Here is a 47,665-nt window from a genome sequence, read left to right as displayed (position 1 = left end):
TAAAGATTCACTCGTCCAGCCCGAAGCTTTGCCGCAGGAAGGCGGTGGCCAGGGTCAGGCCGGGGCCGTCGATGCCGTGGCCCAGGCCGGGGCGGACCTCGGTGATGACCGGGATGCCGAAGCTGGCCAAGGCTGCTTCCGCCGCCGGCAGGCAATCGGGGTTGACCACCTCGTCGGAATCGCCGTGGATCAGCAAGATGCGCGGCCGGCAGGCCAGTTCCGAGGCCAGCGCTTCCGGGGCCACCACCGCGCCGGAAAAGCCGACGATCGCCGCCGCCGGCCGGGCGCGGCGCGGACCCAGATGCAGGCTCATCATCGTGCCCTGGCTGAAGCCGATCAGGGCCAGATGCTGGTCCTCCAGCCCGCGCGCCGCCAGTTGCGAATCGATGAAGGCATCCAGAAGCGGCGCGGTGGCGCGGATGCCGGCGGCCAGCGCCGCATTCGAACGGTCGGCCAGCGAGAACCATTGCCGCCCGAACGGCGCCATGTCATAGGCGTGCGGCGCGTCGGGGGCGATGAAGGCGGCGTCGGGCAGGGCCGGGGCGATATAGGGCACCAGCCCGAACAGGTCTGACCCATCGACGCCGACGCCATGCAGCAAGATCACCAATTGGTGGGCGGGGCCGCCCGACAAGGGTTCGGCCGCAGGGCCGGACAGGGGGGTGGACATCGGTTCTCTCCGCTCGGGATAATGGCTGTCCTGATTATGGTATGCTTGCCCCCATGCACCAACCCCCGATCGTCACCCGCTTCGCCCCCAGCCCCACCGGCCTGTTGCATCTGGGCCATGCCCATTCCGCCTTGTTCGGCTGGAAAGCGGCGCGCGTGGCCGGCGGGCGCTTCCTGCTGCGCATCGAGGATATCGACCCGGTCCGCTGCCGCCCCGAATTCGTCGCCGCCATCTTCGAGGATCTGGCCTGGCTGGGCCTGGAGTGGGAAAGCCCGGTGCGGGTGCAGTCGAGCCACCTGGAAGATTACGCCGCCGCCCTGGCCCGGCTGGACGCGATGGGCCTGCTTTTCCCTTGCTTTTGCACCAGGAAGGACATCGAGGCGGAAATCCATGCCGCCGGTCACGCTCCGCACGGTCCCGACGGGCCGGTCTATCCCGGCCTGTGCCGCCGGTTGGACCCGGCCCAACGGGCCGAGCGTCTGGCCAGCGGCCAACCGCACGCCGTTCGTCTGGACATGGCCAAGGCGGTGGATCTGGTCGGGCAGTTGACCTGGCACGACCAAGCGGCGGGGAGCATCGCGGCCCGGCCCGAACTGTTCGGCGACGTCGTGCTGGCCCGCAAGGACACGCCGACCAGCTACCATCTGGCGGTGACGGTCGATGATGCCCTGCAAGGGGTGAATTTGGTGACCCGGGGCGCCGACCTGTTCGAGGCCACCCACGTCCATCGCCTGTTGCAGGCATTGCTGGGCCTGCCGGTGCCGGTCTGGCACCACCACCGTCTGCTGACCGACGAATCGGGGCGCCGATTCGCCAAGCGCGACCGCGCGCTGACCATCGCCAGCCTGCGCGCCGCCGGTCACACGCCCGAAAGCGTGCGGCACATGGCCGGCGTCATTCCCTAAGGCTTTGCCGGTGCAAGATGGTGATCAAGGCCAGCCAGGCGCCGCCGACCACCAGGCCGCCCAGCACCACCATCCAATATTCCCCGGCCGGGACCTTGGCGATGATGCCCAGAACGGCAAAGCCGGCGACGCCGCAGACGACGGTGACCACCGAGGCGATGAACAGCCAGGTTTTGGCGGACATTTCCGGACTCCCCATATCATTATATGACTACATTCTACTATAGGGATGCGCTGATCGCCACGCTTCTTTCTTGCGAACGGCTCGCATTTCGGGGCACCATCGGCCTCCCCTTATCCCGGAGCCGCCATGACCGACGACGACAGCCTTGACCGCCACAAGGACAAGATGGCCAAGAAGAAGGCCAGCCGCGACAAGCTGATGGCCAAGAAGCAGGGCGAGAAGGGGCTGGTGATCGTCCATACCGGGCCGGGCAAGGGCAAATCGACGGCGGCGTTCGGCATGGCTTTGCGCTGCGTCGGCCACGGCTTTCCGGTCGGCATCGTCCAGTTCATCAAGGGCGCCTGGGACACCGCCGAGCGCCGGATCATGGACACGTTCGCGCCTTTGGTGACCTTCAAGGCGATGGGCGAGGGCTTTACCTGGGAAACCCAGGACCGCGCCCGCGACGTCGCCGCCGCCGGGCGCGCCTGGGACATGGCCGCCGAGATGCTGGCCGACCCCGCCATCCGCCTGGTGATCCTGGACGAGATCAACGTGGCGCTGCGCTATGACTACCTGGCGCTGGACGATGTGCTGGCGGCGATCAAGGCCCGCCCCGAGGGCCAGCATGTGGTGCTGACCGGGCGCAACGCCGCGCCGGCCCTGATCGAGGCGGCCGACCTGGTCACCGAGATGGCGCTGGTCAAGCACCCGTTCCGCGACGGCATCAAGGCCCAGCCGGGCATCGAGTTTTAACCGCTTCCTAACCGCCGTCCCCTTAGCCTGATCCCATGCGATTGATCGTCCTTGCCCTGTTGTCCCTGTTGCTGGCCGCGCCCCGCCCGGTTTCGGCGCAAGCCGCGTCCGACGGAGCGGCGGTGCTGGCCAAGGCCGCCACCAGCGTCGAACGGCTGCGCCGCGACCCCAATATGGCGCGCGAGCTTGATCCCCGGCTGGCCCGGGCCCGGGCGGTGCTGATCGTCCCCGATCTGGTCAAGGGTGGGTTCATCCTGGGGGCCGAGTGGGGGACCGGCGTGCTGCTGGTCAAGGATAATGGCGGCCGCTGGTCGGGGCCGGCCTTCTATTCGGTGGCGTCGGGTTCGGTCGGGCTGCAGATCGGGGTTCAGGACGCCGAGACCATTTTCGTCATCATGTCCGATGCCGGTCTGAAGGCGGTGATGGAAAACCGCTTCAAGGCCGGCGCCGACGCCTCGGTGGCGGTGGCCCATATCGGCGGCGGCGCCGAGGCCTCGACCACCTCCAATGCCGGCGCCGACATTTATGCCTTCAACAAGGCGGTTGGCGCCTATGGCGGCGCCTCGCTGGAAGGATCGGGCATCCTGCCGCGCCATTCGTGGAACGCCGGTTTCTACGGCGGCAACCCGGCGCCCGAGGACATCGTGCTGGCGCGCCGTCTCGACAGCCCCCAGGCCGACCGCCTGCGAGACGTCCTTGCGCGTTAAATTGATCCTTTTCGTTTGCCCCTCGCCGGGCGCAAACCTCCGGTTTGCTTGGCCGCCGCCTCAATGGCGGCATGAGCAGGGCGATTTTAGATGAAATCACCCTGCTCGGGTCTCCACCCCCCGGCCCTGATGTTCCAGGGCACCGGGTCGGATGTCGGCAAAAGCCTGCTGGTGGCCGGCCTGGCCCGGGCCTTCGTCGGCCGCGGCCTGGCCGTCCGTCCGTTCAAGCCGCAGAACATGTCCAACAATGCCGCCGTCACCAGGGATGGCGGCGAGATCGGCCGCGCCCAGGCGCTGCAGGCCCGCGCCGCCGGCATTGCCCCGGTCGCCGACATGAATCCGGTGCTGCTGAAGCCGCAATCCGATGTCGGCGCCCAGGTGGTGGTGCAAGGCCGCGTCCTGGCCAATGCCAGCGCGCGCGACTATTACGCCCTGAAGCCGACCCTGCTGCCGCGCGTGCTGGAAAGCTTCGAGCGCCTGGCCCAAGGCGCCGATCTGATGCTGGTGGAAGGGGCCGGAGCCGCGGCCGAGGTCAATCTGCGCGCCGCCGACATCGCCAATATGGGCTTCGCCGAGGCGGCCGATATCGATGTGGTGCTGGTGGCCGACATCGATCGCGGCGGCGTCATCGCCGCCATCGTCGGCACCTGGGAATTGCTGCCGCCGGCCGAACGCGCCCGGCTCAAGGGCTATATCATCAACAAGTTCCGCGGCGACGCGTCGTTGTTCACCCCGGCGGTCGAGCTGATCAAGGCCCGCACCGGGCTCGATTGCCTGGGCATCGTGCCCTACTACCCCGACGCCGCCCTGCTGCCGGCCGAGGACGGCGCCACCGCCCCCAAGGGCGGCGGCAGCGGTGCGCTGAAGATCGCCGTGCCGCGTCTGTCGCGCATGGCCAATTTCGACGATTTCGACCCGCTGGCGGCCGAACCGGGGGTGACGCTGGCCTTTGTCGGCCCCGGCCAGGCCCTGCCCGGCGATGCCGACTGGATCATCCTGCCGGGGTCCAAGGCGACCATCGCCGACCTGGCCTTCCTGCGCGCCCAGGGCTGGGACATCGACCTGGCCGCCCATCTGCGTCGCGGCGGCCGTGTGCTGGGCATCTGCGCCGGCTTCCAGATGCTGGGCAGAAGTGTCGCCGACCCGCTGGGGCTGGAAGGCCCGGCCGGATCGGTGGCCGAAGGCCTGGGCTATCTCGAGGTCGAAACCGTCATGAGCGCCGAAAAGACCCTGGTCGAGGTGGCGGGCCATGACCCGGCCGGCCATCCGGTCCATGGCTACGAGATGCATATGGGCCGCACCGACGGCCCCGATTGCGCCCGGCCGTTCCTGACCTTGGCCGGCCGGCCCGACGGCGCGGTGTCGGCGGATGGGCGGGTGATGGGCGGCTATCTGCACGGGCTGTTCTCGTCCGACCGCTTCCGAAGCGCCTTTCTGGGCGGCGGCAGCGATCTTGCCCATGACGCTTTGGTCGAGCGCGTTCTGGATGGGCTGGCCGCCCATCTGGCCGGTCATGTCGATCTGGATCGGCTGCTTCAGCTGGCCAGCAGGGACTGAATCCACAACAGCAGCACCACCAGCCCGGCATGCAGCAGGCAGGCGGCGGAAAACAGGTGCAGCGCCCGGTCGATGTCGGCTGATGTCGCCCGCGCCCGGCCCTGGCCGATCCATTTCTCGTCGACGATCAGGCCGGGATATTTGCGCGGCCCACCCAGGGCCAGGCCCAGGGCGCCGGCCATCGCCGCCTCGGGCCAGCCGGAATTGGGCGAGCGGTGGTGGCGCCAATCCTTGATCATGGTGGTGAGCGCCCGCCACGGATTGCCGCGCGCGGCGAAGGCGGCGGCCAGCACCACGATCAGCCCGGACAAGCGCGCCGGGATCAGGTTCATCCCATCGTCCAGCCGGGCGGCGGCGAAGCCGAAGGCGCGGTAGCGGTCGTTCTTGTGCCCGATCATGCTGTCCAGCGTGTTGACCACCTTATAGGCGACCAGGCCGGGCAGCCCGAACAGCACGTACCAGAAGGCGGGTGCGACCACCGCGTCCGAGAAGTTCTCGGCCAGGGATTCGATGGCGGCGCGGGCCACGCCATGTTCGTCCAGGCTTTGCGGGTCGCGCCCGACGATGCGCGAGACGGCATAGCGTCCGGCTTCCAGGCCCTTGGCCTCGAGCGCCCGGGCGACGTCGTCGACATGGTGGAACAGGCTTTTCTGGGCCAGCAAGGTGGCGGCGGCGAACACCTCGAAGATCCAGGCATGGGGCAGCGAGCGGGCGACGAAGGCGATGGCCCAGCCCACGCCCACCGCCACCATCAGCATCAGGCCGACGGTGACGAAGCCCCGCAGGCGGCGGTCGCCATCGGGCAAGGTGGTGCGGTTCAGGCGCCGTTCCAGCCCCGCGATGGCGTTGCCGATCAGCACCACCGGATGGGGCACGAAGCGAAACAGCCAGTTCATTTCGCCCAGCACGGCATCGACGCCAAGGGCCATGAACAGCATCAGAAGGGCGTCGGGGGCCGCGCCGAAATGGGTTCCGAAAGGCAGCATGGCGGGCAGCATAATCGAGGAAGGAAACTCTTACAAATCGCTGCCGACCCTCCTATAGTCCCGAGCCAGCCGGCCGAAGGCAAGGACCAGCCGGTTCGGATCAGGAAACGCACGAAGGCAAGGACCACGCGCATGTCGGAAAAGATCGGGGTGATGGTGTGCGGCCACGGCAGCCGCGACGTCGAGGCGACCGAACAATTCGCCCATCTGGCCCATCATCTGGCCCATCGCTTCCCGCAATATCCGGTCGAGTCCGGCTATCTGGAATTCGCCCGTCCGGTCATCAAGGACGGTCTGGCCGCGTTGCAGGCCAAGGGCGTGACCCGGGTGCTGGCGGTGCCCGGCATGCTGTTCGCCGCCGGCCACGTCAAGAACGACCTGCCGTGGGAGCTGAATTCCTTCGCCGCCGAACATCCTGGCATGCAGATCCAGTTCGGCCGCGAGCTGGCGGTCGATCCCAAGCTGCTGGCGGCGTCGGCGGCCCGCATCGAAGAGGCGCTGGCCAGCCTTGATGCCTCGGTGTCGCGCAAGGACACGCTGCTCTTGGTGGTCGGGCGCGGCACCAACGACCCCGACGCCAATTCCAACGTCTCGAAGGTGGCGCGCATGCTGTGGGAAGGCATGGGCTTCGGCTGGGCGGAAACCGCCTATTCCGGCGTCGCCTATCCGCTGGTCGACCAGGCCCTGGATCGTGTGGTGCGGCTGGGCTACAAGCGCATCGTCGTGTTCCCCTATTTCCTGTTCACCGGCATCCTGGTCAAGCGCATCTATGCCCAGGCCGATCAGGCGGCGGCGGCGCACCCCGAGGTCGAGATCGTCAAGGCCCCCTATCTCAACGACAATCCGCTGGTGATCGACAGCTTCGTCGAACGGGTCGAGGAGATTCTGGAAGGCCGCACCCACATGAATTGCACCCTGTGCAAGTATCGCGCCCAGGTGGTCGGCTACGAGACCCAGGTCGGCGCCGTCCAGGCCGGCCATCACCATCATGTGGTCGGCATCGGCACCGATTCCGACCATCATCATGATCACGATCATGGCCATCATCACGATCATGGTCATCATCACGACCATGGGCACCATCATCACCACGATCACGATCACTGACCATGACCGGCACCCTGTGGGGCATCGGGGTCGGCCCCGGAGACCCCGAACTGATCACCCACAAGGCGACCCGCCTTCTGGCCGAACTGCCGGTGCTGGCCTGGCCGGCGCCGCTGGAGGGCGAAGGCTTCGCGCGGACCATCGCCGCGCCTTTCATTCCGGCCGGCAAGGCCGAGATCGCCATCCGTCTGTCCTTCGCCCCCGACCGCGCCGACACCGATGCCGCCTATGACGGGGCCTGCCGGACCATCGCGGCCCATCTGGAAGCCGGCCGCGATGTCGGCGTGCTGTGCGAGGGCGATCCCCTGTTCTTCGGCTCGTTCATCTATGTGTTGGCCCGCCTGAAGGATCGCTTCCCGGTCGCCGTGGTGCCGGGCGTGTCGTCGCCGATGGCCGCGGCTGCTGCCGCCTTGCAGCCCCTGACCCTGCTGGACAATGCCCTGGCGGTGATCCCCGCCACCGCACCCGATGCCCGCATCGAGGCGCTGTTGCAGGCATCCGATGCGGCAGTGATCATGAAGGTCGGCCGCCACCGTGCCCGTCTGGCCGCCCTGCTGACCCGGCTGGGCCTGGCGTCCCGCGCCGTGGTGGTCGAGCGCGCCACCCTGCCCGACCAGCGCGTCGTGGCTTTGTCCGATTCCGCCGATTTGTCCTATTTCTCGTTGATCCTGGTGCATCCATGACCGTCATCCTTTGCCTGACCCCCGCCGCCCTGCCCACCGCCCGCCTGATCAGGAACGGCGTTCCGGGCGCCCAGTTGCACGGCCTGGCCGGCCGGGTCGAGGGTGCCGACGAATTGTTCGCCGACACCATGGCCCATCTGCGCGACCTGTTCGCCCAAGGCAAGCGCATCATCGGCGTGTGCGCCGCCGGCATCCTGGTCCGCGCCGTGGCCCCCCTGCTGGCCGACAAGCAATCCGAGCCGGCGGTGCTGGCGGTCGCGGTGGACGGAAGCGCGGTGGTGCCGCTTCTGGGCGGCCATCACGGCGCCAACCAGCTGGCGCGACAGGTGGCCGTGCTGACCGGCGGCGTCGCTGCGATCACCACCGCCGGCGACGTCACCCTGGGCCTGGCGCTCGACGAGCCGCCGGCCGGTTGGACAGTGGGCAACCCGGCCGCCATCAAGCCGGTGACCGCCGCCCTGCTGGCCGGCGGCCGCGTGCGCCTGGAGGTCGAGGCCGGCAACGCTGCCTGGCTGGATGGCCTGCCGACCGCCGAGGACGGCCAGCCGCTGGTCCGCGTCACCGACCACGCCGTCGCCACCGACGAGGACGAATTGCTGCTGCATCCGCCGGTCCTGGCCCTGGGCGTCGGCTGCGAACGAGATTGCGACCCGGCCGAATTGGCGGCGCTGGTCGACGAGGTTCTGGCCGCCAACAGCCTGGCCGCCGGTGCCATCGCCTGCGTCGCCTCGGTCGATCTCAAGGCGGACGAGCCGGCGGTGCTGCACCTGGCCCGGACTCTGGGCGTGCCGGCCCGCTTCTTCACCCCGGCCCGCCTGGCCGACGAAGCGCCGCGCCTGGCCAACCCGTCCGAGGTGGTGGCGCGCGAGATCGGCTGCCCCGGCGTGTCGGAAGGCGCCGCCCTGGCCGCCGCCGGCCCTGACGCGGTGCTGGTGGTGGAAAAGACCAAGTCGAAGCGCGCCACCCTGGCCATCGCCCGCGCCCCCGATTGCATCGATGCCGGCGCGGTCGGCCGTGGGCGCGGCCGGCTGTCGGTGGTCGGCATCGGGCCGGGCTGGGCCGGCTGGCGCGCACCCGAGGCCAGCGCGGCCATCGCCGCCGCCACCGATCTGGTGGGCTATGGTCTTTATCTCGACCTGCTGGGCGACGCGGCCCAGGGCAAGGCCCGCCACGAAAGCGATCTGGGGGCCGAGGCCGACCGCGCCCGCATGGCGCTCGAACTGGCCGGGCGCGGCAAGGACGTCGCGCTGATCTGTTCGGGCGATGCCGGCATCTATGCCCTGGCGACCCTGGTGTTCGAATTGCTGGACCGCGAGCGCCACGCCGATTGGCTGAGGGCCGAGATCCAGGTGATTCCCGGCATTTCCGCCCTGCAGGCGGCGGCCGCCCGGGCCGGCGCGCCGGTCAACCACGATTTCTGCACCATCTCGCTGTCCGACCTGCTGACGCCTTGGGAAACCATCGAGAAGCGGCTGCAGGCGGCGGCGGCGGCCGATTTCGTGGTGTGCTTCTATAACCCGGTGTCGAAGCGCCGCCGCGACCAACTGGCGCGCGCCCGCGATATCTTGCTGTCGGGCCGCGGACCCGAAACCCCGGTGATCCTGGCCCGCCAGCTGGGCCGGCCCGAGGAAAGCATCCGGATTATTACCTTGGGCGAACTGACGCCTGACCATGCCGACATGCTGACCCTGGTGCTGGTAGGCTCGAGCGAGACCCGGCGGATGCGTGCGGGCAGCCGGGAATGGGTCTATACTCCCCGTGGCTATGCCAAGAAGTTGAGCTGAATCATGACCGTCCATTTCATCGGTGCCGGTCCCGGCGCCCCCGACCTGATCACCGTGCGCGGCCTGAACCTGATCCGCAATTGTCCGGTCTGCCTGTTCGCCGGTTCGCTGGTGCCGGCCGAAGTGGTGGCCGAGGCGCCGGCCGGGGCCCGCGTCATCGACACCGCACCGATGAATCTGGACGAAATCATCGCCGAGATGGAAGACGCCGACGACAAGGGCCTGGATGTGGCCCGCGTCCATTCCGGCGATCCGTCGATCTATGGCGCGGTGGCCGAGCAGATGCGCCGGCTGGACGAATTGGGCATCCCCTATGACGTCACCCCCGGCGTGCCGTCCTTCGCCGCCGCCGCCGCCGCCCTGGGGGCCGAGCTGACCCTGCCCGACATCAGCCAGACCATCATCCTGACCCGTACGGCGGTCCGGTCTTCGGCCATGCCCAAGGGCGAGGATCTGGCCACCCTGGGGGCCACGGGGGCGACGCTGGCCATCCACCTGTCCATCGCCAACCTGGCCCATGTGGTCAAGGAGCTGACGCCGCTTTACGGCGATGATTGCCCGGTGGCGGTGGCCTATCGGGTCAGCTGGCCCGATCAGGCCTTCATCAAGGGCACGCTGGGCGACATCCGCGCCAAGGTCAAGGATGCCGGCCTGACCCGCACCGCCCTGATCCTGGTCGGCCGTGTGCTGGGCGGTGCCGATTTCACCGATTCCCGGCTTTACGCCCCCGACCACACGCACATCCTGCGGCCCGCCAAGTCATGAGTCCGGCCCTGCCCGAGTTCCGGCCCGGCACCGTCTGGCTGGTGGGCGCCGGCCCCGGCGACCCGGGCCTGTTGACGCTGCTGGCCGCCCATGCCCTGGCCGCGGCCGACCATGTGGTGCATGACGCCCTGGTCGATCCCCGCATCCTGGCCCTGGCTGCGCCCGGGGCGGAGCTGGAATCCATGGGCAAGCGCGGTGGCGCCGACAGCCCCAAGCAGGCGGCCATCACCGCCCGCCTGGTCGAACTGGCGCGGGCCGGCAAGCGGGTGCTGCGCCTGAAGGGCGGCGACCCCTTCGTGTTCGGGCGCGGGCCGGAAGAGGCCCAAGCCCTGGCGGCGGCGAACATCGCCTTTCGCATCGTGCCGGGCATCACCGCCGGCATCGGCGGCCTGGCCTATGCCGGCATTCCGGTGACCGCCAAGGACTGCAATTCGACGGTGACCTTCGTCACCGGCCACGGCCCCGACGGCGACCTGCCGCCCGATGTCGATTGGGACAAGCTGGGGGCCGGCTCGCAGGTTCTGGTGTTCTACATGGCGGTGCGCCAGTTGGAGAAGCTGGCGGCCCGGCTGATCAAGGCCGGCCGGCCGGGTACCGACCCGGTGGCGCTGGTCTCGAAGGCGGCCTCGCCCGACCAGGCGGTGCTGATCTCGGACCTGAGCCGCATCGCCGCCGCTGCCGCCGCCCGGCCGCTGCCGGCCCCGGCCCTGATCGTGGTCGGCCCGGTGGTGGGGTTGGCCTCGGTGCTGGATTGGTGGGACGGCGCATGACCGACGCTCTGGCCGTGCTGACGCAAGGCCTGGCGGTGTGCCGCGTCGCCGTCGAGGATCATGGCGGCCTGATCACCAGCCTGGCGCTGACCGGGCTGGTCGGCAGCCTGACCCATTGCGCCGGCATGTGCGGCCCGTTCGTGCTGTCGCAAACCGCCGCCCGCTTCGAGGCGATTCCCGTCTCGGCGATGAACGAATGGCGCCGCCTGAGTGGCGCCCTGCTGATCCCCTATCATCTGGGCCGCGCCACCACCTATGCCGCGCTGGGTGCCCTGGCCGGCGCCGTCGCCGGTCGCCTGGCGCAGGGGCCGGCGCTGCGCCTGCTGGCGGCGGGCCTGCTGGCCTTGGCGGCCCTGTTCCTGCTGGGCATGGCCGTCCCGCGCCTGAAGGGCCTGTTCGGCGGCTCGGGCGGCGGCGAGGGCTGGTGGGGCCGCCATGTCGGCCGTCTGGCCGCGCCCTTGTTCAGCGCGCCGACCGGCTGGCGCGGCTGGCTGCTGGGGGTGGCCTTGGGCTTCATCCCGTGCGGTCTTTTATACGCCGCGCTGGCGGCGGCGGCGGCCGGCGGCGACGCGCTCGGCGGCGCCCTGGCGATGGTGGCCTTCGCCGCTGGCACCGTGCCGGTTCTGGTGCTGGTCGGCACCGTCGGCCATTTCGCGGTAGCGCGCTGGCGGCAACCGGTGCTCAAATGGGCGCCATTATTGTTGGCGGCCAATGCCGGCATGCTGGGCTTCATGGCCTGGCGCCTGATTTAGGGAGCAGACGTGATGAAGAAGGGGCGGTCGAGCCTGCTGGCGATTCTGGCGGTGGCGGTGGTGGTGGCCTTGGCCATCGGCGCCCGCCTGGCGGTGTGGACCGGCGCCGAACACCAATCGGCCAGCAGCGGCAATGGCGCCATCGGCGGCGCCTTCACCCTGGTCGATCACCAGGGCCGCACCGTCACCGACCAGGATTTCCGCGGTCGCTGGCTATTGATCTATTTCGGCTACACCTTCTGTCCCGACGTCTGCCCGACCTCGCTGACCCTGATGACCTCGGCCTTGGATCGGTTGGACGAGGTCCAGCGCGCCAAGGTCACCCCGGTTTTCGTCACCGTCGATCCGGTTCGCGACACGCCTGAGGTGATGGCCGGCTACGTCTCGGCCTTTACCGCCGACATGGTCGGCATGACCGGCAGCGAGGAGCAGGTGGCGGCGGCGATGAAGGCGTTCAAGGTCTATGCCGCCAAGGTGAAAAGCGACGATCCCACCGCCTATACCGTCGATCATTCGTCGATTCTTTACCTGATCGGTCCCGACGGCCGCTTCGTCCAGCATTTTCCCCACGGCGTCGGGGTCGAAGACATCGCGGCGGGCCTGAAGAAGCACCTGAAATAGCATGGCCGCGCCCGGCTTCGTCATCGCCGCGCCGTCGTCGGGCAGCGGCAAGACCCTGGTGACGTTGGGGCTGTTGGCCCATCTGGCCGGGCGGGGTCTGCGGGTCGCCTCGGCCAAGGTCGGCCCCGATTATATCGACCCCGCCTTTCACGCCGCCGCCACCGGGCGGCCCTGCCTGAATCTCGATTCGTGGGCGATGCGGCCGCAAAGCCTGGCCGGCCTGGCCGCGTCCTTGTCGATGGCGGCCGATCTGGTGGTGTGCGAAGGGGTGATGGGCCTGTTCGACGGCGCCGATTCCTTGCCGGGCCAGGCGACCGGCTCGACCGCCGAAGTGGCGGCCCTGGCCGGTTGGCCGGTGGTGCTGGTGATCGATGCGCGCGGCCAGGCCGCCTCGGCCGGGGCCGTGCTGCTGGGGTTCGCCCGGGCGCGGCCCGAGGTGACCATTGCCGGCGCCATCTTCAACCGCGTCTCGGGCGATAAGCATCGCCGGCTGATCGCCCAGGCCTGCGCCGAAATGTGCCCCGACATCGCTCTGTTGGGCTTCGTGCCGCCCTTGCCCCATCTGGTGCTGCCGTCGCGCCATCTCGGGCTGGTCCAGGCGGTCGAGCATCCCGACCTGGCCGGCTTCCTGAGCCAGGCCGCCGCCGCCATGGCGGCCCATGTCGATAGTGATGCCCTGCTGACCCTGGCGCGGCCGTCGGTCCTGGCCGGGCCGGCGCCCCATCCGCTGCCGCCGCTGGCCGGGCGGATCGCCGTCGCCCGCGACCAGGCCTTCGCCTTCGCCTATCCTGCCCTGCTGCAGGGCTGGCGCGACCAGGGGGCGGAACTGACCTTCTTTTCGCCGCTGGCCGATCAGGCCCCGGACGGCGACGCCGTCTATCTGCCGGGCGGCTATCCCGAGCTGCACGGCGCCCGCTTGGCCCAGGCCGCCCGCTTCCTGGCGGGGTTGCGGCGCCTGGCCGGACGGTCGGCTCCGGTGTTCGGCGAATGCGGCGGCTTCATGGTGCTGGGCGACGGGATCGAGGATGCCGACGGGCACCGCCACGCCATGGCCGGGCTGTTGCCGCTGGAAACCAGCTTCAAGACCAGGCGGCTGCATCTGGGCTATCGCCGGGCCCGGCTGGTGGCCGACGGGCCGCTGGGGCCGGCCGGGACCCTTTATCGCGGCCATGAATTCCACTATGCCAGCGTCACCGGCCAGGGATCGGCGCCGGCCTTGTTCGAGGCCAGCGACGCCGCCGGCCAGGCGCTGGGACCGGCCGGTTTGGTGCAAGGTTCGGTGGTCGCCTCGTTCCTGCACCTGATCGATCGGGCCTGACCGAGCCGCCCTGGCCGACGGGCAGCTTGACTTTCGCCCCCGCTTGCGACTCATACTGCAGTGCACAAATTAGACAAGACGGTGACAGTCGGAAGGTTATTTCGCAGGTCAGCGACGGAACATAATTTTATTGCCAGACCGTTCGTGTTTGGGTAACAAAACTACTGTGTTGTCGCAATCGGTACGAAGGAAGGGTCGATGCTCTATCATCTCCACGAGCTTCAGCATGCTGCGGTCGCTCCGGTCCGCCTGTGGGTCGAGGCCGTTCAGACCATGTATTCCCACCCGTGGATGCCGATGGCCTATACCAGCCTGGGGCGCGCCGTCGCCGCCAGCGCGGAACTGGTCGAGCGCACCACCCGGCGCTACGCCAAGCCCGAATTCGACCTGCCGACCACTTTGATCGACGGGACGGAAGTCGCGGTGCGCGAGGTCGTGGTCTACGAGAAGCCGTTCTGCAACCTGCTGCACTTCCAGCGCCAGACCGACCGCCGCGACCCCCGCGTGCTGGTGGTGGCGCCGATGTCGGGCCATTACGCGACGCTGCTGCGCGGCACGGTCGAGACCTTGCTGCCCGACCATGACGTCTATATCACCGACTGGATCGACGCCCGCGATGTCGGCCTGGAACACGGGCCCTTCACGCTGGACGATTACATCGATTATGTCCGCGAGTTCCTGCACTTCCTGGGCGCCGACACCCATGTCCTGGCGGTGTGCCAGCCGTCGGTGCCGGTGCTGGCGGCGGTGTCGTTGATGGCCGAGGACGAGGACCCGCGCCAGCCCAGCTCGCTGGTGCTGATGGGCGGCCCGATCGACACCCGCATCAACCCGACCAAGGTCAACGAGGTCGCCACCACCAAGCCGTTGTCGTGGTTCGAAAGCCATGTCATCCAGACCGTTCCGTTCGTCCATCACGGGCGCGGCCGCCGGGTCTATCCGGGCTTCCTGCAATTGCAGGGCTTCATGAGCCTGAACCCCGAGCGCCATGTCGGCGAGCATCTGAAGCTGTTCCACAACATGGTGCGCGGCGACGGCGATTCGGCCGAGAAGCACCGCGAGTTCTATGACGAATATCTGGCGGTGATGGACCTGCCGGCGGAGTATTATCTGCAGACCCTGCAGACGGTGTTCATCGAGCACCATCTGCCGGACGGCATCATGAAAAGCCGGGGCCGCGCCGTCGACCCCTCGAAGATCCGCCACACGGCGCTGATGACCATCGAGGGCGAGAAGGACGACATCACCGGCCTGGGCCAGACCGAGGCGGCGCACCGCCTGTGTTCCAGCCTGCCCGACTCGATGCGCGTCCACCATGTCGCGGCCAAGGTCGGCCATTACGGTGTGTTCAACGGGCGCCGCTGGCGCGAGGAGATCTATCCCCATGTCCGCGACTTCATCCGGACGCATGACAAGCTCACCGTTCTGGCGGACAAAGCCCATGAACTTGATGAGCAGGACCGAGTGGGAGTCCCTGTGCGACGGGTGCGGTAAGTGCTGCCTGCATAAGCTGGAAGACGAGGATACGGGCGACATCCATTATACCGAAGTCGCCTGTCGCCTGCTGAATCTGGGCACCTGCCGGTGCGGCAACTACCCGCACCGCAAGGAACACGTTCCCGATTGCGTCAAGCTGTCGGCCAGCGAGGTGCTGAAGCTGCGCTGGCTGCCGTCCACCTGCGCCTACCGTCTGCTGAGCGAGGGCAAAAGCCTGCCCTGGTGGCACCCCTTGGTGTCGGGCGACCCGGAAACCGTGCACCGCGCCGGCATTTCGGTGCGCGGCCGGGCGGTGGCGGAAAACCGCGCCGGTCCCTTGTCGCGGCACATCGTGACGTGGCCCGAATAGCCGAAAGCGCCACCATCGCGCTGGATCTGGGCGACCGGGTGGTTGCGGTCACCGTGCGCCGCTCGGCCCTGGCCAAGCGGACCGCCATCCGCATCGACCCGCTGCGCGGCGCGGTGCTGGTCTTGCCGCCCCGCGCTTCCCGCGCCGATGCCGAACGCTTCCTGCTGGCCCATCGGGCCTGGGTGGCCGAGCGCCTGGACCGGCTGCCGGCGGCGCAATCGCTTGCCCCCGGGCAAAGGGTGGACATCCTGGGCGAACCCCATGTCATCCGCCATTGCCCCGCCGCCCGCCGCGGCGTGTGGATCGAGGGTGGCGAGCTTTGCGTGTCGGGCCTGGCCGAACAGGTGCCGCGCCGGGTCACGGCCTTCCTGCGCAATCAGGCCAAAGCAATCATCGCCCGCCATGTCGGCGAGCTTTCGGCCCGGTTGGGACGCCGGTCGGGGCGGTTGACCATCCGCGACACCCGGTCGCGTTGGGGCAGTTGTTCGAGTCGGGGCGATCTGTCCTTTTCCTGGCGGCTGGTGATGGCGCCGGAATGGGTGCTGGCCTATGTGGTGGCCCACGAATTGGCCCATCTGGTCGAGATGAACCACTCGCCCGCCTTCTGGAATGTGGTGGCGTCCCTAAGCCCCGACGCGGCCCGCGCGCGCGGCTGGCTGAAAAGACACGGTGCGGGGCTGCACCTGATCGGGTAATGTGCCAGTCACCAAGTCAGACATTCAGATCCCGGCTCCATGACCATCAGCACCGGCCGCCCGGCCCCGACCTCGTTTCCCGTCGCCGCATTGTTGACCGGGCTGGTCGCCTTCGGGCCGATTTCGACCGATCTCTATCTGGCCTCGCTGCCCGACATGGCGCGCGACTTCCACACCAGCGTCGAGATGGTGCAGCTGACGCTGTCGGTGTTCCTGGCCGGTTTCGCCACGGCGATGCTGATCTATGGCCCGCTGTCCGACCGCTTCGGCCGCCGGCCGGTGCTGATGGCCGGCGTGGTGATCTATCTGGCAGGCTCGCTGGCCTGCATGCTGGCTCCCACCATCGAGGCGCTGATCGCCTCACGCTTCCTGCAGGCCTTGGGCGCCTGCTGCGGCCCGGTGGTCGGCCGCGCCGTGGTGCGCGACGTCTATCCGCGTGAACAGGCGGCCAAGGTGCTGTCCTACATGGCCTCGGCCATGGCGCTGGCCCCGTTCGCCGCCCCCATCGCCGGCGGCTGGTTCCATACCTTGTTCGGCTGGCGCGCGAATTTCGTGCTGCTGGCCTTGTTCGGCCTGGTGCTGCTGGCGGGCGTATGGCGCTGGTTGGACGAGACCAATGCCCACAAGGACCCGCACGCTTTGTCGCCGCTTCGCATGCTGGGCAATTACCGCGCCCTGCTGACCGACCGGCTGGTGCTGGGCTACACCCTGACGGTGGCCTTCACCTTCGGGGCGATGTTCACCTTCATCTCGGCCTCGTCCTTCGTGCTGATCGACGTCATGGGGCTGGCCCCGGCCTTCTTCGGCTTCGGCTTCGCCATCGTCATCTCGGGCTATATCGTCGGCGGCTTCGTCGCCGGGCGCTGGACCGGGCGGATCGGTCTGGACCGCACCGTGCTGATGGGCGCAATCCTGTGTGCCGCGGCCGGGCTGGTGGCGGCCGGGCTGGCCTGGAGCAACGTCCAGACCTTCCAGGCGGTGCTGCTGCCGATGATGGTGCTGTTCCTGGCCGCTGCCTTGGTGCTGCCCAACAGCACCGCCGGCGCCATCGCGCCCCACCCGCGCATGGCTGGCTCGGCCTCGGCCATGGTCGGCTTCGTCCAGATGGTGGTGGGCGGCACCGCCGGCTGGCTGCATGCCGCCCTGTTCGACCATTCGACCAGGGCCTTGACCAGCCTGGCGGCGGTCATGGCCTGCGGCGCGCTGGCGGTTTTCCTGCTCCTGGTCCGCCCCGTCAATCGGAGTTGACGAAGCGCTGGCGCGGGGCCGGGACCACCGCCGCGGGCCGGCCGACATCCTTCATCAGGCCGGGGCCGTTGACCATGTCGAAGCCCGAGCCGACCACCTCGCCGACGACGTTGCGGCGGCGCGCGCTCCACAGATAGCAGCCGGCGCCGGCCTGGGTCGCGCTGCATTGCAGGCTTTCCAGGGTCTGCAGCAGGCGCTGGTCGTTCATCCTTTCCTCGTCGCGCAGTTCGGACAGGTCCAGCCCGACCTTGGCCCCCCCCAATTCATCGACCCGGCACAGCAGGTCCGACGACACCCGCACCCTCAGCAGCACGTCGCCGCACAGGCCTTGCAGGAAGCGGGTGACTTCCGCCACCGCCTGGGTATCGGCGTCGTCGGGAATGCGGAACACTTCCAGCGACAGGTGGCGCTGGCGTTGGTCGGCCTCGAGCTCGGCGAACAAGGGCAGCAGGGCGGCGCGGTGATCCAGCCGCAGCGAGCTCCAGCACAGCGGCACGATCACCGTGCCGGCGCGACCGGCCGCCAGCGCACTCTTGAGGTCGCGCATGGCGTTGGCGGTGACGAAGCGGTCGATCGCGAAGGCGGTGGCATCGTCGCCCTCGGGGTAGGCCTGGCCGCCTTCCAGCGGTGGGGTTCCGGCGCCGTCGACGCGGACCACCCGGGCGCAATAGGCGGAAATCGCCTCGTTCGAGGCCACCCAGGTCGGCCGCCACAACAGCGACAGACGGGTTTCGCCGGTCAGGGGGCCGACGCTCTGCCAGGGTGACGGGACCAGATGCTTCCTGGCCACCACGATCGGTGTCCAGGGCTGGGCATCGACCACCCGATGGATGGGCGCGGCCATGCTTTGCCAGCCGGGGTCGGCGGCGTTGGGGTCCAGGTGCTCGACGAAGGCGTGGGTTTCGGCCAGGGCGGTCTGGACCACCCGACCATCGACGCGGCCATCGGCGGCCAGTGTCTTGCCGGCCGACAGGCAGGCGGCCGACGCCAGCGGACGTTCGCCGCCGACGCAGCCCTCGCCCAGCAGGTGACGGCTGATTTCCTGGGCGATCAGGGTGACGATCCGCCGGGCCTCGTCGGCATCGGTTGCGGTGAAGGCCAGCAGCCAGGAATCTTCGCCATGGCGCTGCCAGGCGTTGCCGGCCCCGATATAGCGACGGATCAGGTTGTCGACGATGATCGCCACCTTGTCGGCCAGCCGCGGCCATTTGTCGCCGACGGTTTCGCGGAAATCGCCCAGCGACACCGCGCGGACCCGGCCGGCGCCGCCGTCGGGCCGTGCCGCCAGCGTCTGCACCGCCTGCTCGAACGGGGACAGGCGGCGTTGTTTTCCGGGCTTGGCCGGCACAGCACTGTCGGAAGCGGGTGCGCCCGCCGACGACGATTTGCGGCGTCCGGCAAAGCCGAACAACCGTGACCACAGGTGGTGGAACATTTCGCCCCTCCCCGACCGCCCCCCGGTCGTCATGCCATCATGCCAACACCCTAGCACATGGGCGGCCTGTCCGGATTCGACAAGGGTGCAAGGCAGGGCTATCAGAATTGCCGCAGCAGGCGGCGCAGATAGTCGCGCTCGCCCGGGGGGCGGGCGGGGTCGGCCGAGCGTCGGCGCAATTCATCCAGGATGCGCTGGGACTTGTTCAGCTCGGCGCGGTGGGGAACGCGGGTGGTGCCGTCGTCGGCATGACCGGGGGCCGGGCGGCCCAGCGGATCGCGGCCGCCGGGCCGGGCGCCGCCCATGGCCATCCGTTCGGCCGCCGCCGCCCGGCCCTGACGCAACAGGTCAAGCGCCTGGTTCTGGGCCTGGGCGGCCTGCTTCCAATCGTCGGCGCGCAAGGCCTGGGCGGCCTGACCCATGGCCTCGGCGGCCTGGTCCAGGCCGGGCATCGCCTGGCCCAGCGATCCGGCCAGCTTCGACGCCGCCTCGGCCAGGGCGCGGGCCACCTGCTCCTGGCCCTGGGCCGAGGCCGCGCCGGATGCCGCCGCCGGCGCCTGGCTTTGGCGGTGGCTGTAATCCAGCAGGGCCTGCTGGCGGCGGATCACCGCCTGCAGTTCGGCCATGCCCTCGACCGGCGGGGCGGTGTCGTCGCCCCGCTCGATGGATTGCAGCAGATCGGACAGGTCCTTCATCAGCGCCGCCAGCGCCTCATGGGCGCCGTTCCTGGCCATGTCGCGCGCGGCCTCCAGCATCGCCGCCAGGTCTTCGGCATCGACCACCCGCGCCGCACCGTCCATGGGGCCGCCGCCCTGGGGGGTGCGGGCCGCCATCGCCCGCAGCCATCGCTCCATCGCCGCCTGGAAAGCGCTCAGCAATTGGTCGATCCGCCCGGCCGGGGCGCCTTCGGCCACCGCCTGCTCGATTGCGCGCCGCGTCTCTTCCAGGCTGCGCTCGGCGGCGGCCAGGTCGCCATCCTCGATGCGCAGCGCCGCGTTCCACAACAGGTCCTGCAACTCGGCCGGGTCGTGATTCTCGTCCAGCAAAGCGTGGCGGGCGACGCGCAGGGCCAGGAAGGCCACCACGTCATCGCCGAACTGGGCGGGATCGGCACTGATGGCGTCCAGGGCCACCACCACGTCCAGCACCCGCACGGTCGACAGGGTCAGTTGGCGGCGCTGCTCGATCACCGCGCGGGCGCCGGAATGGCGGAACTCGCGCTCCGGCAGGGTCATCGCCACCCACTCGCCGCCACTGGTCTGACCGACGGCGTCGGCGGCCAGCGGGCGAAGGGTCACCGGCAGACCGGCCCACGGATGGGCCGACAGATCGTGCCAGCTGTCCATCTGCACATTCTTGGGCTGGGTGCCGGCCAGCGGCAGCGGCACCAGCAGCGGCGGGGACTGGTGGTCCAGTCCGGCGCGGCGGATTTCCAGCCATAGCCGGCCCAGCCCGTAATCGTCCGATGCCGACACCGCCACCCGCAGCCGGCCGCGTTCGGCCGCCTGCGGCGGCTCGGTGAACGAGATCGAGGGAAGGGCGTCGGCGACGGTATCGACCTGCCAGCCGGCCAGCTCGAAACCCCATTGCCGGATCATGAGCCGCCCGCTGTGGGTCAGCGTCGTCTCGGCCCGACTTTCGCCGTCGCCCATGGGCTCGAAATCCAGACGATGGCCGCCGGCGGCCAGGCTCAGGCCGCCCCAGCCGCCGGTGGCGCTGGCCATCACCCGGCTGCCGGCCGGGACCGTCACCCGCTGGCCGGGGCCAAGCGACAGCGGGGCAATGCCGGTATGGGCCGGCGGGGTCAGCCAGACATCCAGGCGTTCGGGGGCAAGGGTGGCGGGCAGGACCGGCGGCGACACCGCCCGGGCCAGGCGCGCCCAAACCTCGCCGGTGCCGCCGGCCAGGGCGACGACCAGCAGCAGCAGGGCGCCGGCCCGCCAGCCATAGGGGTCGCGCGCCGCCATGTCGGACCGAGGGGGCGCCAGCCGCAACGCGGTCAGGGCCTGGGCGGCGCGGTGGCGATGATCGGCCCAGAGCGGGCAATCGCCGCCGACCGGCCGGTCGGTCAGCACCGCCAGCGGGCGGTGGGGCAGGCCGCTATCGTGTTCCAGGCGTCGCGCCGCCTGGTCCAGGGTCGGGCGCGGCCAATGGCGGATCAGGTCAAGTTTGATCCAGGCGGCGGCGACGGCGAAGGCCGCCAGCACCGCCAGATGGGCCCAGCCGGGCAGACGCGGCAAGGCGTCGAACAGGACCAGCGCGGCGAAGACGGCCGCCAGCGAGGCCAGGGCCACCAGGCGCGGCCACACCGCTTCCAGCCACAGGACCAGCCGCGCCGCCGCCAGCCAGCGGGTCGGAGCGGCAAGGTCCGTGGTCGCGTTCATCGCCCCTTAGCCGAACCAGTCGGGCAGGCTTTCCAGCGCCAGCATCTCTTCATAGGACGGCCGGGCGCGGACGATGGCGAACTGATCGCCCTTGACCAGCACTTCGGGGATCAGCGGGCGGGAATTGTAGGTCGAAGACATCGCCGCGCCATAGGCGCCGGCGGTGCGAAACACCAGCAGGTCGCCCTCGGCCAAGGGCGGCAACGGGCGCTGGCGGGCGAAGGTGTCGCCGGTCTCGCACACCGGGCCGACCACATCGACGGCGACGATGCCGGCCTGGGGGTCGGGCTGAACCACCGGCACGATGGCGTGGTGGGCGTCGTAAAGGGCCGGGCGCATCAGGTCGTTCATGGCGGCATCGACGATGGCGAAGGTCCGGGTCGCCCCTTCCTTCACATAGACCACCCGCGACACCATGATGCCGGCATTGCCGACCAGCAGGCGGCCGGGCTCCAGCACGATGCGGCAGCCCAGATCGCCCAGGGTGGCGCGGATCGCCTCGGCATAAAGGTCGGGATGGGGCGGGGTCTCGTTCTCGTAGGGCACGCCCAGGCCGCCGCCCAGATCCAGGCGGCGGATGTCGATGCCGTCGGCCCGAAGGATCGCCACCAGGTCGCGCACCCGCAGGAAGGCCTCGCGGAAGGGCGCGACATCGGTCAATTGCGAGCCGATATGGCAGGCGATTCCCACCACTTCGATCCCCGGCAGGGACTGGGCCTTGCGATAGACCTCGTGGGCGCGGGTCCATTCGATGCCGAACTTGTTTTCCTTCTTGCCGGTGGTGATCTTGGCATGGGTGCCAGCGTCAACGTCCGGGTTGACGCGCAGGGCGATCGGCATGCGAATGCCGCGGGCGGCGGCGACCTCGGACAGCGCCTCGAGTTCGGGTTCGGACTCGACGTTGATCTGCATGATGCCCTTGGCGACGGCGAATTCCAGCTCGCGCCGGGTCTTGCCGACGCCCGAGAAGACGATGCGCGACGGCGGCACGCCGGCGGCCAGGGCCTGGCGCAATTCCCCTTCCGACACCACGTCGGCGCCGGCGCCCAGCTCGGCCAGGGTGCGCACCACGGCGATGTTGGGATTGGCCTTCAGGGCGAAGCAGATGGTGGCGTCCAGCCCGGCCTTGGCCAGGGCCTCGGCGAACACCGTGTAATGGCGGACCAGGGTCGCGGTGGAATAGCAATAGAACGGCGTTCCCACCTGGGCGGCGATGATGTCCAGCGGCACGTTCTCGGCATGCAGGCGGCCGTCGATATAGTCGAAATGGTTCATCTCTGGTCCTCGGGCTCGTCCTCAGCCGGTTGCTCTGGCTTGCTCTCGCTGGGGAACCTGACATTGGGGTAGCGGCGCGGATAGGTCGAGCCCTCGGGCGGGATCACGTTGCCGCGCCGGCCGCAGGCGGCCAGGGGGGCACAGGCCAGGGCACCGGCCAGGGCGGCCAGCAGGGCGCGGCGGTTCATCGGGCGCCGCCTTCCAGCCACTTGGCCCGGGCGGCGGCCACCTGTTCGCGCACGCGCAGCGGCGCGGTGCCGCCGAACGAGACGCGGCTGGCCACCGAATGATCGACCGCCAGCACCGCGCGGGCCTGTTCGGTGATGCCGGGCTCGACCGATTGCATCTCGGCCAGGGACAGCTGGTCGATGTCGCAGCCGTTGGATTCGGCCAGCTTGACCAGCGATCCGGCGACATGGTGGGCGCGGCGGAACGGCATCTTCAATTCGCGCACGCACCAGTCGGCAATATCGGTGGCGGTGGTGAAGCCGGCCCCGGCGGCGGCCTTCAGGATGTCGGTGTTGACCTTCATGTCGCCGATCATGCCGGTCATGGCGGCGATGGACAGCTCCATGGTATCGGCCACCTCGAACACCGGTTCCTTGTCGTCCTGCATGTCCTTGGAATAAGCCAGCGGCAGGCCCTTCATGACGATCAGCAAGGCGTTGAGGTCGCCGATCACCCGCCCGGTTTTGGCGCGGATCAGCTCGGCGGCGTCGGGGTTGCGCTTTTGCGGCATGATCGACGAGCCGGTGGTGAAGGCGTCGGACAGGGTGACGAAGCGGAACTGGGCCGAGGTCCAGATCACCAGCTCTTCGGCCAGACGCGACAGATGGACGGCGCAGATCGAGCAGGCCGCCATGAATTCCAGCGCGAAATCGCGGTCGGACACGCCATCCAGCGAATTGTTCATGGGGGCGGCGAAATCCAGCTGGGCGGCGGTGAAATGGCGGTCGATGGGGAACGACGTGCCGGCCAGCGCCGCCGAGCCCAGCGGGCATTCATTCAGGCGGACGCGGGCATCGGCCAGGCGGCCGCGATCGCGGCCGATCATCTCGACATAAGCCAGCATGTGATGGCCGAAGGTGACCGGCTGGGCCGCCTGCAGATGGGTGAAGCCGGGCATCACGGTGGCGGCATGTTCCTCGGCCCGTTCGATCAGGGCCTGTTGCAGGCCCTTCAGGGCGCCGTCCATGCCGTCGATGGCGTCCCTGACCCACAGGCGGAAATCGGTGGCGACCTGGTCGTTGCGCGAGCGCGCGGTGTGCAGCCGGCCGGCCGCCTCGCCGATCAGCTCGGCCAGGCGGGCCTCGACGTTCATGTGGATGTCTTCCAGCTCGTGGCTGAAACGGAACTGGCCGCTTTCGATCTCTTGCCGAACCTGTTCCAAGCCCTGCACAATGGCGTTGCCATCGGCTTCGGTCAGGATCTTCTGGCGCACCAGCATCCGGCAATGGGCCTGCGAGCCCCGGATGTCTTGGGCGTAAAGACGCTTGTCGAAATCGATCGAGGCGTTGATTCGGCTCATGATCGCCGCCGGGCCGACGGCGAAGCGGCCGCCCCACATCGAGGACGCGGCGGGCTGGTTGGGCTTTTCAGTGGACATGCAAGGACCTTGAAACGATGAAGTCGGGCAATTCGGGCATTGGCCTCCCCTGGGCCGCCCTGGCGCTGTTGCTGGCGGTGGCTGCGGGCGTGGCGGTGGCCGTGCTGGGCACAAGCTACACCGAACGGCCAAGCAACCCAAGCGTCTCGGAAGCTTTGATCGCGGCGGCACCGCCGGGCAAGCGCAAGGCGGCGCCCCGGTTCGCCTTCACCGACCAGACCGGCGCGCGGCTTGACCTCGCCCGCTTCAAGGGCCGGGTGGTGCTGGTCAATCTGTGGGCCACCTGGTGCCCGCCCTGCGTGGCCGAGATGCCGTCGCTGGATCGGCTGCAGGCCAGGTTGGGCGGCGACGGGTTCCAGGTGGTGGCGATCTCGCTGGACAAGGGGGGCGCGGCGATCGTCAAGCGGTGGTTCGACCATGCCGGGCTGAGTGCGCTGGCGATCTATAATGCTCCGCCCGGCGACTTCGCCGGCGCGCTGCTGCCGACCTCGATCCTGATCGATGCCGAGGGCCGCGAGGTGTGGCGCGGCGAGGGAGCCTATGATTGGGTGGGCGAGGAAGCGGTGGCGACGGTCAAGGCCCTGCTGGCCGAACGATAGCCGCAATTTCAAGCCCGGCGGCGTCTGAGCCGGCCCGGCACGGGCGCGCTTCGCGCATAATTACGTCTGAGACGGCCCGGCACGGGCAGCGCTTCGCGCATAAACCTGAAAAGCCGCCCCGAGGGAGGCGGCTTTTCAGGTGGGAGACCGGACACGACCCGGACCGGAAATCGTTACGGCTGCTTCCTTCCGGACCTGACCGGGTTGGCGACGGGTCCGTCCGCGCCGATCTCCCGGCCGGGAATATCGGGGGAGTCGGGTCCGATTGCAAGGATTCTCTACGCGGCGCTGTCTTGGGCCCGCGCCTTCCTGGCGAAGCGGAAGAAGACCGGCGGCCGGCCGGCCAGGCATTTCTGCTCGTAACGGGTCGCTGGCCAATCGGGCGGCAGCAGCGAACGGTCGGTGGTCACCTGCAGTTCGGTGAAGGCCGGATGGGCTCGCAATTGGTGGGTGGCCCAATCCTGGTAGACCGGGTCGTCCGAGGCGACGCGCAGCTCGGCCTCGTCTTCCATCAGGCGGGCCAACAAATCCAGATTATCCGGGCCGATGAAGCGCCGCCCGGCATGGCGGGCCTTGGGCCAGGGGTCGGGGAACAGCACGAACACCCGGTTCAGGCAGGCATCCGGGAAGGACGGCAACAGGCGGCGCGCATCGTCGGCGAAGATGCGGACATTGGTGATGTCGCGGGTCTTGAGATGGGTCAGCAGGCTGGCGATGCCGTTTCTGAACGGCTCGCAGCCGATGATGCCGATTCCTGGATAGGTCTCGGCCTGGGCGGCGACATGCTCGCCGCCGCCGAAGCCGACTTCCAGCCACAGCTGGGCCGGGGCCGGGTTGAACAGGGCCTTGGGGTCGATGGTCTCGCCCTCGGCCGGAACGGCGACGGCCAGACGGGGCAGCAGGTTGGCCAACAGGTCAAGCGCCGCCGGACGCAGGCGTTTGCCGCTGCGCCGGCCAAAAAAACGCGGGTCCTTGGTGGGGACCCGCGCATTTTCAGGATGATCGCTCATCCGGCCTCAGAAGGCGCGCTTCAGCTGATCGACCAGATCCAGCTTCTCCCACGAGAAGCCGCCGTCGGCGTCCGGATTGCGGCCGAAATGGCCGTAAGCGGCGGTGCGGGCGTAGATCGGCTTGTTGAGGGCCAGGTGGGTGCGGATGCCGCGCGGGGACAGGTCCATCAGATCCTGCAGCACCTTCGACAGCTTGTCCTCATCGACGCGGCCGGTGCCGTAGGTATCGACATAGACCGACAGCGGCTTGGACACGCCGATGGCGTAGCTGAGCTGGATGACGCACTTGTCGGCCAGGCCGGCGCCGACGACGTTCTTGGCCAGATAGCGCGACGCATAGGCGGCCGAACGGTCGACCTTGGTCGGATCCTTGCCCGAGAAGGCGCCGCCGCCATGGGGAGCCGCGCCGCCGTAGGTGTCGACGATGATCTTACGGCCGGTCAGGCCGCAATCGCCGTCCGGGCCGCCGATGACGAAACGGCCGGTCGGGTTGACGTAGAAGGTCTCTTCCGGGCACATCCAGCCTTCCGGCAACACGTCCAGGACGTGCGGGCGGACGATCTCGCGGACGTCGGCCTGGGACAGGCTGGCATCGTGCTGGGTCGACACCACCACCGAGGTCGCGCGCACCGGCTTGCCGTCGCGATATTCCAAGGTGACCTGCGACTTCGAGTCCGGCCCCAGCAGCGGCTGCGCGCCCGAGTGACGGGCCTCGGCCAGGCTCTTGAGGATTTCGTGGGCGTAATAGATCGGGGCCGGCATCAAGACCGGGGTCTCGTTGCAGGCATAGCCGAACATGATGCCCTGGTCGCCGGCGCCTTCATCCTTGTCGCCGGCCGAATCGACGCCGACGGCGATGTCGGCGGATTGCTGGTGGACATGCACCTGGACCTGGGCGTTCTTCCAGTGGAAGCCGTCCTGCTCGTAGCCGATATCCTTGACCGCGTGACGGGCGATGTCTTCCATCAGGGCGGCATTGACCGATGCCGGGCCGCGCACTTCGCCGGCCAGCACGATCAGGTTGGTGGTGGTCAAGGTCTCGACGGCGACGCGCGAATAGGGGTCGGCGGCCAGGAAGGCATCGACGACGGCGTCGGAGATGCGGTCGGACACCTTGTCGGGATGGCCTTCGGAGACGGATTCGGACGTGAACAGGAAATTCTTTTTCGACACGGGGCAAGCCCTCCTAGTTCCAGTGTATTGGACCAGGGGCACCGGACCGGCCGCCTTGACCGACATCAGCGATGCACCCACTTAGCCGGTGTTTTTCGTGGCGGCAAGCGGTCACAAATCTCCACGTGGGGCACGCGGCACGTACCCCAGGGTCGCTCTTGTGGCAGGCTGGGAGAGGCTTCGTCAAGCCTTATCGAAAAAGGCGGGGTGTCGGCCCCGCCCTCGATGCCCGGTTCAGGCGCCGGCGACCTCGGCCAGCGCCTTGGCCAGCTCGTAAACCCGCTTCCTGACCTGCGGGTCGGTGATGCGGTAATAGGCCCGGACCAGCTCAAGCGTTTCGCGCTTGGCCATGGGATCGTGCTCGAAATGGGCCGGCAGTTCGGCCAGTTCGCCGATGCCGGCGATCAGGGCCGGGCTTTGTTCCTTCAACTGGTCGTCCATGTCGTCGAAGAAGAAGCTGACCGGCACGTCGAGGACGCGAGACAGGTCGAACAGTCGGCTGGCGCCGACGCGGTTGGCGCCGCGCTCGTACTTCTGGACCTGCTGGAAGGTCAGGCCCAGGGCTTCGCCCAGCTTCTCCTGGCTCATGCCCAGAAGGGTGCGGCGCAGCCGGACACGGGCGCCGACATGGACGTCGATGGGGTTCGGCTTGCCCGACGGCGTGCGGCCGCGATTGCCGCCCTTACGCGGGCCTGTCTTTGCATTGCGCGGAGCTTTGACCATCGATTCCCAATCCCTGACGTGATGACATTCCTGCCGACGAGGCAAGGACCATACAATACGGACCAATTTGTATGCAAGTCAACCGGGAGGGGACGGCGGGAACAGACCCGTCAGCCGATTGTTAGCGCTCTATAAATTCCACACGGCGCAGAAAAAGTCCAGTTACGACCAAAGTTAGGGCCAAAACCAGTGCGATGGCATTTCCCCACCGTGAGAACAAAGTAGGGGCGGTGGCCTGGGGCAGGATGGAATCGACGATTCCGCGTTGACCAAGGTCGAGACGGGCGACGGTGCGCCCCATCGGGTCGATCACCGCCGAGATGCCGGTATTGGCGGCGCGTACCAGCGGGGCGCCTTCCTCGATGGCCCGCATGCGGCCGGCGGCCAGATGCTGGTGCGGCCCGGCCGAGCGGCCGAACCAGGCGTCGTTGGTGACGGTCAACAGCCAGAGCGGCCGCGTGCCGCCATGGTCGGCGATGGCGCCGGGAAACACCGATTCGTAGCAGATGAACGGCGCGAACGGCGGAAGACCGGGCAGCGACAAGGTCACCGGCCCCGTCCCGGGCGAGAAGTCGATGCCGCCATGGGTGATCTTGGCGATGGGCAGCACGGCGCGCAGCGGCACGTATTCGCCGAACGGCACCAGATGGGCCTTGTCGTAGATCCCCAGGACCTGGCCGGCGGCGTCGATGGCCATCAGACTGTTCCACAGGGTCACCGGCTCGACGCCCCGGGGGGTGACACGCGGCGCCCCGGTCAGGACCATGCCGCCCAGCGGCGCCGCGCTGGCCACCAGCGCACGGTGACGGTCGTCGAAATCCAGGAAGTAAGGCGCGGCCGTTTCCGGCCACACGACATGGGTGACCTGATCGAAGCCCGGCCCGCGCGACAGGTTCAGATGGTCGAGCAGATGCGCCTCGCGCAGCTCGTCCTTCCATTTGTGGCTTTGGGCGATGGCCGCCTGGACCAGGCGCAAGCGGATGCCATCGACCGCTTCGGTGGGATGGGCGGCCAGGCGCGCCCCGCCGGCCGCCCACAGGCCGGCCAGCAGCAGGCCGGCCGCGATCAGCGCCGCCAGCTTGTGGCGGGTCGGGCGGAAATCGGCGGCCAGGGCCGGCAGGGTGAAGATCAGCAGCGAAAGCGTTCCCAGCCCCAGCACGCCCAGCACCGAGGCGGCCTGCGCCACCGCCGGCACCGCGTCCCAGATCGAGCCGATGGGATTCCACGGAAATCCGGTGCCGACCCAGGTGCGCAGCCATTCGGCGAAGGTCCAGGTGCCGGCCAGGGCCAGGATGCGGGCCAGGCCGGCCAGCTTCAGCAGATGCACCGCCCAGGTGGCTGATCCGATGGCCAGCGCCTGCACCCCGGCCAGCCCGATGGTGGCGAACGGGATCATCCAGGCGAAGCGGTCGGCCTCGATCAGCATGGCGTTGCCGATCCAATAGAAGCCGACCGAATAGAAGCCCCAGGCCCACCACCACCCGGTACCGAAGGCGGCGAAGCGCGAGCGGGCGCCGGCCAGCAGCCAGACCAGGCCGCACAGGGACGGCAGCAAGACCGGCCACAATCCCAGGGGCGGCAGCGACAAGGTGGCGAGCAGACCCAAGGCCAGGGTCAGGCCGCGCCGGCGCCAGCCGGTCAGGGCCGACAGCCAGGCCGCCCCCGCCCCGGCCCAGCCGAACCCGCCAGGGGTGGCGCGAGCCAGGGCGCAGGCGGCGGTATCCATCAGGCTTCCTCGGCGGCGGCGGCGTCGACGATGCGGCGCACCCTCAGCCACTTGACCCGGCGGGGGTCGGCGTCGGTGACCTCGAATTCCAGCCCCGACGGATGATTGATCAACTCGCCGCGCGCCGGCACCCGGCCGGCGATGAAGAAGACCAGGCCGCCCAAGGTATCGACGTCGTCGCGTTCCTCGTCGGTCAGCACCTGGCCGACCACGTCCTCGAACTCGGCCAGCGGCGTGCGGGCGTCGGCCTCGATCACCCCGTCGGGGCGGACCACCATGTCGGGGTCGGTGGCGCGGTCATGTTCGTCCTCGATTTCGCCGACGATCTGTTCGACCACGTCCTCGATGGTGGCCAGGCCGTCGATGCCGCCATATTCATCGACCACCAGCGCCATGTGGGTGCGCTTCAGGCGCATGTCCAGCAACAGGTCGGTGGCGCGCATGGCCGGCGACACGAACAGCACGCGCCGGACGATGCGGTGCAGTTCGAACGGCTTGTCGACCCGCATCACCGCCATCAGATCCTTCAGGTGGACCATGCCGATGACGTCGTCCAGGGTGCCGCGATAGACCGGCAGGCGCGAATGGCCGCAGCGGGTGAACAATTCGGTCAGTTCGGCCAGCCCGCTTTCGGCCTCGACGGCGACGATGTCGGCGCGCGGCACCATGACGTCATAGGCGGTGACGTCCCTGAGATGCAGGATGTTGCCCAACAGAACGCGTTCGTGGTCGTCGATGGGAACGCCGGAATCGTCGCGGTCCTCGATCAGTTCCTCGAGCGCCTCGCGCACCGTCTCGGCGCCCTTCGAGCGGCGCAACTGGCGCACCCAGGCGCGGAAGGTCTGGAACAGGCTGTCTTCGACCGCTTGGGCGGCGGCCGGATTGGTCTCGGGCGCCCCGCCATTCCGGGGCTGCGGAGGGTGCGGGTCGTTCATCGCCGGTCGCCCTCGGCCTGAGCATAAGGGTCGTTGATGCCGAACGCGGCCAGGACCTTGGTTTCCAGGCGCTCCATCTCGGTGGCCTCCACCTCGTCCTCCTCGTGGTCCCAGCCCAACAGGTGCAGCACGCCATGCACCACCAGATGGGCGGTGTGATGGGCCAGGCTTTTGCCCTGTTCGTCCGCCTCGCGCCGGCAGGTCTCGAGCGCCAGCACCACGTCGCCCAACAGGATCGGCGCGCCGATCGGGGCGGGCGGGGCGTCAAGGTCGTCCAGCGCCGCGAAGCTCAGCACATTGGTCGGCTTGTCCTGGCCGCGCCAGTCGCGGTTCAGGTCCTGCACCTGGGCGTCGTCGGTCAGCACGATGCTGATCTCGACCGCCGGGCCGTCCAGCTCGCCGGCCCCTTCCTGCAGGGCGGCGGCGGCCATGGTGCGGCACAGTTCCACCGCGCCGGGCAGGGCCTCGGTCCAGCCGTCGTCCTCGATGCTCACCGCGACGTCGATGGCGGTTTCGCTCATGCCTTGGGGTCCTTGCGCTTGCGCTCGGCGCGGTCATAGGCGCGCACGATGCGGGTGACCAGGTCGTGGCGCACCACGTCACGGTCGGTGAAGGTGACGAACGACACGCCGGGCACGCCGTCCAGGATCTCCAGGGCGTCCTTCAGGCCCGACTTGGTGCCGGGCGGCAGGTCGGTCTGCGACAGGTCGCCGGTGACCACCATGCGCGAATGCTCGCCCATGCGGGTCAGGAACATCTTCATCTGCATGGTGGTGGTGTTTTGCGCCTCGTCCAGGATGACGAAGGAATTGGCCAGGGTGCGCCCGCGCATGAAGGCGAGCGGCGCCACCTCGATGTCGCCGGTGGCCAGCTTCTTCATCACCTGGTCGCCCGGCAGCATGTCGTGCAGGGCGTCGTAAAGGGGACGCAGATAGGGGTCGACCTTGTCCTTCAGGTCGCCGGGCAGGAAGCCGAGCCGCTCGCCGGCCTCGACCGCCGGGCGCGACAGCACGATGCGATCGACCTGGCCTTCCAGCATCATCGACACCGCCTTGGCCACCGCCAGATAGGTCTTGCCGGTGCCGGCCGGGCCCAGGCCGAACACCAGCGAATCGCGGCCCAGCGCTTCCAGATAATCGGCCTGGACCGGGGTGCGCGGCGCGATGTGGCGCTTCCTGGTGCGCAGGACCAGATCGGGGGCCGACGAGGCGGTGGCGCGCCGGGTCATCCTGAGGGCGGCATCGACGTCGGCGGTTTCCAGGTGGCCCTGGCGCCCGGCCAGGGCGTACAGATCGTCCAGCGCGCGGGCGGCCTCGGCGGTGACCTCGGACGGGCCGGACAGTTCGACGGCGTTGCCCCGCGTGTTGACGGCCACGCCCAGCACCTGCTCGATGCGGTCGAGATTGGCATTGTGGGGGCCGAACAGAATCTGCAGCAGGGCGTTGTCGGCGAATTCGCGCAGCACCAAAGCGGGCGGGGCGATGGCTGGCTTGGTCACGCCCGTTTCCTTTCCGCGGCGACGGCGACCGCCTTCAGCGAGTTGGGGTGGACCTCGGCGATCTCGACCTCGACCACCTGGCCGCGATACTCGCCGACATCATCGACATGGACCGGCTGCATATAGGGGCTGCGGCCGACCAACTGGCCGGGGCGGCGGCCCGGGCGGTCCAGCAGCACGCTCATCCGCTTGCCGACGCAGGCCTGGTTGAAGATCTTGGTCTGTTCGAGCAGCAGGGTCTGCAGTTCGGCCAACCGCTCTTCCTTGACCGGCTCGGGGACCTGGTTCGGCAGGTTGGCGGCCGGGGTGCCGGGGCGGGCCGAATATTTGAAGGAATAGGTCTGCACGAAACCGACTTGGGCGACGATGTCCAGGGTATCGGCGAAATCGGCATCGGTCTCGCCGGGGAAGCCGACGATGAAGTCGGAGGCCAGCGCCAGGTCGGGCCGGGCGATCTTCAGCCGCTCGGCCAGGCGCAGATAGGTGTCGCGGTCGTGGCGGCGGTTCATCGCTTCCAGGATGCGGTTCGAGCCCGATTGCAGCGGCAGGTGCAGGAACGGCATCAGCGCCTCGACCTCGGCGTGGGCGGCGATCAGGTCGTCATCCATGTCGCGCGGATGCGAGGTGGTGTAGCGCAGCCGGCTGATGCCGTCGATGGCGGCGACCTCGCGGATCAGCCGTCCCAGGCCCCAGCCGTCCGAGGTCCAGGCATTGACGTTCTGGCCCAACAGGGTCAGCTCGACCACCCCTTGCCGGGCCAGTTCGCGGGCCTCGTCCAGGATGGCGGCGGCCGGCCTGGAATATTCGCCGCCCCGTGTATAGGGCACCACGCAGAAGGTGCAGAACTTGTCGCAGCCTTCCTGCACCGACAAGAAGGCGGCGGCGCCGTCGGATTGGGGCGGCGGCAGGAAGTCGAATTTCGGCTCGGGCGGGAATTCGGTGTCCAGCACCGCGCCGCCGGCACGGGCGGCCTTGGCCACCATCTCGGGCAGGCGGTGATAGGTCTGCGGCCCCAGCACGATGTCGACGAAGGGGGCGCGGCGCAGGATCTCCTCGCCCTCGGCCTGGGCGACGCAGCCGGCGACGGCGATGATCATCGGCTGGCCGCGCTCGGCCCTGAGCAGGCGTAAACGGCCCAGCTCCGAGAACACCTTCTCGGACGCCTTCTCGCGGATGTGGCAGGTATTGAGGATGACCATGTCGGCCTGTTCCGGGCCGTCGGTCGGGGCATAACCCAGCGGCGCCAACACGTCCGCCATGCGCGCGGAATCGTAGACGTTCATCTGGCAGCCGTAGGTCTTGACGAAAAGCTTCTTGGTCACAGCCGTTCGGCCGCGGAATGCGGCCCCATCTGCAGGTTAGGAAACAGCATCGCCGGCCATCGAGTCAAGAATCCACATGGTTGTCCATTACCCATCCACGCGTCCGGCCAGTGCGGTGACCAGCCCGTGCGAGATGACATCGTGGCAATGGTTGGCCAGGGCCTTGCGGTCGGGGAAATCGGCGATGGTCACCACCGGGTGGAAGGTCACCTCGATGGTCACCCGGCCCAGGCCCAGGGCGGCCGGCAGGTGGCCGGCCAGGGTCATGTCGCCGTACCAGGCATAGAATTGCCGCATCGCCCGGGTCAGCGGCAGCCCGTCCAGGCGGGTATAGGCCACCGACACCGGCTGCACCGGCAGGATCTGGCCGGTGCGCGCCGCGTCCTCGGCGACCGCGAACAGCGAGCTTTTGAACGGAAGCACCCGGTTGCCGTCGTTCGAGGTGCCCTCGGGGAACAAGATCAGCGAGCGGCCGGCATTCAGGCAGGATTGCAACAGGTCGCGCTCGCGCGCGGTGCCGCCGCGCTTGCGATCGACGAACACCGTCTGGGCGATGCGCGACAGGAAGCCGAAGCCCGGCCAACTGGCCACTTCGCTTTTGGCGACGAAATTGGCGTCGATCAGCGAGCCCAGCACGATGATGTCGAGATAGCTGGCATGGTTGGCGATGAACAGCGCCGGCCGGGTCGTCTCGATGCGGCCGCGCACCACGATGTCGAAGCCGACCAGGCGGTTGACCATGCGGAAATAGGCGCGGACATAGCGGATATAGCCGCGCCAGCCCACCGCCAGCAGCACCAGATAGGGCGGCAGCAGCAGCAGCGTCCAGACCACGAAGGCCAGCAGGCGACAAACCGACAGGAAGGTACTGGTCATCGTTGTCCGATCACGAAGGCGCCATGACGTCGCGGGCGGTACGATCGTAATGCTTGGCGTATTTGGCGGTGACCAGTTCGGTCTTGACCATGACGCAGACGTCGGTGGTGTTGAATTGGTGGTCGATCACCGCGCCGTCGCCGACGAAGCCGCCCAGGCGCAGATAGCCCTTGACCAGCGGCGGCAGCGAGGCCAGCGCCCGGCGCGGGTTCAGACTGTCCTTGGCGGCCAGGTTCATGTCGACATAAAGCTCGGGCAGGGCGCGCGGGCGGATGTCGTCGGGGGCCAGGTGGAAATGGTGCAGATAGGACAGCTGGGTGGCCAGTTGGCTGGGGTCGGTGCCGGGCAGCGAGGCGCAGCCGAACATCAGCTCGATCCCATGGTCCCAGACATAATTGGCGATGCCGGCCCACATGACCTGCATGGTGGTGCCGGTGCGGTAATCGATATCGACGCACGAGCGGCCCAGTTCCATGAACTTGCCGCCCTTGGCCAGGATCTTGGAAATGTCGTACTCGCCGGCGGTATAGAAGCGGCCATTGGCCTCGCCCACCTCGCGGCGGATCAGCCGGTAGGTGCCGACCACCGCGCGCCCGCCCGACCCGCGCGCCGGGTCCAGCACCAGCAGATGGTCGCAGATATCGTCGAAATCGTCGAAATCCGAGCCCCTGGCCGCCATCTCGGCGGTCGGCTTGGCCCCCATCTCGTCATAGAAGATGCGGTAGCGCAGCGCCTGGGCGGCGGCGATCTCTTCCGCGTTGGCGGCCAGGCGGACTTCCAGGCGCGAGGATTCGGTGTCGGTCTCGCTCATGACGGCTCTTTGTCGGCCGGGGCGGCCACGCCATACAGCTCGAGACGGTGGCCGACCAGCTTGTAGCCGTAGCGCCGCGCGATCTCGCGCTGCAGGGCCTCGATCTCGGGGCTGGTGAACTCGATCACCTTGCCCGATTGCATATCGATCAGGTGGTCATGATGCTCGCTGGCCGCTTCCTCGTAACGGGCGCGGCCGTCGCCGAAATCGTGGCGCTCCAGGATCGCGGCCTCTTCGAACAGGCGGACGGTGCGGTAAACGGTGGCAATCGAGATGCGCGGGTCGATCTCGGTCGAGCGGCGATAAACCTCCTCGACGTCGGGATGATCGGCCGATTCCGACAGTACACGGGCGATGACCCGACGCTGGTCGGTCATCTTCATGCCCTTGTCGATGCAGCGCTGTTCAATTCGCGAAATCATGGCGGTCCTTCATGGGCGGTTCCGGGCGTAAGACGGTTCCGGGGCGCATGATAGACGAAAGGCGCCGCGAGCGAAACCGCCCGCGGCGCCGACATCGTTTTGTCACCTCAGGCCGCCACAGGGTGGCCTGCTTGTCCGCGAATACTTCGCGGGCAGGACACTAGGCGCGACGAGCCGGGCGCTTGCGCGGCTTGGTGCCCAGGCCGATCTTCTTGGCCAGGGTCGAGCGGTGCGCGGCATAGTTCGGCGCCACCATCGGATAGTCGGCCGGCAGGCCCCAGCGCTCGCGGTAATCCTCGGGCGTCATGTTGTAGGCGGTCTTCAGGTGACGCTTCAGCATCTTCAGCTTCTTGCCGTCTTCCAGGCAGATGATGTAGTCGGGGTGCACCGACTTCTTCACCGCCACCGCCGGCTGCGGGCGTTCGGGCACCGACGGCGCGCTACCCACCGAGGCCAGCGTGCGGTAAACTTCGTGAATCAACTGCGGCAAATCGGACACCGCCACGGTGTTGTTGGCGACGTGAGCGGCAACGATTTCGGTGGTCAGACCCAGCAAATCGCTGGAGGGGGAACGTTCTGACATGAGAGAAGACGCCTCCTGGAACAAGATCGTCGAGGTATATAGTTGTTTTGCCATGTTGGCGCAATAACCATTGCTGAAATATAAATGGCGGTTCTCGCATGACTGAGAATATCAACTACTATCTTGACATCACTGGCGAGGTCTGCCCCATGACCTTCGTCCGGACCAAGTTGCTGGTCGAACGGATGGTGTCGGGCGAATTGGTCGAAATCAGGCTGAAGGGAAAAGAGCCTTTGGGCAATGTTCCGCGATCGGTCGCGGAACTGGGGCACGAAATCGTCTCGATGGTCGCCGAAGACGGCGAAGGCCCGGAAGGGATCCATCAATTGATCATTCGCAAGAAATGATGTGTATTAATACCTAGGGCGCATCCAGATCACGGCGCATCACCACCGCGTCCAGGTCGCCGTAATATTTCTTGCGCAGGCCGACCCGGCGAAATCCCATGCGGTCGTAAAGGGCCAGGCCCGATGGGTTGTTGGCGGCCACTTCCAGGAACATCTTGTCGGCCTGGCGGGCGCGGGAATCGTCGATGGCCGTCCGCACCAGGCGCGAGCCCAGGCCGGCCTGGCGCCACGGCGGCAGCACGGCGATCGACAATATCTCGGCCTCGCCCGCCGTCACCCGCCACAAGACATAGCCGGCCGGTCCGGGGGGCTCGGTGGACGGCAGCAGCGATCCGCCCTCGACGGCGATCACGCCGGCCGCGCCGGGCATCGACAAGATCTCGGCCATCGAGCCGGCCGACCACGGCTCGGCGAAGCAGATCGCGTGCATGCCGGCCAGCAATTCGGCATGGACCAGGGCGGCGGGGATCAGCTCGATACTCATGCGGGCAGGCAACCGGCGGGCATGGTGACGTCGGGCGGGCGCAGATACAAAGGCTCGGCCGCCAAATGGGTGCCGGCGGCCCAATGGCCGGCGGCCAATACAGCGACGATGGCGGCATCGGGGGCGCCGGCGCCTTCGGCGACGATCGCCCCGGGCAGCAGGTCGCGCACCAGGCCAGCGCCATCGCCGGCCAGCACCAAAGGCACGCCGGCAAACCGAGCGGCGATCTGGGCCGGATTGGCCGCGCTGGGGGATTCCAAGGCCGTCAGGTCGGGGGCGAAGGGCTGGATCCACAGTTCCTCGCGCCGGGAATCCAGCACCACCAGGATGGTGCGGCCGTCACGCAAGGGGGTGGGGACAGCGGCGGCCACCGCCTCTGGGGTGGTGATGCCGGCCACCGGCTTGGCCGCGGCCAGGGCCAGGGCACGGGCGGTGGCCAGGCCGATGCGGATGCCGGTGAAGGCGCCCGGCCCCACCGTCACCGCCAGCAGGTCGATGTCGGCCATGGTCTTGCCGGCTTCGGCCAGCACCTCGGCGATCATCGGCACCAGCGCTTCCGACTGGCCGCGGGCCATGGCGGAGAAGCGCCGGGCCAGCACGGAGCCGTCGGCCCACAGGGCGGCGGAGCAGGCGGACGTCGCGGAATCGAAGGCAAGGACCAGCATGGGCGTCGCGGGTAGTGAACGGGGCGGCTATACTGCCCGTCCGCGCCGTCAGTTGAAAGGAAAACCCATGCTGCCGCTGGTGCGCGTCGATGCCGAAGCGCTGGGGCTGGACATCGCCCTGGCCTATGCGACGCCCGACAATTTCACCCATCGCCCGGTCTATCTGGCCGATGCCGGCTGCTTCCTGCACGCCGACGCCGCCCCGCTGTTGGCCCGCGCCTGCCAACTGGCCCGGCCGCTGGGCCTGCGGGTCAAGGTGCTGGACGCCTTCCGGCCGTCGGAAGCGCAATGGGTGCTGTGGAACCATACGCCGCTGCCGGGTTTCCTGGCCGATCCGCGCCGGGGCTCGCCCCATTCCATGGGGGCGGCGGTCGATCTGACCCTGGTGGACGACGCCAGCGGCGCCGAGCTGGACATGGGCACCGGCTTCGACGAATTCTCGCCCCTGTCGCACCACGGCAACCAGGACATCTCGGCCCAGGCCCAGCGCAACCGCCATCTGCTGATGGGGATCATGACCTGTGCCGGCTGGGACTTCTATCGCAATGAATGGTGGCACTATCAGCTGTTCAGCCCGCGCGGGCGCTATCCGGTCCTGTCGGATTCGGTGCTGGGGCCGAACCGCATGATGGGGGTTTAGGCGCCTCGCGCCAAGCCCGCCCGGCGTTTGAGGGGGCCCGGCACGGGCCGCGCCTCGCGCCAAGCCCGCCCGGCGTTTGAGGGGGCCCGGCACGGGCCGCGCCTCGCGCAAACCTAATCCTCCCAGAAGGAGGGGACCACCAGGACCAGCAGGATGAACATTTCCAGGCGGCCCAGCAGCATGCCGCCGGCCAGCAGCAACTTGGCCAGATCGTCCAGCGGCGCATAGGTGCCGCCGGGGCCGATCACCTCGCCCAGGCCCAGGCCCAGATTGGATATGGCCGAGGCCGAGGCCGACAGCGCGGTGACGAAATCCAGCCCCAGCAGGGCCAGCAGCATGGCCAGCACGGCGAACGACAGGGCATAGACGAACAGGAAACCCATCACCGAGCCCAGCACGTCCTTGGCGATGGGCTTCTTGTTGAAGGTGGGCACCAGCACGGCGTGGGGCCGCAGCAGCTGGCGCACCTGCATCAGCGCGTTGGCGAACAGGAACTGGAAGCGGAACACCTTGATGCCGGCAGCCGTCGAGCCCGAGCAGCCGCCGACGAAGGTCAGCAGGAACAAGATGGCCACCGGCATGCCGGCCCAGTCGCTGAAATCGATGGTGGTCAGCCCGGTGCCGGTCATCACCGAGGCGACGGTGAAGAAGCCGTAGCGTATGGCCGAGCCGATTCCATAGCCGCGGCTGTTGATCAGCCACAGGGTCACCGCCAGCGCGCCCAGCAGCAGCAGACCCAGATACCAGTGGACCTGCTGGTTGCGTATCGCCCGGCGCCAATCGCCCTGGGCCAGGGTCGAGAACATCAGGAACGGCAGGCCGCCCACCACCATGCCGATGGCGACGATCAGGTCGATCGAGGCGCGGTCGAAATGGGCCAATTGGGCGTCGCGGGTGGAAAAGCCGCCGGTCGACAGGGTGGTCATGGCGTGGACCAGCGCCTCGAACCGGCCCATGCCGGCCGCCCACAGGGCCAGGTACAAGGTCACGGTCAGCAACACATAGACGCCGACGATGGTGCTGCCGATCCGGGCGGCGCGCGGGGTGGCGCGGTCCTGGCCGGACAGCACCTCGATACGGAACATCTGCATGCCGCCGACATTCAAGCCGGGCAGCACCGCCACCGCCATGACGATCATGCCGATGCCGCCCATCCATTGCAGCAGGCCGCGCCACAACAGCAGGCCGGGCGGCAGGCGGTCCAGACCGACCAGCACCGTCGAGGCGGTACCGGTAATGCCGCTGACCGCCTCGAACCAGCCATCGACCAGCGGCAATTGCGCCTCGCCCCACAGGAAGGGCAGGGCGGCGAAGAAGGTCGGCACCAGCCAGCAGGCCGCCGCGGTCAGATAGGCCTGGCGGATCGACAAGGTCCGGCGCGGTGTCCGCATGCCCAGCGCCAGGGCCAGGCCGCACAGCGATGTGACGAAGGCGGCGGTGGTGAAGGCCTGCCATTCCCCATGGCCGGCCTTCCAGTCGAAGGCGGCGGGGATCAGCATGGTGGCGGCCAGACCGCACAGAATCTTGCCAACCAGGGTCAGGACGGGGCGGGGATCGACGATCATCGGCCGCTAGCCTCGCCAGAACGAACGCGAGAACAAGGCGATGACGGTGAACAGCTCCAGGCGGCCCATGATCATTTCGATGGACAGCAGCCACTTGGCGATATCGGGCAGCGGCTTGTAGGTGCCGGCCGGGCCGATCACCTCGCCCAGGCCGGGGCCGATATTGCCCAGCGCCGCCGCCGAGCCGGTCAGGGCGGTGACGAAATCCAGCCCGGCCACCGCCAGCAGGAAGGTGAAGACGGCGTAGGTCAGGAAGTACATCACCACGAAACCCAGCACCGAATCGACCACCGCTTCCGAGATCAGGCGGCGGTTGAAATTGATGACGAACACTCCGTGCGGATGCAGCAAGCGGCGCAGATGGATGCCGGCCATGCCGAACAGCACTTCCCAGCGGAACACCTTGACCGCCCCCGAGGTCGAGCCGGTGCAGCCGCCGATGAAGCACAGGAAGAAGAACACCACCTGGGGAAAGCCGCCCCACAGGCTGTAATCGGTCGAGACGAAGCCGGTGGTGGTGGTGATCGACACCACGTTGAAGGTGGCGTGGCGCAGCGCGTCACCTGGCTCCATGTCGTTGACCCCCCATTGCCACAGGGTCAACAGGGCCGAGAAGAAGGCCAGGAAGGTCATGTACCACTGGGTCTGGCTGTCCTTCAGCGGGTTCCAGCCCGGGCGCTGCCACGGCGCCACGAACAGGGCCAAGGTGGCGCCGCCCAGGGCCATGAACAGGGTCAGGATCCAGTGGACCGCCGGGATGTCCCAGGTGGCCAGCGAGGCGTCCGAGGTGGAAAAGCCGCCGGTGGCCAGGGCCGACATGGCGTGGCAGAGCGAATCGAAGAAGTTCATGCCGGCCAGCCACAGCAGAAGCGTGCAGAGCAGGGTCAGCACGGCATAGACCTGGACGATGCCGCCGGCCACCTGCGAGGTGCGGGCACGGACCTTGTCGGACTTGTCCGAGCTTTCCATCTTGAACAGCTGCATGCCGCCGATGCCCAGGAACGGCAGCACGGCGACGGCCATGACGATGATGCCGACGCCGCCCAGCCAGTTGACCAAAGCGCGCCACAGCAAGATGCCCTTGGGGGCCTGGTCCAGCCCGACGATCACCGTGGCCCCGGTGGTGGTCAGGCCCGACACCACCTCGAAGAAGCCGTCGGTATAGCTCATCTTCAGGCCGGAGAAGGTGAAGGGCAGCGCGCCGAACAGGGCCATGCCGAACCAGGCGGTGGCGGTCAGCAAGAAGGCCTGGCGGGTGGTGAATTTGGGCCGCTCGCTGCTGTAGGTGGCCAGCATCATCGCCGCTCCCACCAGCAAGGTCACGGCGGCGGAGATGGCGAACACCCGCCAATCATCGTCGCCGCCGACCCAATCGACCAGGGCAGGCAGGCCCATTGCCCCGGCCAGAACCAGCAGCAGGATGCCGTTGACATAGATGACCGGCCGAACGTCGATCACGTGCGCTTTTCCCCCTGACGCGCCCTGACTATTGGCCGGGGCGGGCGATGCTGTAAAGCGATTCATATCAACGGCCATTAAGAATGGCCGTTGTATTCGCCCTCGCCGGGCGTGGCCTCCGGCCCCTTGGCCGCGCCCTCAATGGGCGCTGGAGACGCAACCCGAATTCATCATTCGGGTTGCGTCTCGTGCTATGGTGCGCCATGAGCTTCACCCGCTGCACCACCTGCGCCCGGCGTTGCGGCGCCGATCGCACCCGGGAAACCGCCAAGCCCGGCTGCCGGGTCGGCCGGTTGGCCCGGGTGGCGGATATGTCGCCGGGGCGGTTGGTGTTCGCCGGCTGCTCGCTGGCCTGCCTGTTCTGCCCGACGCCGGTGGCCAACCGTGACGGGGTGGGGCGCGCGGTCGATGCGGCCCAACTGGCCGCCATCCTGGCCGATCAGCAGGCGGCGGGGATCGGGCGGTTGGATCTGGTCCATCCCGCCCATGTCGCCGAGCAACTGCTCGAGGCGCTGGACCTGTTGCCCGGCCTGACCATGAGGCTGGCCTGGGTCTCGACCGCCTTCGACGGACCCGAAGCCTTGGCGGCGCTGGCCGGGCGCATCGCCAGTTTCCGCCCGGAAATCAAGTTCGGCTGCGACCGTACCGCCCGCCAATTGGCCGGCATCAACGGCTATGTGGCGGCCTCGCGGGCGGCGGTGGCGGCGATGCTGGATCAGGTCGGGCCGATGGCGCCGTCCGATCCCGACCAGGGTGTGCTGGTCCGCCACCGGGTGCTGCCCGACGGACTGGCCGCCACCCGGGCCGCCCTGGGCTGGTTGCCGGCCGGGGTTTTTGTCCAGATTCTGGATGATTACCAACCCGCCCACCGGGCCGGGCAGCATGCCGGGCTCAGGCGGCCGGCCAGCGCCCACGAGGTGGCCGAGGCCCGGGCGATCGTGCGGGACTTGGGTTTGACGGAATGGCCAGAAAAAAAGCCCGCCAACCGGAAGGCTGGCGGACCCAAGGCGGTCATACCGTAATTCAGGAAAGTTTATAATGATCAGCGCCGGGCCTGTCCAGCCGCGCGCTGCTCGCCCTCGTCGAACAGCGCCGTCAACTGGCGCATGACGGTGCCGCCCAGTTCCTCGGCGTCCATGATGGTGACGGCGCGGCGGTAATAGCGGGTGACGTCGTGGCCGATGCCGATGGCGATCAGTTCGACGCCCGAGCGGGTCTCGATGAACTCGATCACCTCGCGCAGGTGCTTTTCCAGGAAATTGCCGGGATTGACCGAAAGGGTCGAATCATCGACCGGGGCGCCGTCCGAGATCACCATCAGGATGCGCCGCTGCTCCGGCCGGCCCAGCAGGCGCTCGTGCGCCCACAGCAGCGCCTCTCCGTCGATGTTCTCCTTCAAGATGCCTTCGCGCAGCATCAGGCCCATGTTGCGCCGGGCCCGCCGCCACGGCGCGTCGGCCGCCTTGTAGACGATGTGGCGCAGATCGTTCAGGCGGCCGGGATGGACCGGCTTGCCCTCGGTCTGCCACATCTCGCGGGCCTGGCCGCCCTTCCACGCCCGGGTGGTGAAGCCCAGCACCTCGACCTTGACGCCGCAGCGTTCCAGGGTGCGGGCCAGGATCTCGGCGCTCATCGCCGCCACGGTGATCGGGCGGCCGCGCATCGAGCCGGAATTGTCGATCAGCAAGGTGACCACGGTGTCGCGGAACTCGGTTTCCTTCTCGAACTTGAAGGACAAAGAATGGGTCGGGTTGGCGACGATGCGGGCCAGCCGGCCGGTGTCGAGGATGCCCTCCTCCAGGTCGAAATCCCACGACCGGGTCTGCTGGGCCATCAATTTGCGCTGCAGCCGGTTGGCCAGTTTCGAGACCACGCCCTGCAGGTGGGCCAGCTGGTTGTCGAGCTGGGCGCGCAGGCGGGTCAGCTCCTCGGGCTCGCACAAATCCTCGGCGGCGACCACCTGGTCGAACTTGGTGGTGAAGGGGCGATAGGGCCGGTTGGCCGGATCGCGGCCGCCATCGGCGAACATCGAATTGCGCCGGCTGGGGCCGCCCGGCTCTTCGGTGCCGGCGCCGGCCATGGTCAGCTCTTCGCCGCTTTCCAGTCCGTCTTGCTGGCCGTCACCCTCGGCGGCACCGGGGGCGGCCTGCGGCTGGCCTTCCGCTTGCGAGCCCTGACCCTCGGAATCCTTGTCCTGGTCGGACTGGCCGGCCGACTGGCCCTCGCGGGCTTCCTGGGTGTCGTCCTCGCTTTCCTGGCGCTCGTCTTCCAGCTCGTTGTCGGCGAACAATTCCAGCTGGGTCAAAAGGCTTTTCAGGCCGCCGGCGAAATCGGCCTCGGAATCGATCAGCGCCTTCAAATGGTCCAGGCTGGCGCCGACCTTGTCCTCGACATAGGCCCGCCACAGCTCGACGGCCTTCGCCGCCGAGGGCGGCGGCGGGGCGCCCAGGAAATGCTGGCGCGCGATCAGGCGCATGGCGTCGGCCAGCGGCACCTCTTCGCGCCGGGTCACCCGGTCCAGCCCCTCGGACCGCGCGCGCTGTTCCAGCACGCCTTCGATGTTGGCGGCGACGCCGGCCATGCGCCGGGCGCCCAGCGCCTCGATACGGGCCTGCTCGACGGCGTCATAGACCTTGCGGGCCTCGGACCCGGGCGGCATGCGGGCGGCGTGCAGGGCCTCGTCGTGATAGCGAAAGCGCAACGCCACGGCGTCGGCGGTGCCGCGCAGCCGCACCAGATCGGCCGGCGCCATGGTGCGCGGCGGCGCCGGCAGCCGCACCTCGACGCCGCGGACCGACGAGCCGGCGGCGGCATAGGACACTTCCAGGTCGGCGCGGCCGGCGACGGCGCGCAGCACGCCGGCGGTACAGCGCTTCATCAGCTCGACCGGGCTTTCCTCGCGGTCGTGACCGCTGTTGGGATGGTTGCGGTCTGGCGCCACCGGGATTGGTCCTTACATCACCACCCGGGCGGGCGATTGCGGCAGTTCGATATTGAAGGCGCGCTGGAAATATTCGGCCACCACCGGCCGCTCGACCTCGTCGCACTTGTTGAGGAAGGTCAGGCGGAAGGCGAAGGCGAGGTCACCGAAAATCTTGGCGTTCTCGGCCCAGGTGATCACCGTGCGCGGGCTCATCACCGTCGAGATGTCGCCATTCATGAAGCCCTGGCGGGTCAGGTCGGCCAGCGACACCATGCGGTTGACGGTCTCCAGCCCCTCGGGGGTCTGGTAAGCCGGCAGCTTGGCGGCGACGATGGCCACCTCGGCATCGTGTTCCAGATAGTTCAAGGTGGCGACGATATTCCAGCGGTCCATCTGGCCCTGGTTGATCTGCTGGGTGCCGTGATAAAGGCCGGTGGTGTCGCCCAGGCCGACGGTGTTGGTGGTGGCGAACAGCCGGAAGGCCGGATGCGGCCGGATCACCCGGTTCTGATCCAAAAGCGTCAGCTTGCCCTCGACTTCCAGGACGCGCTGGATGACGAACATCACGTCGGGGCGGCCGGCGTCGTATTCGTCGAACACCAGGGCGCAGGGGTGCTGCAGCGCCCACGGCAGGATGCCCTCGCGGAATTCGGTGATCTGCTGGCCGTCCTTCAAGACGATGGCGTCCTTGCCGATCAGGTCGATGCGGCTGACATGGCTGTCCAGGTTGACGCGGATGCACGGCCAGTTGAGGCGCGAGGCGACCTGTTCGATATGGGTCGACTTGCCGGTGCCGTGATAGCCCTGGACCATGACGCGGCGGTTGAAGGCGAAGCCGGCGACGATGGCCAGCGTGGTGTCGCGGTCGAAGCGATAGGCGGGGTCGGGGTCGGGCACATGCTCGGAGCCGACCGAGAAGGCCGGCACGTCCAGGTCGATGTCGAGCCCGAAGGCGTCGCGCACGTTGACCTTGGTGTCGGGAACGGCCAGCGGATGGTCCGAGGCGAGCGGGCTGGCGGAAGAAGCGGTCATGTCGGGATTACCCTTGTCGGTCGGGGCGTCAGGCGGAAAGTGCGGTCATCAGCAGCTTATAGGCCTGGCTGATGCGTTTGAAGCGTTCTTCGGATTCCTTGTCGCCATTGTTGGCATCGGGATGGTGGCGTTTGACCAGGACCTTATAGGCGGCCTTGATCTCGGCGATGGTGACGGGGCCTGCCAGTTCCAGCTCGGCCAGGGCCAGTTCTTCCGGCGTCGGCGGGCGGGTGCGGGCCTTTTCCAAATCCTCGGCGACATCGTCGAACACGCCCAGCGGGTCGTGGATGCCGAAATTGAAGCGGCGGTTGCCGGTCTTGGCCCCCAACGGCCAGGTCGGCCGCTGCCAGGTGGTCGAGCGGCGGATTTCGTCCTCGATCTCGTCGGGGCTCATGCCCTTGTAGAAATCCCACGACGCGTTATAGGCGCGCACATGGTCCAGGCAGAACCAGTAATACTGATCCAGCTGGTCGCGACCCTTGGGGGCCCGGTATTCGCCGGCATGAACGCATCCGGGGTGGTCGCAGGCCCTGGTCTGGGGCCGCTCCTCGGCGTGGTCATGTATCTGGCGCCAGGAGCGTTTGGTACTGGTTGAACGCATCCGCCTATAATGAAGGTTGGCGCGAATGGTTTCAAGGCGGGGTGAACGGGGGACAAGGGATCGGCTCGGTGCGCATTCTACCATTGGGCGCCGTAATACCGACGCTTATCCTGATCGTCTTGCTGTGCTAGACTAATCGACCGATGCCAAGCGGGTGCCCCAAGCCCGCGCAAAGCGGGAGGGATTCATGCTCTCAGCTCGCAACATTCCCATCGCCATCAAGATCTGGCTTCCCATCATCGTGTCGACGGTCGCTTTCCTGGCGTTGGGCTGGGCCAGCCACGATCTGATCGAGCAAACGGTGATCGAGGAACGCGAGGCGAAGGTCAAAAGCATCACCACCACCGCCTTGGGGATTCTGACGGCCTTCCACAAGGACGCCCAGGCCGGCCGGGTCAGCATCGACGAGGCGCGTTCCCGCGCCTTCGCCGCCATCGGGGCGATGCGCTATGACGGCACCGAATACGTCTTCGTGTTCGATGGCGACGGCACCACCCTGGTCCATCCCAAGGCCGAGATCATCGGCAAGAGTCTGCTCGAGATGAAGGACCCCAGCGGCCGGCGTCCGATCAAGGAACTGGTCGATGCCGCCAATGGCGGCGGGGGCTTCGTCAATTACCTGTGGCCCCGGCCCGGTGCCGATCAGCCCCAGCCCAAACTCTCCTATGCCGGCAAGTCGGCCGAATGGGGAATCATGGTGGGGACCGGCATCTACATGGACGACGTCGAGGTGCGGGTTCAGGCCCTGATGACCCGGCTGGCGGGGATCGCCGCGCTGGTGATCGCCGTCACCGTCGTCATCGCCATCCTGGTGATCCGCCAGATCACGGTGCCCCTGGCCTCGGTGATCGGCCGCATGCATCGGCTGGCCAAAGGCGACCTTGCCGTCGAGGTGGCCGATGGCGATCGCGGCGACGAAATCGGGGCGATGGTCAAGGCGTTGGCGGTGTTTCGTGACAATGCCGCCCAGAAGGCGCAGATGGAGGCCGAGCGACAAGCCGCCGAGGACCGCGGGCAGGCCGAGCGCCAGGCGGAATTGCGCCGGATCGCCGATGGGTTCGAGGCCAAGGTCGGCGATATCGTCGCAGGCGTGGTCGATGCCGCCCAGGGATTGCGCCGACTGGCCGAGGAGATGCGCTCGGCCGCCGCCGACGGCTCGGCCAGTGCCGCCAGCGTCGCCCAGGCCGCCGAGGAAGCCTCGGTCAACGTCCAGACGGTGGCTTCGGCCAGCGAGGAACTGACCGCCTCGATCGACGAGATCGGGTCCCAGGTGGCGCGCTCGGCCGATATCAGCCAGGCGGCGGTGAGCCAGGCCGAGCGGACCAACGACATGGTCGGCAAGCTGGCCCACGCCGCCGAGCGGATCGGCGAGGTGGTGCAATTGATCAACACCATCGCCCAGCAGACCAACCTTCTGGCCTTGAACGCCACCATCGAGGCGGCCCGGGCCGGCGACGCCGGCAAGGGCTTCGCCGTCGTCGCCAACGAGGTCAAGGCCCTGGCCAACCAGACGTCCAAGGCGACCGACGAGATCGGCCAGCAGGTTTCGGCGATCCAGGGCGAAACCAAGCAGACGGTCGTCTCGATCCGCGCCATGGGCGTCACCATCGGCGACATCAGCCAGATTTCGGCGGCCATCGCCGCCGCCGTCGAGGAACAGACCGCCGCCACGCGCGAGATCAGCCGCAATATCCAACTGGCTTCGGGCGGGACCGACCAGGTCTCGCACAGTGTCGGCGCGGTGCGCGGGGCCTCGGACCAGACCGCCGCCGCCGCCAAAGGGTTGCTGGCCGCCGCCCACGCCCTGGGCGAGCAAAGCGAGCTCTTGCGTACCGAGGTCAATTCGTTCCTGAGGTCGGTCCGCTCTTGACGGTGACCGTTTCCACCCCCACCTGGGGTCAATTGTCTGTCGCGCAAGGAGCCATCATGACGGTTAAGGCCAGCATCGAACGCAAGCTGACCGAGGGTCTTTCCCCGGAAATCCTGGTGGTGGTCGATGAATCCAACCGCCATGTCGGCCATGCCGGCCACAAGCCGGGGGGGGAAACCCATTTCAACGTCCAGGTGGTTTCGGCCGCCTTCGCCGGCAAGTCCCGGGTCGACCGCCATCGGCTGGTCAATGCCCTGCTGGCCGACGAACTGGCCGGCCCGGTCCACGCCCTGGCCCTGGTGACCAAGGCCCCGGGCGAGGTTTAGGGATAAAGCGATATAACAGACTGCGGAAAAACTCGGCGATCCC

Annotated in this window: 49 protein-coding genes and 1 other RNA gene; 22 read left to right on the top strand and 28 right to left on the bottom strand. The window is 68.3% G+C overall.

What is annotated here, in order from left to right; translation table 11 throughout:
• Positions 1–7: 7 nt before the first annotated feature.
• Positions 8–670, bottom strand: a complete 663-nt coding sequence (locus tag MTBLM5_RS08715) for an alpha/beta hydrolase (protein ID WP_173975673.1) — start codon at positions 668–670, stop codon at positions 8–10.
• A 53-nt stretch (positions 671–723) separates the two neighbouring features.
• Here MTBLM5_RS08715 and gluQRS point away from each other — a divergent pair, with 53 nt between their 5' ends.
• On the top strand, positions 724–1,575 hold the full coding sequence (gene gluQRS, locus MTBLM5_RS08710; protein WP_173975670.1) for a tRNA glutamyl-Q(34) synthetase GluQRS: 852 nt from the start codon (positions 724–726) through the stop codon (positions 1,573–1,575).
• Here the strand turns inward: gluQRS and MTBLM5_RS08705 are convergent.
• Complete coding sequence (locus MTBLM5_RS08705; protein ID WP_173975668.1) at positions 1,565–1,759, bottom strand: hypothetical protein; 195 nt, start codon at positions 1,757–1,759, stop codon at positions 1,565–1,567. The genes gluQRS and MTBLM5_RS08705 overlap by 11 nt on opposite strands.
• Before the next feature lie 126 nt (positions 1,760–1,885).
• Between MTBLM5_RS08705 and cobO the strand changes: the two genes are divergently transcribed.
• The 3 genes from cobO to MTBLM5_RS08690 all read left to right on the top strand — a co-directional run bounded on the left by cobO (position 1,886) and on the right by MTBLM5_RS08690 (position 4,758).
• Positions 1,886–2,494, top strand: a complete 609-nt coding sequence (cobO, locus tag MTBLM5_RS08700; protein ID WP_173975666.1) for a cob(I)yrinic acid a,c-diamide adenosyltransferase — start codon at positions 1,886–1,888, stop codon at positions 2,492–2,494.
• A 35-nt stretch (positions 2,495–2,529) separates the two neighbouring features.
• Entirely contained in the window at positions 2,530–3,201 is a 672-nt protein-coding gene (locus MTBLM5_RS08695; RefSeq protein ID WP_173975664.1) for a lipid-binding SYLF domain-containing protein, read from the top strand.
• Between the two features lie 90 nt (positions 3,202–3,291).
• Entirely contained in the window at positions 3,292–4,758 is a 1,467-nt protein-coding gene (locus MTBLM5_RS08690) for a cobyric acid synthase (RefSeq protein WP_254430965.1), read from the top strand.
• On the opposite strand, the gene cbiB is transcribed toward MTBLM5_RS08690, so the two are convergent.
• Positions 4,737–5,744, bottom strand: coding sequence for an adenosylcobinamide-phosphate synthase CbiB (cbiB, locus tag MTBLM5_RS08685; protein ID WP_173975662.1), 1,008 nt, complete (start codon positions 5,742–5,744; stop codon positions 4,737–4,739). The genes MTBLM5_RS08690 and cbiB overlap by 22 nt on opposite strands.
• A gap of 132 nt (positions 5,745–5,876) precedes the next feature.
• Between cbiB and MTBLM5_RS08680 the strand changes: the two genes are divergently transcribed.
• The 12 genes from MTBLM5_RS08680 (at position 5,877) to MTBLM5_RS08625 (ending at position 17,333) form a co-directional block, all read left to right on the top strand.
• Positions 5,877–6,851, top strand: coding sequence for a sirohydrochlorin chelatase (locus MTBLM5_RS08680; RefSeq protein ID WP_173975660.1), 975 nt, complete (start codon positions 5,877–5,879; stop codon positions 6,849–6,851).
• 2 nt (positions 6,852–6,853) lie between these two features.
• On the top strand, positions 6,854–7,534 hold the full coding sequence (gene cobI, locus MTBLM5_RS08675) for a precorrin-2 C(20)-methyltransferase (RefSeq protein WP_173975658.1): 681 nt from the start codon (positions 6,854–6,856) through the stop codon (positions 7,532–7,534).
• Positions 7,531–9,318, top strand: coding sequence for a precorrin-3B C(17)-methyltransferase (gene cobJ, locus MTBLM5_RS08670; protein ID WP_173975656.1), 1,788 nt, complete (start codon positions 7,531–7,533; stop codon positions 9,316–9,318). Before cobI ends, cobJ begins: the two co-directional genes overlap by 4 nt.
• Positions 9,319–9,321: 3 nt before the next feature.
• Positions 9,322–10,083: a precorrin-4 C(11)-methyltransferase gene (gene cobM, locus MTBLM5_RS08665; protein WP_173975654.1), complete on the top strand. Its 762-nt coding sequence runs from the start codon at positions 9,322–9,324 to the stop codon at positions 10,081–10,083.
• Positions 10,080–10,853 (top strand): uroporphyrinogen-III C-methyltransferase, encoded by a 774-nt coding sequence (gene cobA / locus MTBLM5_RS08660; RefSeq protein WP_173975652.1) that lies wholly within the window; start codon positions 10,080–10,082, stop codon positions 10,851–10,853. The genes cobM and cobA overlap by 4 nt, the downstream gene beginning before the upstream one ends.
• Complete coding sequence (locus MTBLM5_RS08655) at positions 10,850–11,605, top strand: sulfite exporter TauE/SafE family protein (protein WP_173975650.1); 756 nt, start codon at positions 10,850–10,852, stop codon at positions 11,603–11,605. Before cobA ends, MTBLM5_RS08655 begins: the two co-directional genes overlap by 4 nt.
• A gap of 12 nt (positions 11,606–11,617) precedes the next feature.
• A complete protein-coding gene (locus MTBLM5_RS08650; protein WP_173975649.1) occupies positions 11,618–12,226 on the top strand; it encodes an SCO family protein in 609 nt (202 codons plus the stop codon).
• Between the two features lies 1 nt (position 12,227).
• A complete protein-coding gene (locus MTBLM5_RS08645) occupies positions 12,228–13,544 on the top strand; it encodes a cobyrinate a,c-diamide synthase (RefSeq protein WP_173975647.1) in 1,317 nt (438 codons plus the stop codon).
• A gap of 198 nt (positions 13,545–13,742) precedes the next feature.
• Entirely contained in the window at positions 13,743–15,038 is a 1,296-nt protein-coding gene (locus MTBLM5_RS08640) for a polyhydroxyalkanoate depolymerase (RefSeq protein WP_173975645.1), read from the top strand.
• Positions 14,953–15,390, top strand: coding sequence for a YcgN family cysteine cluster protein (locus tag MTBLM5_RS08635; RefSeq protein WP_217425001.1), 438 nt, complete (start codon positions 14,953–14,955; stop codon positions 15,388–15,390). Before MTBLM5_RS08640 ends, MTBLM5_RS08635 begins: the two co-directional genes overlap by 86 nt.
• The gene (locus MTBLM5_RS08630) at positions 15,378–16,085 is read left to right on the top strand and encodes a M48 family metallopeptidase (protein ID WP_254430964.1); all 708 of its coding nucleotides are present in this window, start codon (positions 15,378–15,380) and stop codon (positions 16,083–16,085) included. The genes MTBLM5_RS08635 and MTBLM5_RS08630 overlap by 13 nt, the downstream gene beginning before the upstream one ends.
• A gap of 39 nt (positions 16,086–16,124) precedes the next feature.
• Positions 16,125–17,333: a multidrug effflux MFS transporter gene (locus tag MTBLM5_RS08625; RefSeq protein WP_173975641.1), complete on the top strand. Its 1,209-nt coding sequence runs from the start codon at positions 16,125–16,127 to the stop codon at positions 17,331–17,333.
• Here MTBLM5_RS08625 and MTBLM5_RS08620 read toward each other — a convergent pair.
• From MTBLM5_RS08620 to argH, 5 genes are all read right to left on the bottom strand, one after another.
• Positions 17,320–18,768 carry a hypothetical protein gene (locus tag MTBLM5_RS08620; RefSeq protein ID WP_173975639.1) on the bottom strand — a complete coding sequence of 483 codons (1,449 nt, stop codon included), beginning with the start codon at positions 18,766–18,768 and terminating at the stop codon, positions 17,320–17,322. The genes MTBLM5_RS08625 and MTBLM5_RS08620 overlap by 14 nt on opposite strands.
• A gap of 101 nt (positions 18,769–18,869) precedes the next feature.
• On the bottom strand, positions 18,870–21,152 hold the full coding sequence (locus tag MTBLM5_RS08615) for a DUF4175 domain-containing protein (RefSeq protein ID WP_173975637.1): 2,283 nt from the start codon (positions 21,150–21,152) through the stop codon (positions 18,870–18,872).
• Positions 21,153–21,158: 6 nt separating this feature from the next.
• A complete protein-coding gene (gene lysA, locus MTBLM5_RS08610; RefSeq protein ID WP_173975635.1) occupies positions 21,159–22,427 on the bottom strand; it encodes a diaminopimelate decarboxylase in 1,269 nt (422 codons plus the stop codon).
• Positions 22,424–22,615, bottom strand: a complete 192-nt coding sequence (locus MTBLM5_RS08605; protein WP_173975633.1) for a hypothetical protein — start codon at positions 22,613–22,615, stop codon at positions 22,424–22,426. Before MTBLM5_RS08605 ends, lysA begins: the two co-directional genes overlap by 4 nt.
• The gene (gene argH / locus MTBLM5_RS08600; RefSeq protein ID WP_173975631.1) at positions 22,612–24,033 is read right to left on the bottom strand and encodes an argininosuccinate lyase; all 1,422 of its coding nucleotides are present in this window, start codon (positions 24,031–24,033) and stop codon (positions 22,612–22,614) included. Before argH ends, MTBLM5_RS08605 begins: the two co-directional genes overlap by 4 nt.
• A 17-nt stretch (positions 24,034–24,050) precedes the next feature.
• On the opposite strand from argH, the gene MTBLM5_RS08595 reads away from it, so the two are divergent.
• Positions 24,051–24,632 (top strand): TlpA disulfide reductase family protein, encoded by a 582-nt coding sequence (locus tag MTBLM5_RS08595; RefSeq protein ID WP_173975629.1) that lies wholly within the window; start codon positions 24,051–24,053, stop codon positions 24,630–24,632.
• A 137-nt stretch (positions 24,633–24,769) separates the two neighbouring features.
• Here MTBLM5_RS08595 and ffs read toward each other — a convergent pair.
• From ffs to MTBLM5_RS08530, 13 genes are all read right to left on the bottom strand, one after another.
• An RNA gene (gene ffs / locus MTBLM5_RS08590) (signal recognition particle sRNA small type) lies at positions 24,770–24,868 on the bottom strand.
• Between the two features lie 42 nt (positions 24,869–24,910).
• Positions 24,911–25,642, bottom strand: coding sequence for a tRNA (guanosine(46)-N(7))-methyltransferase TrmB (locus MTBLM5_RS08585; protein WP_173975627.1), 732 nt, complete (start codon positions 25,640–25,642; stop codon positions 24,911–24,913).
• A gap of 6 nt (positions 25,643–25,648) precedes the next feature.
• Positions 25,649–26,815, bottom strand: coding sequence for a methionine adenosyltransferase (gene metK, locus MTBLM5_RS08580; RefSeq protein WP_173975625.1), 1,167 nt, complete (start codon positions 26,813–26,815; stop codon positions 25,649–25,651).
• 234 nt (positions 26,816–27,049) lie between these two features.
• Entirely contained in the window at positions 27,050–27,538 is a 489-nt protein-coding gene (locus MTBLM5_RS08575) for a helix-turn-helix domain-containing protein (RefSeq protein WP_173975623.1), read from the bottom strand.
• 121 nt (positions 27,539–27,659) lie between these two features.
• Positions 27,660–29,264: an apolipoprotein N-acyltransferase gene (lnt, locus tag MTBLM5_RS08570; protein WP_173975621.1), complete on the bottom strand. Its 1,605-nt coding sequence runs from the start codon at positions 29,262–29,264 to the stop codon at positions 27,660–27,662.
• The gene (locus MTBLM5_RS08565; RefSeq protein WP_173975619.1) at positions 29,264–30,199 is read right to left on the bottom strand and encodes a hemolysin family protein; all 936 of its coding nucleotides are present in this window, start codon (positions 30,197–30,199) and stop codon (positions 29,264–29,266) included. The genes lnt and MTBLM5_RS08565 overlap by 1 nt, the downstream gene beginning before the upstream one ends.
• Positions 30,196–30,720 (bottom strand): rRNA maturation RNase YbeY, encoded by a 525-nt coding sequence (ybeY, locus tag MTBLM5_RS08560; protein WP_173975617.1) that lies wholly within the window; start codon positions 30,718–30,720, stop codon positions 30,196–30,198. The genes MTBLM5_RS08565 and ybeY overlap by 4 nt, the downstream gene beginning before the upstream one ends.
• Complete coding sequence (locus MTBLM5_RS08555) at positions 30,717–31,697, bottom strand: PhoH family protein (RefSeq protein WP_173975614.1); 981 nt, start codon at positions 31,695–31,697, stop codon at positions 30,717–30,719. The genes ybeY and MTBLM5_RS08555 overlap by 4 nt, the downstream gene beginning before the upstream one ends.
• On the bottom strand, positions 31,694–33,019 hold the full coding sequence (miaB, locus tag MTBLM5_RS08550; RefSeq protein WP_173975612.1) for a tRNA (N6-isopentenyl adenosine(37)-C2)-methylthiotransferase MiaB: 1,326 nt from the start codon (positions 33,017–33,019) through the stop codon (positions 31,694–31,696). The genes MTBLM5_RS08555 and miaB overlap by 4 nt, the downstream gene beginning before the upstream one ends.
• Before the next feature lie 87 nt (positions 33,020–33,106).
• The gene (locus tag MTBLM5_RS08545) at positions 33,107–33,895 is read right to left on the bottom strand and encodes a 1-acyl-sn-glycerol-3-phosphate acyltransferase (protein ID WP_173975610.1); all 789 of its coding nucleotides are present in this window, start codon (positions 33,893–33,895) and stop codon (positions 33,107–33,109) included.
• 10 nt (positions 33,896–33,905) lie between these two features.
• The gene (locus MTBLM5_RS08540) at positions 33,906–34,706 is read right to left on the bottom strand and encodes a GNAT family N-acetyltransferase (RefSeq protein WP_173975608.1); all 801 of its coding nucleotides are present in this window, start codon (positions 34,704–34,706) and stop codon (positions 33,906–33,908) included.
• The gene (locus MTBLM5_RS08535) at positions 34,703–35,128 is read right to left on the bottom strand and encodes a Fur family transcriptional regulator (protein WP_173975606.1); all 426 of its coding nucleotides are present in this window, start codon (positions 35,126–35,128) and stop codon (positions 34,703–34,705) included. The genes MTBLM5_RS08540 and MTBLM5_RS08535 overlap by 4 nt, the downstream gene beginning before the upstream one ends.
• A gap of 160 nt (positions 35,129–35,288) precedes the next feature.
• Complete coding sequence (locus MTBLM5_RS08530) at positions 35,289–35,711, bottom strand: MucR family transcriptional regulator (RefSeq protein ID WP_173975604.1); 423 nt, start codon at positions 35,709–35,711, stop codon at positions 35,289–35,291.
• A gap of 98 nt (positions 35,712–35,809) precedes the next feature.
• Between MTBLM5_RS08530 and MTBLM5_RS08525 the strand changes: the two genes are divergently transcribed.
• Positions 35,810–36,058, top strand: coding sequence for a sulfurtransferase TusA family protein (locus MTBLM5_RS08525; protein ID WP_173975603.1), 249 nt, complete (start codon positions 35,810–35,812; stop codon positions 36,056–36,058).
• Positions 36,059–36,071: 13 nt separating this feature from the next.
• Here the strand turns inward: MTBLM5_RS08525 and MTBLM5_RS08520 are convergent, their stop codons facing one another.
• The gene (locus MTBLM5_RS08520) at positions 36,072–36,542 is read right to left on the bottom strand and encodes a GNAT family N-acetyltransferase (RefSeq protein WP_173975601.1); all 471 of its coding nucleotides are present in this window, start codon (positions 36,540–36,542) and stop codon (positions 36,072–36,074) included.
• Positions 36,539–37,207, bottom strand: coding sequence for a tRNA (adenosine(37)-N6)-threonylcarbamoyltransferase complex dimerization subunit type 1 TsaB (gene tsaB / locus MTBLM5_RS08515; RefSeq protein ID WP_173975599.1), 669 nt, complete (start codon positions 37,205–37,207; stop codon positions 36,539–36,541). Before tsaB ends, MTBLM5_RS08520 begins: the two co-directional genes overlap by 4 nt.
• A 67-nt stretch (positions 37,208–37,274) precedes the next feature.
• Between tsaB and ddpX the strand changes: the two genes are divergently transcribed.
• A complete protein-coding gene (ddpX, locus tag MTBLM5_RS08510) occupies positions 37,275–37,847 on the top strand; it encodes a D-alanyl-D-alanine dipeptidase (protein WP_173975598.1) in 573 nt (190 codons plus the stop codon).
• A gap of 113 nt (positions 37,848–37,960) precedes the next feature.
• On the opposite strand, the gene MTBLM5_RS08505 is transcribed toward ddpX, so the two are convergent.
• Positions 37,961–39,412 (bottom strand): TrkH family potassium uptake protein, encoded by a 1,452-nt coding sequence (locus MTBLM5_RS08505; RefSeq protein ID WP_254430963.1) that lies wholly within the window; start codon positions 39,410–39,412, stop codon positions 37,961–37,963.
• 6 nt (positions 39,413–39,418) lie between these two features.
• Positions 39,419–40,870 (bottom strand): TrkH family potassium uptake protein, encoded by a 1,452-nt coding sequence (locus tag MTBLM5_RS08500; protein ID WP_173975596.1) that lies wholly within the window; start codon positions 40,868–40,870, stop codon positions 39,419–39,421.
• Positions 40,871–41,073: 203 nt separating this feature from the next.
• Between MTBLM5_RS08500 and MTBLM5_RS08495 the strand changes: the two genes are divergently transcribed.
• Positions 41,074–41,892 (top strand): hypothetical protein, encoded by an 819-nt coding sequence (locus MTBLM5_RS08495; RefSeq protein WP_173975594.1) that lies wholly within the window; start codon positions 41,074–41,076, stop codon positions 41,890–41,892.
• A gap of 20 nt (positions 41,893–41,912) precedes the next feature.
• Here the strand turns inward: MTBLM5_RS08495 and cobT are convergent, their stop codons facing one another.
• The 3 genes from cobT to MTBLM5_RS08480 are packed head-to-tail and all read right to left on the bottom strand — an operon-like array spanning position 41,913 to position 45,426.
• Entirely contained in the window at positions 41,913–43,811 is a 1,899-nt protein-coding gene (gene cobT / locus MTBLM5_RS08490; protein WP_256367166.1) for a cobaltochelatase subunit CobT, read from the bottom strand.
• 12 nt (positions 43,812–43,823) lie between these two features.
• Entirely contained in the window at positions 43,824–44,825 is a 1,002-nt protein-coding gene (gene cobS, locus MTBLM5_RS08485; protein ID WP_173975592.1) for a cobaltochelatase subunit CobS, read from the bottom strand.
• A gap of 28 nt (positions 44,826–44,853) precedes the next feature.
• Positions 44,854–45,426 (bottom strand): J domain-containing protein, encoded by a 573-nt coding sequence (locus MTBLM5_RS08480; protein ID WP_173975589.1) that lies wholly within the window; start codon positions 45,424–45,426, stop codon positions 44,854–44,856.
• A gap of 187 nt (positions 45,427–45,613) precedes the next feature.
• Between MTBLM5_RS08480 and MTBLM5_RS08475 the strand changes: the two genes are divergently transcribed.
• The gene (locus tag MTBLM5_RS08475; protein WP_173975588.1) at positions 45,614–47,296 is read left to right on the top strand and encodes a methyl-accepting chemotaxis protein; all 1,683 of its coding nucleotides are present in this window, start codon (positions 45,614–45,616) and stop codon (positions 47,294–47,296) included.
• 56 nt (positions 47,297–47,352) lie between these two features.
• Positions 47,353–47,622 (top strand): BolA family transcriptional regulator, encoded by a 270-nt coding sequence (locus tag MTBLM5_RS08470; RefSeq protein WP_173975586.1) that lies wholly within the window; start codon positions 47,353–47,355, stop codon positions 47,620–47,622.
• Positions 47,623–47,665 lie beyond the last annotated feature (43 nt).

Origin of the sequence: Magnetospirillum sp. LM-5 (genome assembly GCF_902729445.1) — a bacterium.
In the GTDB taxonomy this organism is placed as follows: Bacteria; Pseudomonadota; Alphaproteobacteria; order Rhodospirillales; family Magnetospirillaceae; genus Magnetospirillum.
This window is presented reverse-complemented; position numbering and strand designations above follow the sequence as displayed.

Bases quoted from the DNA above. Each gene is read 5' to 3' on its own strand.
- MTBLM5_RS08715 (WP_173975673.1), bottom strand. From the start codon at position 670: ATGTCCACCCCCCTGTCCGGCCCTGCGGCCGAACCCTTGTCGGGCGGC.
- gluQRS (WP_173975670.1), top strand. From the start codon at position 724: ATGCACCAACCCCCGATCGTCACCCGCTTCGCCCCCAGCCCCACCGGC.
- MTBLM5_RS08705 (WP_173975668.1), bottom strand. From the start codon at position 1,759: ATGTCCGCCAAAACCTGGCTGTTCATCGCCTCGGTGGTCACCGTCGTC.
- cobO (WP_173975666.1), top strand. From the start codon at position 1,886: ATGACCGACGACGACAGCCTTGACCGCCACAAGGACAAGATGGCCAAG.
- MTBLM5_RS08695 (WP_173975664.1), top strand. From the start codon at position 2,530: ATGCGATTGATCGTCCTTGCCCTGTTGTCCCTGTTGCTGGCCGCGCCC.
- MTBLM5_RS08690 (WP_254430965.1), top strand. From the start codon at position 3,292: ATGAAATCACCCTGCTCGGGTCTCCACCCCCCGGCCCTGATGTTCCAG.
- cbiB (WP_173975662.1), bottom strand. From the start codon at position 5,744: ATGCTGCCTTTCGGAACCCATTTCGGCGCGGCCCCCGACGCCCTTCTG.
- MTBLM5_RS08680 (WP_173975660.1), top strand. From the start codon at position 5,877: ATGTCGGAAAAGATCGGGGTGATGGTGTGCGGCCACGGCAGCCGCGAC.
- cobI (WP_173975658.1), top strand. From the start codon at position 6,854: ATGACCGGCACCCTGTGGGGCATCGGGGTCGGCCCCGGAGACCCCGAA.
- cobJ (WP_173975656.1), top strand. From the start codon at position 7,531: ATGACCGTCATCCTTTGCCTGACCCCCGCCGCCCTGCCCACCGCCCGC.
- cobM (WP_173975654.1), top strand. From the start codon at position 9,322: ATGACCGTCCATTTCATCGGTGCCGGTCCCGGCGCCCCCGACCTGATC.
- cobA (WP_173975652.1), top strand. From the start codon at position 10,080: ATGAGTCCGGCCCTGCCCGAGTTCCGGCCCGGCACCGTCTGGCTGGTG.
- MTBLM5_RS08655 (WP_173975650.1), top strand. From the start codon at position 10,850: ATGACCGACGCTCTGGCCGTGCTGACGCAAGGCCTGGCGGTGTGCCGC.
- MTBLM5_RS08650 (WP_173975649.1), top strand. From the start codon at position 11,618: ATGAAGAAGGGGCGGTCGAGCCTGCTGGCGATTCTGGCGGTGGCGGTG.
- MTBLM5_RS08645 (WP_173975647.1), top strand. From the start codon at position 12,228: ATGGCCGCGCCCGGCTTCGTCATCGCCGCGCCGTCGTCGGGCAGCGGC.
- MTBLM5_RS08640 (WP_173975645.1), top strand. From the start codon at position 13,743: ATGCTCTATCATCTCCACGAGCTTCAGCATGCTGCGGTCGCTCCGGTC.
- MTBLM5_RS08635 (WP_217425001.1), top strand. From the start codon at position 14,953: ATGACAAGCTCACCGTTCTGGCGGACAAAGCCCATGAACTTGATGAGC.
- MTBLM5_RS08625 (WP_173975641.1), top strand. From the start codon at position 16,125: ATGACCATCAGCACCGGCCGCCCGGCCCCGACCTCGTTTCCCGTCGCC.
- MTBLM5_RS08620 (WP_173975639.1), bottom strand. From the start codon at position 18,768: ATGTTCCACCACCTGTGGTCACGGTTGTTCGGCTTTGCCGGACGCCGC.
- MTBLM5_RS08615 (WP_173975637.1), bottom strand. From the start codon at position 21,152: ATGAACGCGACCACGGACCTTGCCGCTCCGACCCGCTGGCTGGCGGCG.
- lysA (WP_173975635.1), bottom strand. From the start codon at position 22,427: ATGAACCATTTCGACTATATCGACGGCCGCCTGCATGCCGAGAACGTG.
- MTBLM5_RS08605 (WP_173975633.1), bottom strand. From the start codon at position 22,615: ATGAACCGCCGCGCCCTGCTGGCCGCCCTGGCCGGTGCCCTGGCCTGT.
- argH (WP_173975631.1), bottom strand. From the start codon at position 24,033: ATGTCCACTGAAAAGCCCAACCAGCCCGCCGCGTCCTCGATGTGGGGC.
- MTBLM5_RS08595 (WP_173975629.1), top strand. From the start codon at position 24,051: ATGAAGTCGGGCAATTCGGGCATTGGCCTCCCCTGGGCCGCCCTGGCG.
- MTBLM5_RS08585 (WP_173975627.1), bottom strand. From the start codon at position 25,642: ATGAGCGATCATCCTGAAAATGCGCGGGTCCCCACCAAGGACCCGCGT.
- MTBLM5_RS08575 (WP_173975623.1), bottom strand. From the start codon at position 27,538: ATGGTCAAAGCTCCGCGCAATGCAAAGACAGGCCCGCGTAAGGGCGGC.
- lnt (WP_173975621.1), bottom strand. From the start codon at position 29,264: ATGGATACCGCCGCCTGCGCCCTGGCTCGCGCCACCCCTGGCGGGTTC.
- MTBLM5_RS08565 (WP_173975619.1), bottom strand. From the start codon at position 30,199: ATGAACGACCCGCACCCTCCGCAGCCCCGGAATGGCGGGGCGCCCGAG.
- ybeY (WP_173975617.1), bottom strand. From the start codon at position 30,720: ATGAGCGAAACCGCCATCGACGTCGCGGTGAGCATCGAGGACGACGGC.
- MTBLM5_RS08545 (WP_173975610.1), bottom strand. From the start codon at position 33,895: ATGACCAGTACCTTCCTGTCGGTTTGTCGCCTGCTGGCCTTCGTGGTC.
- MTBLM5_RS08540 (WP_173975608.1), bottom strand. From the start codon at position 34,706: ATGAGCGAGACCGACACCGAATCCTCGCGCCTGGAAGTCCGCCTGGCC.
- MTBLM5_RS08535 (WP_173975606.1), bottom strand. From the start codon at position 35,128: ATGATTTCGCGAATTGAACAGCGCTGCATCGACAAGGGCATGAAGATG.
- MTBLM5_RS08530 (WP_173975604.1), bottom strand. From the start codon at position 35,711: ATGTCAGAACGTTCCCCCTCCAGCGATTTGCTGGGTCTGACCACCGAA.
- MTBLM5_RS08525 (WP_173975603.1), top strand. From the start codon at position 35,810: ATGACTGAGAATATCAACTACTATCTTGACATCACTGGCGAGGTCTGC.
- MTBLM5_RS08520 (WP_173975601.1), bottom strand. From the start codon at position 36,542: ATGAGTATCGAGCTGATCCCCGCCGCCCTGGTCCATGCCGAATTGCTG.
- tsaB (WP_173975599.1), bottom strand. From the start codon at position 37,207: ATGCTGGTCCTTGCCTTCGATTCCGCGACGTCCGCCTGCTCCGCCGCC.
- ddpX (WP_173975598.1), top strand. From the start codon at position 37,275: ATGCTGCCGCTGGTGCGCGTCGATGCCGAAGCGCTGGGGCTGGACATC.
- MTBLM5_RS08505 (WP_254430963.1), bottom strand. From the start codon at position 39,412: ATGATCGTCGATCCCCGCCCCGTCCTGACCCTGGTTGGCAAGATTCTG.
- MTBLM5_RS08495 (WP_173975594.1), top strand. From the start codon at position 41,074: ATGAGCTTCACCCGCTGCACCACCTGCGCCCGGCGTTGCGGCGCCGAT.
- cobS (WP_173975592.1), bottom strand. From the start codon at position 44,825: ATGACCGCTTCTTCCGCCAGCCCGCTCGCCTCGGACCATCCGCTGGCC.
- MTBLM5_RS08480 (WP_173975589.1), bottom strand. From the start codon at position 45,426: ATGCGTTCAACCAGTACCAAACGCTCCTGGCGCCAGATACATGACCAC.
- MTBLM5_RS08475 (WP_173975588.1), top strand. From the start codon at position 45,614: ATGCTCTCAGCTCGCAACATTCCCATCGCCATCAAGATCTGGCTTCCC.
- MTBLM5_RS08470 (WP_173975586.1), top strand. From the start codon at position 47,353: ATGACGGTTAAGGCCAGCATCGAACGCAAGCTGACCGAGGGTCTTTCC.